The following is a 49439-nucleotide window of genomic DNA, read 5'->3' on the forward strand; positions in this document are numbered from 1 at the left end:
AAAATTATATCTACATACAAGGTCATATGTTAGACCCCATTAGTACAGTGATTGGTTACAATTGGCCTACGGCTTATAAGGCACCTTTAAATCTAGATTTTTCACTTTTGGAGAAAGGTATAAAAAATCCTTTTTATATGACGATATTTGCAGCAAACAGTTTATTTACTATAGCAACTAATCCAATCAGAGAGATGGGGAGAGCGGTCTTGGGCCTTAACCCGAGCCCCCATAATTGTTATGCTGATGCGAGTGATGCGTGTAGATGGAATTATGGTTCATTTGGTTTTAACAAACTTCATTCAACGAGAACAGGGAACAAAAAATGAAAATGTTGTTTAATTTATTAAGCCTGCTCATTCTGTTAACGGTTACTGGATGTGATATTGAAAACATTGATAAACCTCCTCGAGGAGAGACGGCTGTGTGGGAGAAGCTAGGAGCAGATTCTACGGAGGTAGGAAAAGCATTGCTAGAGTGTGGTTTGCCACACCTTAATTATCTTGAGGATGAAGTTCAAAAGTTAAGCAACAATGAGAATGCAACGATTGATGCTTGCATGATCCAAGCAGGATTCCATTATAAAGGGAGAGCTAGCTGGTGTTCTCCTTTTAACGGTAGAGACCTTCCCATTTGTCAGCCTGGTGCTGTCATCCCGAAGAGAAGTGTCGAAAAGCGCTTAAACAGCCCTTTTTGTAAAAGAAGTCCAGTACAACCTGAATGCAAACCTTAAGTTTTGTTTGTGATGACCGACAATCCCCACACTCACGTTTTTACATGCCTGTGCGGGATTGTTTCCTCAAGCAACCATTTCAATATTGTTCACCGTTGTTTAAACAGCGGTGACAGAAAATATCAACAAGCTTATGAGCTGTTTATTGTAAATAAATCCATTGAAAGAGGGGAAGAATGAAGAAAATCTTAAAACTATTGAGTTGTATAGCTCTGTTAAGTATCACTGGATGTGTTAACTCAATTCCCTCACTTTCTCCAGCATTATGGAGAAATAAAATACTTTTAGAATGTGGAGTACCGGACCTTAATAAGGTTGTGGCGCTAGATTTGAATCAATTTGCCAGTATTGAAATGTGTATGGCGCAATCAGGTTTTCGCCCTAGCTTTACAATACAAGATTGGTGTGAGAACCATAAATCAGACAACCTTCCCATATGTCGTCCTAGTGCTATCACGCCTCAGCGAAGTGTTGAGAGACGCTTAAATAGCCCTTATTGTAAAAAACATTCAGAACAACTTGAATGCCAGCCTTAAGTCTTGCTTCAGCAGAGAAAGCCTTGTCCGTCCTTACGAAAATTTCGCTTGTAACGTGCAAGCAAGTGATTTTAATTAATACAACATGGAACAGATTTTAAATGATAGAATCCTACAGAATTAGTTTTTTCATTCAACATGAAAACAATAAGTTATCTTTATAAATCAATGTGATGTAGCAGGATGAAGATGTTTATGCAAAGAATCTAAAAGTTTTTTTGCGAGTGTTTGAATAATTTCTTTGTTTTTCTGAATTTTAGATACAAAATACTATTGCTAAAGTACTAAAAGTAGATCATGCTGGTAAATAGATGAAACTTTGATGGCGCTTGGTTTTAAAAAAGGCCATATTTGATTTCACTGTTTGCGCTGGTATTGATTTTGCAATAACAGATAATAGTTTATTGTATGCAGAATACTGTTATTTAGATTTTGGTAAAAGAAATTTATAAAGAATATTATCATTAACAGTTATGCGAAACTTTAATGAAAATGAATCCAACTTTAATACACATAATTTTAGTGTGATTTAGTTTACAAATTCTTATTGAATGCAAAATTAAAAGTTTAAGAAGCCTTATTTGCAAAAATTCTTTATTTTTTTGTGAGTGTGTCATTTTTGCTACAGATATTTCAGAAAAGATGCTCTATATGAATTTCATTTTGGATATTTGGAGAGATTTTATGAATACAAAACGTTTAATAACAGCGTCTATTTTTTCTTTAATTTCAGCGTCTACAGCACTAGCTGCTGATGTTATGATTCCTCATCAGCCAGCATCATCGACTGCTTCTACCATTGTTGCACCTACTTTTTCATGGACAGGTCTTTATTTAGGTGTCCAAGCTGGTGGTTTTTCGAGCAAAGCTGATATGGCTCTTGTTGGTCAAGAAAAGAGTTTACCACTAGATAAAGAGTTCTCTCCTAAACTTTCAGGTTTTGTAGGTGGTTTTTATGCAGGTTCTAATATTGATCTCGGTGATAACTTTATTTTTGGCATCGATACGGATTTAATGGTATCTGGAAAAAAACACACAAAGACCATTACCATAGGAGCGGCTGATAACACTACAGTAGAAAATGCAGTCGTAAGATCCCGCAGATCCGCAAGCCTATCAACGCCTCAACCAACACAAGAAGCAATAGGAACACAGGCACAAACGCAAGCAGCAAAATCCGCTTCAGGAGGATCTGCAGGTGCAGGAACACCTGCTGGTGCAGGAGCTGCAGTAGTAGGGACGCCAGCAACAGGATCTGCGTCAGGAAACCCTACACCAGCAGCTTCAGAAGCAGTGCAATCCAAACAAACAGGCGATGTTAATTCAACAAAAACGCCAGTAGTGTCATCTCTACCATCAAAAACGTTAACATCTGAATCGTTAGGAGTACAAGCAGTTTCCGCTAATCAAGTAACAAAACCACAAGCAGGAACGACTACAACGACAGTGTTAAGCGAGAGAATACAAGCAGCTGATACATCTAAACTAACACTCTCCAGTGCAGGGACAAAATCAGTGCAATTGCCATCGTCCTCATCAGGAAGATCAGATACAGGAGGGGCATCGGTAGGTGGATCACAATCAGCTGCACCTAAATCGACATCCCTTACAACAGGAGCAGGAACATCAGTGCAGTCAGCATCGCGATCAGCTACTGTATCAGTAGTGCCTGCACCAGTAAAACCTACTGTAACCACACCAGCAGTACAGCCAGCAGCAAAAGCACCTACATTGGTACAACCATCAGCAGAAAAAACAGTACCGAGCGGACCACTTGTACTTGCGAGATCAGGATCATCCTCTGGTTCAGAGACAAAAGCTTCTAATGGAACAAGCGGAGCCCAACAGGGAGGTCATCATAGTTCTTCCCATGGTAGCGGAAATGCTAATTCGCATGGTGCACCTCATGCAGGTGGGCATAGCTCTGGTGCTCATCCGAATGGTACTAATCCACATGTTTCTCGTTCTCATGGTGGACAGAATATGGCTGGACACGGTGCACAAAGTACACAAGCGGTGGATAAGAACGCTTCCAGTGTATATGGTATAGAACAAATAAAAAAGATGGCTTCTGAACTTGGTCTTGATCAAGAGGATGCAGTTGAAACTTTAAGTCATACTTTCAAGCAAAATTGGGGTGGTGCTACACGGGTACGTATTGGTTTTGCTGCTGATCGCTTTATGCCTTATCTTGCTGGTGGTATTGCTTATGGGCAATTCCAAGACACTGTATCAATATCTGTTAAGGATGAGGATGGAAGAGTCGTTTCTTCTAAGAACTTAGCTGATGAAACAAAAACCATGATTGGTTACACACTTGGTGGTGGCGTTGATTTCTCGCTTTTGGATAATGTGATTGTACGTGCAGAATATCGTTACTCTGATTTTGGTAAAAAGAAATTTGCAAAGGAAAAACTTGAAGTTAACTACAAAACCAATGATTTCCGTGTTGGTGTAGCTTATAAATTCTAATTTTTAAAAGAGTAAATTTCTAAAAGGCTCCACTATTAGTGGAGCCTTTATTTTTTAAAAGATCAATTTTTGATTTCTTTTCTTGTGAATTTCATGATAAAGCCCATAGATTGTGATGATATATTTTCCTGATCGCTGCTTAATACGAATGATAAGCTCGGCTTTCCCTATAGATAAAAACCAGAGTTGCAGGGTTCAGGGAAGTTATGCAAAAATGAAATCGTAAAAGTGGACAGGAATATTTCACAATGACTGTGAAAAATGAAACAATAGATTATTCAAAAACTCTTTATCTCCCACAGACAAATTTTCCTATGCGTGCAGGGCTTCCGCAAAAAGAGCTTGAATTGATGGCGCGTTGGGAAGATATGGGGCTTTATGCGCAATTGCGCCAACAAGCAAAAGATCGTCCATTTTATATTCTTCATGATGGTCCGCCTTATGCAAATGGTCATATTCATATTGGGCATGCCTTAAACAAAGTTCTAAAGGATGTGGTTGTCCGTTCATTCCAAATGCGCGGTTTTAATGCAAATTATGTACCTGGTTGGGATTGCCATGGGCTTCCAATTGAATGGAAAATTGAAGAAAAATATCGAGCACAAGGAAAAAATAAGGATGAGGTACCTCTTAACGAGTTTCGTCAAGAATGCCGTGAATTTGCACAGCATTGGGTAACTATTCAAAGTGAAGAATTTAAACGCCTTGGTGTCGTGGGAGATTTTAACACGCCTTATACTACAATGGCTTTTCATGCAGAAGCACGCATTGCCAGTGAATTGATAAAATTTGCTATGTCAGATCAGATTTATCGTGGTTCCAAGCCAGTGATGTGGTCTGTTGTGGAACGTACGGCTTTGGCAGAGGCTGAGATTGAATATCATGATCATGAATCAGAGGTGCTTTGGGTTAAGTTTCCTGTTTTTGAAGCAAATTCTGATGATTTATATGGTGCTCATGTCGTCATTTGGACAACAACACCGTGGACAATTCCAAGCAATCGTGCAGTGAGTTATTCTTCGCAAATTTCTTATAGTATTTACGAAGTTGAAAGTGCTGAAAATGATTTTGGTCCTCAAGTGGGAGAAAAGCTTCTCTTTGCAGATCCTTTAGCGATGAGTTGTGGAGAAAAAGCCAAACTTGTTTTGAAGCGTTTGCGTGTTATTTCTTCTGAAGAGTTGAAAGCTCTTGTTCTTTCTCATCCACTCAAAGGTTTGGCTGGGGGGTATAACTTTAAAATTCCATTGCTTGATGGTTCGCACGTAACAGAGAGTGCTGGTACAGGTTTTGTCCATACAGCACCAAGCCATGGGCGTGAGGACTTTGAAATTTGGAATGATTATAAGTCCTTACTGGAACAAGCGGGGATTGATTCATCTATACCGTTTCCTGTTGATGATGCAGGGTTCTATACGAAAGATGTTCCAGGTTTAGGACCAGATCGTGAAGGAGGACCTGCACGTGTTATTGATGATAATGGAAAAATGGGTGATGCCAATAAAGAGGTCATTAACGCTTTAATTAAAGCAGATCGATTGTTTGCACGGGGGCGTTTAAAGCATTCCTATCCCCATAGTTGGCGTTCAAAAAAACCCGTTATTTTTCGCAATACACCACAATGGTTTATTTCAATGGATAAAGATTTTGGGGATGGTTCAACTTTACGTAGTCGGGCTTTGGAAGCTGTTTCAAAAACGCGTTTTGTGCCGCCTTCTGGACAAAACCGCCTAGCTTCTATGATAGAAGATCGTCCTGATTGGGTTCTTTCTCGTCAGCGTTCTTGGGGTGTTCCTATTTGTATTTTTGCGAATGAGGATGGTGTTATTCTAAAAGATGAAGGTGTGAACGAGCGTATTTTACGGGCTTTTGAAGCAGAAGGGGCAGATGCATGGTTTGCTGAAGGAGCACGTGAACGTTTTTTAGGTGAGCGTGCACATGAGCCTTGGGTACAGGTTTATGATATTTTGGATGTTTGGTTTGATTCTGGAGCAAGCCATAGCTTTGTGTTAGAAGATCGGGCTGATTTGAAATGGCCTGCTGATGTTTATTTTGAAGGTTCAGATCAACATCGCGGATGGTTCCAATCTTCTCTTTTGGAAAGCTGTGGTACGCGTGCTTGTTCTCCCTATAAGTCCGTGATCACACACGGTTTTACTTTGGATGAGAATGGTAAGAAAATGTCTAAATCTTTAGGCAATACGGTTGTTCCGCAAGAAATCATTAAAACATCTGGAGCTGATATTTTTCGTCTCTGGGTTATGACAACCGATTATTGGGAAGATCAGCGTTTAGGCAAAAAAATACTTCAAACAAATGTGGATTCATATCGTAAACTACGCAATGCAATTCGTTGGATGCTAGGAACTTTAGCACATGATGATGGAGAAGAAGTATCTTATGGTGCACTGCCGGATCTTGAAAAATTTATATTGCATAGACTTTTTGAACTTGATCAGTTGATTAATCGCGCTTACGATGAATTTGATTTTAAAAAGATTATGCGTGCATTATTGGATTTTTCAATCATTGAGTTATCGGCATTTTATTTTGATATCCGCAAGGATTCTCTTTATTGTGATGCACCTTCATCAAAAAAACGCAAGGCTTCCTTGCAGGTTGTCCGTGAGATTTTTGAGCGTATGGTAACATGGCTTGCTCCAATGTTACCTTTTACGATGGAGGAAGCTTGGTTAGAGCGTTATCCAGAAAGCCAATCAGTGCATTTCGAACAATTTCGCTCTGTACCAGCAGAATGGCAAAACCAATCTTTGGCTGAGCGTTGGAAAAAGATTCGGCAGGTCCGTAAAGTTGTAACAGGTGCTTTAGAGCTTGAACGTGCTAATAAGCGTATTGGATCCTCTTTGGAAGCTGCGCCTATTGTTTTTATTTCCAATCTGGTTTTACGAGAGGCATTAGAAAATGTGGATATGGCGGAGATCTGTATTACCAGTGCACTCACAATTACGCAGGACACGATACCTTCCGATGCTTTTACTTTGAATGATGTTGAAGGTGTTGGTGTATATCCAAAGAGGGCATTAGGAAAAAAATGTGCTCGATCATGGCGTTATACACAAGATGTTGGGAGTGATTTAGCTTATCCGGATGTATCTGCTCGTGATGCAGCTGCTTTGCGGGAACTACAGATTCTTGGTAAGATTTAAAATTTTAAATCAAAGGAAAGAAATGCAAGTATATTTCTCATATTGATGAATATAGTTTTTTGTGGTACAAAGTAAATTCCGTTATTTTGTCTGCAGGGGGGAAATTTGTGTATGGACCGTTCTCTCATAAATAACGGGAATATTAATCAGCCATATACTTAGGAAATGGAATAGGCAGTGAGAAAACGTGAAATAAAAATATTTCCAATAGGAATTTTAGGGATGTGCTTTGTTTTAACGGGATGCGATTTATCCGCTCCTACCTATGGTACCAATAAACCGGTTTCGATACAGTTTTTTGAAGATGTTGCTAATATTACTTCATTAACACCAAAAAATAATAGCAGCCAAATTGTTATGAAACCTCATCCAAAACTTGTAATACCAAGCCCTAGTTCACGCAGATTTTTGCCGGTACCACAACAAGATAGATCTGTCAATGAAATGGCAGCATCGAAGAATCACCAAGGAAATACTCCTTTTCCTCACAAAGGATCGTCAGTTAATGGCGCTGGTTCAGAAAATCCTTCACAGTTGAATGCGAAGCAACGACAGGAATATTTACGTCGTCAGAGAGCACAAGTTGGAAGTTCAAAATACCGTCGCTATCTCACTGAACCACCTTTAAGTTATCGCCAACCGGCAAAAACCGCACCTATTGGTCGATAGGGGAAAGACAAAATATTTAAAGTAAAGAATTTTTCTAATTACTTATGATACCAAGCTCTCATTCGCGCGCAGTTATAATGCTGCTGTAGGAGGGGTGTTATTCTCATGAAATAGCAATATGACAACAGCATCGAGAGAGTCCTTATGCGTTTCCTAACACGAAACATTTCTCAAGCTCATTTTACAACATCGCTCATGTGGATAGTATAACGTAAAATCTATTGTGCTCCAATATCTTTATGCTTAGGAAGGAGGAAACTGATACTATCATTTTATTTTTCAAACTCCAATGTTGCGATAATTCTTGCATTTGAGAGCTTTCATAAGAGACATTTTTAGTCTTTTCTAAAATGTTCTTTATCCAGACGATAATTCCGCTTATGATGTGCAAGAAAGTGATTTTTACTGTTTCAATGTAATTTGAAATGAGAGTATGTCTACGATATTTTGGACTTTATATTTTATATACAAAATAATGAATTATTCTTTTGAATGAATGTATCATCTAATAGAAACAATATGCAGAATTAAAAGAGAGAAAAAATGCTTCGAAATAGCTTTTGCTATATATATGGCAAAAGAATTAACAGTCTTTTTTGAGAAGTAGGATAGTTTTAAAGAGTGAAAGTTATGGAAGAAGAATTGTTTTTAGTATCGCTTTTGTACAAAAAAATCTTTAAGTAATTGAGCAGCTTCTTTTTCTTTAAAACCAGAATAAATCTCAGGTTTGTGATGACAGGTTGGTTGCTGATAAAAACGTGGACCATTCTCTATAGCACCCCCTTTGGGATCATTTGTTGCGTAATAGAGACGTCGTATGCGTGCAAATGAAATGGCAGCGGCACACATAGCACAAGGCTCAAGTGTTACATAAAGATCGCAATCAGGAAGCCTTTCGCTTTGCAATGTTTTGCAAGCCATACGGATTGCGCGTATTTCTGCGTGTCCTGTAGGGTCATATGCAGATTTTATAAAGTTACCAGCGCGTGCAATGATAGCTTTTCCACGTGTAATGACAGCACCTACGGGAACTTCATCTGTTTTTGCAGCCTCTTGTGCTTCTAAAAGGGCTATTTCCATGGGCGTCAAAGTCATAATATTCTTTCTACTGAAGGTATAGAAAATCTAAAGGTTATCTCGATAAGGAATGCTATGGAATGAATAATTTATTATGCTTTTATAATGAAAAGAAGACCTCTATTTTTTTAAGAGTTTAAAACAAACTTGCAAGTCGGCAGATATATTATTGTCGTTAAAGTATAGAAAATGATAAATGATTATGCTACTTCATTTTTCAGGATAAGCGGTATGGTGCATGTGAATAATTTTCTGAACATACTTGCAAAGATTGGTTTGAAACGCAAATGAATGAAAATAATGAGAGTGAACGAATTGCTAAAAGGTTAGCGCGTGCTGGTATTGCTTCGCGTCGAGATGCAGAAATGATGATTGTTGCAGGTCGTATTTCTGTGAATGGTAAAGTCGTGACAACGCCTGCTTTTAATGTTAGCCGCTCTGATGTTATTAAAGTTGATGGCAAACCTTTACCTCCTATAGAACGAACGCGTTTATGGCTTTACCATAAGCCAGCAGGTCTTGTCACCACGAACCGTGATCCTGAAGGCAGACCTACAGTATTTAGTAATTTACCAAAAGGAATGCCGCGTGTTCTTTCTGTTGGAAGGCTTGACATTAACACGGAAGGGCTTTTGCTTTTAACCAATGATGGTGGCTTAGCGCGTGTATTAGAGCTTCCTGTAACGGGGTGGGTCCGCAAATATCGTGTACGTGCTCATGGAAGAGTAAGGCAGAGCGCGTTGGATAACCTTAAAAATGGTATTGCGATTAATGGTATTTTTTATGGTTCGATTGAAGCATCAATTGAACGCGAACAAGGGTCGAATTTATGGCTTTCTGTCGCTTTGCGAGAAGGAAAAAATCGTGAAATAAAGAATGTTTTAGGGGCATTGGGATTATCAGTTAATCGATTAATACGTGTATCTTATGGTCCATTTCATCTCTCTGATTTAGAAGAAGGAGCCGTGCAAGAATTAAAAGGGCGGATGTTACGAGATCAGTTGGGGGAGCGTTTGATTATGCAAGCCAATGCAGATTTTGATGCTCCTATTCTTAAGCCATTTTCAAATTCTGCAGTTGTTGCAGAAAAGCAAAGCCAGAAAGATCTTTCTATTGCAAATGATGGTTGGGTTTTCTCAAGTGAAAGGGCAATACGACGCCGACCAAGAGATGGTTCTGTTGAACATAGTCGCGCACGATTAAGTACAAAGTCTCATGAGAATGTAAAGAAGGAGAAAAGTGAAGAAGGAAAAGCAGAGCGTTTTCTACCGCGTTCTCGCCGTGCTAATGTTTGGATGGCTCCTGGTGCACGTCCGCAAAGTGCACGTAGAAAGCCTTCTTATAGTGAGGAGAAATCGCATGGTCATAAGAGCGATTTGGATGGTAGAAAATCATTTCATCGAAGCAAGGAAAAACTAAAAGAAAATCCGTCATACAAAGAGAAGAGGGAAAGTTTTGTTCAAAAACATGGCAAAATATCTTATGAAGAGACGCATCCCTTTGGTAAGAAAGATCGCTTTTTAAAGGATAAAGAGAAAATGATAAAAGGTGGTCATGATGAGCATTCTTTTGAGAGAAAGAAAAAGGTAAAATCGTTTGGTGGTGCTATGAAAAAATCTAAACCACATAGGGACGGTGCAAAAACTTCGAAGCGATTTGGAGGTCCACGTGCGGATCATAGGCGGTAAATTTGCTGGGCGTATTTTGTTTTCGCCTGTTAATCAGTCGATTCGCCCAACGAGTGATCGTACACGTGAAAGCCTTTTTAATATTCTTTCTAGCCGTGAAGAACAATTTTGGACCAATAAACGCATTCTTGATCTTTTTGCTGGGACTGGTGCTTTAGGCATCGAAGCACTTTCACGTGGAGCAAAGGCTGCTGTTTTTGTTGAAAACTCGGTTGAGGGGCGTGGGGTAATTCAAAAAAATATAGAAGCCTTTGAATTACAGTCGATAGGACGGATTTTGCGTCGTGATGCGACCAAACTTGGCAATATTGGCACAATGCTGCCATTTGATGTTATTTGCGCTGATCCTCCGTATAGCCGTTGTTTAGGTGAACGTGCTTTTGTAGAAGCTTTGCGAGGAGGGTGGGCAAAAGCTGATACACTCTTCATACTTGAAGAAAAGAAAGATACAATGATTTATTTACCTAACGTCTTTTATCTAGACGATGAGCGTTTTTATGGTGAGACAGCAATACGTCTCTATAAATTACGATCGCTTACATCTTGAGAAAGTTCTTGTTTTTATCCGATAGGATGAAAAAATGCTTTTACACAGTTTTCTTCATTTTATATGGTTTTTAAAAGGTCAAGTAGAAAATCAATAAAAGATTCTAATGTTAAAGGAATTGATGAATTTTTATTAGCTTTACTACAGAAGGATGTTTTTTCTCCAATAGGATATATATTCCTCGATAATAGTTATGATCTTTTTTGTTTAATTTTTTTCTGCTATACCTTAATCATCACATTTCATCAGCAGTTGAAAGCTTTAAGCTGTGCAGTTTGCATTTATATCTTATATGATGCGTAACTTCTATTTTTGTTATTGTATAAATTTAAAAAAGATATTTTGTTTAGTATTGAAAATATTGTTCATTTATCCTGAGTATTTGTCTGTTTAGTTTAGTAGTATCCCTTGTTGATTTAATCATTACATATTAAGTAAATCTGAGAGTATTAAGTATTTTATCGTTGTGCAGCTTTAAGGGTACTTTTTTATAATACTCTTTATCACTAAAGATAAGTAATTTGTAAAAAAGGGGAGATTATCGTGTTTAATTGGATATATAGTGAAGAGATTAGTACAGAAGCAAGTGCTGAGCAAATTTGGGCTATATGGGAAGATGTGGCATCATGGCCTTGCTGGGATAGTGAACTTGAGTGGGTAGAACTTTCTGGTCCTTTCAAAGAAGGCGCTATAGGACGCATGAAACCTAAAAAGGGACCTACAGTAACTTTTACGCTTGATAAAGTTATAAAAAATGTTTGTTTTTCTGATTATGCTAAACTTCCTTTTACACGTATGAGTTTTAATCATGAATATATTTGTTCAACAAAAACTGGTTCTTCAAATAACAAAATTCGTCATACTGTAATCATGTCTGGTTTACTTGCTCCTTTATTTGGAATGATTATTGGATCAAAAATTAAGTTACATCTTCGGGATGCAATGATTGAAATGAGTAGACGTGCTCTTACTGAAAACAAAAGCATTTTGTAAGGGGGTACATTTATAAAGAAGTTAATACCTTAAAAAGGTGCAGAACTCTTAGCCTTGTTAGAATGAAATCAGTTATGAGTATATAGCAAATTGATGAGCTATGATTTGGTTTTAGTTAGCTGTTGAAATCGTGTCAAAGCATCTTACGGGATTAATTTTGCGCTAAAAATCTTATGAAATTCATTGAATTTTTTATATATAAAAGCTTATAAGATGCTCTCTTCGTTGAAAATGAGAAAGTTTCAGAAGCTCATTGCTTCTCTTATGATGTAGGCCCATATCGTCATGATATTTGCTGGTTTCTAATGTTGCGATAGCTTTTGCATTTAAAACCTTCATAAGAGACATTTTGATTTCTTCTTAAATGGTTTTCATTCATACGCTCCTTACTTATGATTTGCTCGCAAATAGTTGTGATTGACTCAACATGAATAGGTTCGAAACAGAGAGAATTTTATGATATTAGGCTTTTTATACAAATTACAAAACAATAAATTATAAGTATAAATCAAACTGTTAATTTTATTGAAAGATTACAAGATAATTTCTTGATTACTTTTAAATATAAAAATGAGTTCTTTATGATATTACGTCCATTAGGGTAAAGAAGTTTATGACTGCTCATTTTGTTGAAACCATAATGGAAGGAAATATTTTTTACTCTGTTTAAGTTTTGTTTCATTTACAAGAGTGCCGTCTCATTATGAGAGAGTTTATAGAAGCGAAGAAGTGTATACAAATATAAGGCATTTTCTTGATTCTTGCTTGGAAATAAAAGAATGCTATAGGAAAGATATGAGGTAAGTTTTTTACTACCCAGAGGAAGGAAGACCTGTGATTTAGATCATTTTATGCTTTTCGAATTTTTGAGGATTTTGGCTTAAATTCAAGTGTTATAGCTAAGACTTTTGTTAATTGCCAATTGTTCTGTTGATTTGATTGTCAGTGGAGATTTGGCTCCTAAAATGATAAGGGCCCATGAGAAATCTTGAAACTAAAGAGATTTTACGGCATATACGGCATATTACGTCTTTTCATAAAGAAGCTAAAAGGGAAATGATTTAATGCATTAAAAAAAAAGAATGCATGAATGTGCATAATCTTATGAATCAATACACAAGAGTTATATTCTGATTTATATAAATTTGTCAGAATGCTTATCAATGTAAATAATAAAATATTTTAGGGAGTCTATAATGACTGACAAAAACCAGATTGAGAAAGCTGTTTCGCTGGTTGAAGCAGCAAAGCGTTCTGGGGCAGATGCTGCTGATGCTGTTATTGTTCATGCTCATTCTACCAGTGTATCAGTTCGTTTTGGGAAAGTCGAATCGACAGAAGCAGCAGAGAGCAATGATTTTACTCTAAGGGTTTTTGTTGGAAAAAAAGTAGCAAGTGTTTCTGCTAATTTAGGATCTTATCCGCAAGAACTTGCGGAACGTGCTGTTGCGATGGCTAAAGCTTCTCCCGATAGTTTATTTGAAGGTTTGGCAGATAAAGAGTGTTTGGTTAAGTATCCTAAAGATCTTGATCTTTTTGATGATTTTGTACCCAGCAGTCATTTTTTAACAGAAGATGCTTTAAAAACGGAGGCAGCAGCTCTTGATGTTAAAGGTGTAAGCAATTCTGGTGGCGCTGCAACAGCTTATGGCCGTAGTGGGTTTATTCTTGTGACCAGCGATGGTTTTTGTGGAGCCTATCGCTCAAGTTGTTTTTCACGTTCTTGTAGTGCTCTTGCAGGTGAAGGAACACAGATGGAGCGGGATTATGATTATACAACAGCCTTACATTTTTCTGATTTAGAGGCAGCAGAAACTGTGGGAAAGAATGCAGGGCTTGGTGCTGTTCGACGTTTGGGTGCAGTTCGTGCGGCGACTGGGAGCGTTGATGTTATTTTTAATCCGCGTACGGCTCGTGGAATTGCAGGGCATATCGCATCTATGGTCAATGGAGCCTCTGTGGCTCGAAAAACGAGTCTTTTACAGAATTTCCTAGGCAAGGAAGTGATGAAGCCTAATGTTAATGTAACCGATCAACCTTTGCGATTACGTGGAAATGCTTCTCATCCTTTTGATGGAGAAGGGGTAGAGGGGCAAACACTCAATATTATTGAAAATGGTATTTTAAAAAATTGGCTTCTTTCATCATCTACAGCACGTGAATTGGGACTTAAAACAAATGGACACGGTATGCGTTCGGCATCATTAGTGCAGCCGACCAGTACAAATTTTGCTATTGAACCGGGTTTAGTATCACCTTGCGATATGATAAAAGATTTGCGAAATGGATTTTATGTGACCGAATTATTCGGTCATGGCATTGATTTTATTACTGGTCAGTATAGTCGTGGGGCTTCCGGTTTTTGGATTGAAAATGGTGAAATTGCTTATCCGGTAAGTGAAGTAACGCTAGGTTCTGATTTGCTTCATATGTTAGCACATTTAACACCTGCCAATGATATTGATCGGCGTTATAGTACAGCTGCTCCAACATTATTAATTGAAGGGATGACACTTGCAGGAAAATAACACGCATCATTCTTCTGATTTAAATCTTTTGCGTGATGTTTGTCGAGAGGCAGGAGATTTAGCAATGCGGTATTTTGGATGCACGTTGGATGTCTGGATTAAAGAAGGTAATTCCCCGGTTAGTGAAGCAGATTTTGCTGTTGATCATTTCTTGAAAGAGAGGCTTCTTGGAGCTCGTCCAAATTATGGATGGATTTCAGAAGAAACAAAAGATAATCGAGAAAAACAAGATTATTATGAGCGCTCTTTTGTTGTTGATCCTATTGATGGAACGCGTGGTTTTCTTTCTGGCAATCCTTATTGGTGTATTTCGGTTGCCATTATTGAGAATGGGCGTCCTATTGTGGGCGTTCTACAATGTCCGGCTCAAGGAGATGTTTATACAGCTGTAACAGGTGGAGGGGCAACATTAAATGGGATAAAACTTCCTCGTTTAGCCTTTGAGGTTCATCGAAAATATAAAATTTCACTTGATAAATCGCTCGCACAAAAATTACCAGATGATTTTCTCAATCAAGTCAGTCTTTACCATTATCTTCCTTCTCTTGCTTATCGTATTGTTCTTGTTGCTCAAGATGAAATTGATATCGTATTAGTTCGTCCAAATTGTCATGAATGGGATATTGCCGCTGCTGATCTTATTTTGCAGGAGTGTGGAGGGTGTTTTTTATCGCTTGATGCCCCTTTACTATCTTATGGAATTGAACCTTACCAGTATGGACTTTTAATTGCTGGTAAAAATAATTGCTGTCAAGATATGATAGATGTTGTTCGTCAAACAAAGTTAGTTTAATCACGTAAAAGCGCGCTAAGATAATCTAAATGATATGGAGGCACATATGACTGAAACCAAAGAAAAAAAACAATATTTACATCTTGTATTTGGTGGGGAATTAAAAAATCTTAACAGTAATCAATTTAAGAATCCTGATGATTTAGATGTGGTTGGTATTTTCTCAGATTATCAATCCGCTCAAGAAGCATGGCAGGCAAAAGCACAAAGCAGTGTAGATAATGCATTACAACGTTATTACATTGTAGATTTGCATCAGTTTCTTGATGCTGAGTTAGGCGATGCAGAATAAAGCTTGAATATTTGGTCATTATAACCTGTAGATTGCTTCATGCTTTTGTTTAGTCGTCCTTTTCATAGGTACGTTCTTCGGGTAAAATAGAATGCCGTAAAAAAGAATATGCTTGTTGTTTAAAATTCATATGTTTTTTTAAGAAACATCTCCCAAAGCACCCAAGCCCATTTCATAATAGTGTCCGTGCAAGGTATAAAATCCATTATTGCACCACCATCTTTACGCTTAATAAAAATGCAAGACAGTTTCTATCAACCTATTTACAACAGCAATATTATCATGACAGCTATCACTCGAAGTTTATGATTATATTGTGAATAGTCACTCTGCTTTTGAATGGGGTATGAGACACTAATGCGTTAAGATTAATAAAAAGAGTAGCATTATTAATGATAGCAATTACTACTCTGTTGAGATTATTAGCACTCGTTACTTATCTATTGGAATTTTTTAAACGAGTTATTACTATAAGCTTAGAAACCATGAAAGTCGTTAGAAACTTTACCAAAATTAGAAACTTAGAGAAACTGAATAGATTTATGAAGTTAACTTACCTCATAAGGATTTCTTGAGTACTCATTTAAAACTACAATCTATAAGTTAATCATTTTGTGTTGATTATATACAATCTTAAAAGGAATAATATATCATTGCGACCTCCTGAAAAGAGAGGATTTAAAATTTTGAAAACTCTTATTTAAATTGCTCTAAGACTTTTAAGAAATTCTCTATTAAACGAGATTAGATTTTTCTAGATTACCTTTAAGAGATTATATCACAATTTAAAATGAGAACTCTATACTATTCAAAAGTTTTTAAGATTAGTTTGACATATTCATTTTATTGAAATGAAATAATAGAGATTGAGCTTTCTTTTAAACACATTTTATTTGTTGTATTTATATTAGGTTGTAATGTCTATATGGGTTATTTTTTGAAAAATTGACAATACCTAACATATGTAAAAATAAGCTTTTTCTCTAAAATACCAACGTGCAAAATTCAAAGTCTCATTAAAATCATAAGAAGTATTTATTCAGTGAGTTGAAAAAATTGATACAATCTATGTCATAGGTTTATCATTTATATTTTAAAAATTATAATCGACTGAAATGTAGTTTTGTTATTTTTGAGTAAGATTTTTTATAGGGTGCAGAATGAAGTGATAAAATCGATATAAGTTACAAAATTTAATTAAAAGAGATTTAAATAATGTGTATATGTATTGAATTTTCTCATGGATTAAGCTTTTTTTATTTAAGATATGGATGATATTAAAAAATATGGATGCAACCAATAGCGTTGATGATTTTTTTAACAAAATAAGTATATAGATATCTTAAAATAGCTGGATGAGGTGATTTTAAATGGTAGAATTAAAGGCACATACGGCTCTTTTAAGCTATCGGATAATTGGTTTTTGCTTATGTCCTGTTATTCCTTTTTATTTGTTCTTTCGTGCTATTCGTGGAAAAGAAGAGTGGTGTCGCAAAAAAGAGCGTTTAGGTAAAAGTTCTCATGTACGTCCCCAAGGTTCATTAGTTTGGTTGCATGCAGCAAGTGTTGGAGAAACACTTGCACTTTTTCCACTTGTAAATTATATTTTATCATTGAAAATCAATGTATTAATGACAACAGGGACTGTGACCTCTTCTACTCTTGTGAAAAAACATTTTGGTGATAGGTTGATTCATCAATATGCTCCTTTGGATTTAGATTTTGCAGTGCGGCGTTTTATTAGTCATTGGAAGCCTGATCTCGTCTTGATTTGTGAATCAGAAATTTGGCCCCTTCGTATTAAAGAACTTGCAAAAATGCGTATTCCGCAGATTTTGGTTAATGCCCATATGTCTGAACGTTCTTTTAAAGCTTGGCAAAAACGACGCGTTCTTGCCAAACATATTTTTAAGGATATTGATTTGGCGATTGGTCAAAACGAAAGAGATGTAGCTTATTACCATACACTTGGCGTAAAATCTGTTACGTTTTCTGGTAATCTCAAGGCTGATGTTTTTCTGGTTGAAAATCAAGAATTGCTTGCACGTTATCGTAATGCTATCGGCAATCGCCCAGTTTGGGCAGCTGTTTCAACGCATGAAGGGGAAGAGGAGATTGCTTTTGAGGTCCATAAAATTGTTAAAAATTATTTGCCAGATTTATTAACAATTATTGTACCTCGTCATCCTGAACGTTCAGAAGATCTTATCAGAAAATGCGATAATAAGGGGTTAAGTTTTATTCGTAGGAGTAGAGACGTTGTTCCAAACATGAATACCGATATTTTATGGGGAGATACCATTGGAGAAATGGGACTTTTTCTTCGCTTATCGAAAGTTTCTTTCGTTGGTAAATCGTTATGTGGAAATGGTGGACACAATCCATTGGAATTGGCTTTGCTTGGTTCCGCTATTTTGACAGGACCCCATGTTTCAAATTTTCAAGAGATGTTCAAACAATTTCTAACGCATGATGCAGCATATATGGTTCAAGATACAAAACAGCTTGCTATTCAGGTGTATAAGCTTTTAACAAATGAAACATTGCGGCAAGAAATGATTGATAAGGCTCATGAAGTGGCGACAGGTATGGCAGGTGCATTTGAGCGCACATTAAAGATTTTAGATCCATTTTTACAACCCCTTGTAATACAAACAGGTTTACGTCAGCGTCAGGGTAGATATGCATATTAGCGCCCCTCGTTTTTGGTGGAAAAATAAAAGCTTTTTGCGTTTTGTGTTAGCTCCAGTTTCATGGGGGTATGGTTATTTTTCAAGTCGTTTTATGACAAGACAGCCTCCCGTGATTGATCTGCCAGTTTTGTGTATTGGAAATTTTACATGTGGCGGTGCGGGTAAAACGCCGGTTGTTATTGCTTTTACAAAAGTGGCTAAAGAACTTGGTTTCGTACCTGGTATTGTATCTCGTGGTTATGGTGGATCAGTTAAAGGGGTACATCTTGTAAATGAAAAATATGATACTCCATATAGTGTTGGAGATGAGGCACTTTTACTTGCACGGCATGCTTTTGTAGCTGTATCACCTAATCGTTATGCAGCGGCACAACGGCTTAAACAAGAGGGATGTAATCTTATTTTAATGGATGACGGATTTCAAAGTCGCCGTCTTTATATGGATTATGCGTTACTCGTTGTTGATGCGATGCGCGGTTTTGGTAATGGAGCTGTCTTTCCAGCAGGACCTTTGCGCGTACCATTAAAAACGCAGTTTTCTTTTATGGATAGTGTTTTATTGATTGGTCATTCCGATGCGCCTGATAATGTCGCTTTTCTTGTTTCGCGTACTGGAAAGCCTTTATATCGTGCTCATCTTAAAGCCAGTGCCTCTGATGAGGTTTCAGGAAAATCATTTTTGGCATTTGCTGGTATTGGCAATCCAGATAAATTTTTTAAATCTATTAAAGAATTGTCCGGTCATGTGGTGCAAACTTACATATATCCAGACCACTATTTTTTCACAGATAAAAATTTAAAAAGCCTTATACAAAAGGCTAAAATGCACAATTTATGGCTAGCAACAACAGCTAAAGATTATATCCGTATACAGACAATTCACACGCAAAAAGGTTTGAAAAATCTTATTGTCTTTGATGTGAATGTCGATTTTGTTCAAAAAGACTTCTGTCGTATGGTCCTTGAAGAGGTCATGACCCGCTTTAGAAAACGTTCCCTTGAATTTTCTTGTCTAAAAGGCAAAGGCTAAATTTGTAGCTTTCGAGGGGTTATTTTTCTTTTGTTTTTAATAATTGCTTGAGATATGGGTTGCACTCAAGTTCACGCTGATAGGATATTTCACAACTAGCATATGCTTCTTGGCGGTGATGATTCCAATATTTTAAATCATCTATAGGGATTTTTTGCCCGCTAACGGCACAAATGGTATAGGTACCATATTCTATAATGTCATATCCGTTATTAGAATAATGAATTTTTGCTTCGCGTTCACCATTGGGAAACATTATAACTCCTTTTTACTTGATACAAGAGATTCAAGAAAAGTGCCATAAAATATATTATAAAGTCGAGAGTTAATTTTAAAATATTTTTCTTGTAAAAATGATGAAGAGCTTATTTTCTGCCAAAAAGCCGTTCTATATCTGCCAATTTGAGTTCAATATAAGTAGGGCGCCCATGATTACATGTACTTGTATTAGGTATTGCCTCCATTTGTCGTAATAGTGTGTTCATTTCTTCGGGGCGTAAAAGGCGCCCTGACCGTATTGAACCGTGACAGGCCATCGTTGCTGCAACATAATCAAGCATTGCTTTTAAATTGTTTGTTGTATCATACTCAGCGGCTTCATCTGCAAGATCTTTAATAAGAGCTTGGACGTTGATCTCTCCTAACATGGAAGGGGTTTCACGCACAACAATTGCTCCTGGTCCAAATGATTCTATTCCTAATCCAAATTTTTGCAAAGCATCTTTATGCGTTAAAAGGCATGTTGCATCCTCTTCAGAGAGTTCTACAATTTCAGGAATAAGTAATAACTGTGAAGGAAGCGGTTTGGAATAAAGTGCATTTTTGAGTGCTTCATAAACTAATCGTTCATGAGCTGCATGCTGATCGACAATGATCAAACTATCTTGTGTTTGGGCGATAATATAGTTTTTATGAATTTGTGCTCTGGCCGCTCCTAGTGGATAAGATAACTCTTCTGATGAAGGTATAGTGCTTGGAATGTATGCATCTCCACTTGGTATATTTAAGCCCTCCATAATAGGAGTAGCATCTTCTTTTAAATCAAAAGAGCTAGTAATATCTAGGGGTTTGTGAACCATTGAAGCGCTGGTAAAATGATGAGGCTGTGGGTTATAAGAAGAGAACTGGTGCGTGTTCTTAAAATTGCCTAATGGTTGTTGTGCCAATGGTTGTTGTGTTTGAAATGCAGTAAGCATTGCTTCAGAACGGGTTGAAGTCGGACGAATACCAGATTGCTGCAATGCTTCACGAATAGCTCCAACAATTAAACCACGAATTAATCCTGGATCACGGAATCGTACATCAGCTTTAGCTGGGTGAACATTAACATCTACTTCAGCAGGTGGGAGATCAATAAAAAGAATAGCGACAGGATAACGATCACGGGGCATAACATCAGCATAAGCACCTCGGAGTGCACTCCATAGAAATTTATCACGCACGGGACGCCCATTAACATAAGCAAATTGATGTAGGCTGTTATTTCGGTTAAAAGATGGCAAACAGGCAAAACCTGTTAAGCGCACCGCTTCGCGTTCAGCATTCAGCGCAATGCTATTAGGGGCGAATTCTTTTCCCATAATCTGCGTAATACGTTGTAATTGTCCTTGAATATTATTTTCTGTAGCAGACAATTCCATAGATGTTCTGTCTAGTCCTGAAAGAGAAAAGCGGATATGTGGAAATGCGATAGCAATTCGCTTAATCATATCGCTAATAGCATTTGTTTCAGCCCGATCAGTTTTCATAAATTTTAATCGTGCCGGCGTGACAAAGAAAAGATCACGAACTTCAACAATTGTTCCAAGATTCGCAGCAGCTGGTTTGGGTCCTACAATTTTTCCTGCAGTAACGGAAATTTCAGCAGCGCTCTCAGCATCTTTTGTTCGTGAAATGAGTTTAAGTTTAGCAACAGAACCAATAGAAGGGAGGGCTTCTCCTCTAAATCCAAGGAAGCAGATATTGTGTACGTCATCGGTAATCTTTGAGGTACAATGGCGAGAAACTGCTAAAGTTAATTGATCTGCAGGAATTCCATAACCATTATCACTCACCTTTATAAAATTTTTTCCACCATTTGCTGTAATAATTTCAATGCGTGTTGCACCAGCATCAATAGCGTTTTCAACAAGTTCTTTGACAACATTTGCTGGTCGTTCAATAACTTCACCGGCGGCGATTTGATTAATAATATTTTCGCTAAGATGGCGTATAATCATAATAAATTCTAACAGGAATCTTAAGGGTTCTATAGAAAATTATGATAACATCATTTGCGAGACATTCAAGAATAAGAGAACATGAGAGGTATTATTTTTACAATACCTCCTATTTTATTTTATGTTAACAAGTCGGTTGGAAAAAACATAAAAATAGTTTTTATCACTTTAAAATAGCTTGCACCAGTTTATCATCTAGGTCAAAAAAGAAACAATGTAAAAGGGAAGGCAATATATATGGCGCGTATAAGCGGTATTTTAGCAGATAGTGATATACAAGCTTTGATTGAGAATAACTTTCTCAAGGCTCAGTATCCATTTGATAGATCTCAAATACAACCAGCAAGCCTTGATCTTCGTTTAGGGGAGAAAGCTTATCGTATACGTGCTTCTTTTATGCCGGGACCTGATACAAAAGTTTTGGATAAGCTTGAACGGTTAAAGTTGCATGAGTTTGATTTACGAGGTGGAGCCGTTTTGGAAACGGGGTGTGTTTATATTGTTCCTCTTTTGGAAAGTTTAGCTTTACCAGAATTTTTATCTGCTGTTGCTAATCCCAAAAGTTCTACAGGCCGATTAGATATTTTTACACGTGTCATTACGGATAATGCTCAAGAGTTTGATAAAGTTTGTGCTGGTTATCATGGTCCACTTTATTTGGAAATTAGTCCACGCACATTTCCAATTTTGGTGCATACAGGCTCACATTTATCACAGCTTCGGTTTAGAAAAGGGCAAAGTTATTTAAATGAAATAGAGTTGCACACTTTGCAAAGGCAAGAAACACTGATATCGGATGATTTTCCTAATATTAGTGTTGGTGGTATTGGTCTTTCCATTAATTTAAAGGGAGACGAAAACGGGCTTATAGGTTATCGTGGTAAACATCATACAAGTGTTATTGATATTGATAAACGTGCCGTTGCCCACGTTTTAGATTTTTGGGAACCTCTTTTTGATCGTGGTCAAAGGGAGTTGGTTCTTGATCCTGATGAATTTTACATTTTAGTTTCACGAGAGTCTGTTCATGTGCCTCCGCTTTATGCCGCAGAAATGACACCTTTTGATCCTTTAGTGGGCGAGTTTAGGGTGCATTATGCAGGCTTTTTTGATCCAGGATTTGGGCATAAGGAGGCGGGTGGAAAAGGAGCAAGAGCGGTTTTAGAAGTGCGGAGCCATGAAGTTCCTTTTATCTTAGAGCATGGTCAAATTATTGGCCGTTTGGTCTATGAGCATATGCTTAATCGACCATCAACCCTTTATGGACATGATGTTGGATCACATTATCAAGCACAGGGTTTAAAGTTGTCCAAGCATTTTAAATGAGTTGGGAACCACGAATTTTGATAACATGTATGCAGAAAACGTATTTTAGATAAAAGAAAATTTTGTGCTTCGCAAAACCGGCGTCATGCATTCTATTTTTAATTTCCAAGGTTATCTCATCTCTTGCATTTGAGAGGGTATGAGAGGCATTTTTACTTCTTTTTTCAAGAGGTTCTATCTATACGAACTCCATTTATGATGTGCAAAAGAATAGTTTTGATTATTTCATCATGACAAAATTTACAATAAAAGAATTTTACTATATTCAATATGTTGTTCATATTTATGATAATAAATCAATAGGTTAATAAAATTCAATATAACAGTAGCTACTCACTTTTCAAAGTAAATATGCGAGATTGGATGCTGCAATTGGCTCAATTTTTCTAGAGTGTAATAACCAGTATATTTTATTCCGCATAAAAATTATCCTTAAGCGTTAATAGATAAGTTTTCACTCCAGTTTAGTAACAATTATTTTCAATAAACATTGTTCTAATTTTAGTAACTCATTTATAGCCTCAAGATATAATATTGCTAGAAAATTATTCAATTAAATATGAAGGTTTCTATTGGTATGAACATTAAAAGTTTTTATGCTTTATATGAATTAGGCACTATATATTTTTATAAACTTTCATGAATAAGTAACAGATCTCAGTTTTGAATATTGATATAAGAAGATTTCTGCATGTATGCGACAGCTTTATTTCCAGTATTAATAAAGGATTTTTTCATCTTTTGGGGGAGATTATGATTTATACTTAATGACACTCTATATTCTTAATAACTGATAATGTAAGGATCTTTGGAGGGAGAAGCGACTTTAAATTATAACTAATTAAGCTACGGAGCAATCGCTTTCGAAAAGGGATTGCTTTAAAGAGAGAATAACATTTTAATTGCACATGAAGAATATATGAGTAGATACGTTATTAATGATACTTCATACTGTGAGATTTTAAATTTGGATAAGAGCAATAAAGACGTTGTTTTTATCAATTAGTTTTTTTAGAAAGTTGCAGTCTCTGTTGCTTCTATCTATTCAATAGAGTGCTTTGGGAGAATAGCGAATAGGTAGGTACATGGATTCGCTTTTATGCGTTTTAGGATGTTTTCTCTTTTCATTTAGAAACAATGGTGCCATCAATGATTATTTCTTCAACACTTGATTATCGTAAGGCAGCAAAGCGTCGTCTTCCTCCCTTTCTTTTTCACTATATTGATGGTGGGGCTTATGCTGAAGAAACGATGCGACGTAATTGTACAGATCTTCAAGCACTTGCATTGCGTCAAAGGATTCTAAGGCAAGTTGGTGAAGTTGATCTTTCAATCAAGCTTTTTGATCAGACACTTGATTTACCGATTGTACTTGCGCCTGTTGGGCTAACGGGCATGTATGCACGTCGTGGAGAGGTAAAAGCAGCGCGTGCCGCAGCGGCAAAAGGGATTCCTTTTACTCTATCCTCTGTTTCAGTTTGTCCTATTGCGGAAGTGCAAGAAGCGGTTGGAGGTGCATTTTGGTTTCAACTTTATGTTCTCAAAGATCGCGGTTTCATGCGTGATGCACTAGAACGGGCTTGGTTGGCTGGTGTACGCACGTTGGTTTTTACAGTTGATATGCCAATTCCTGGTGCACGTTATCGTGATGCGCATTCGGGAATGTCTGGTCCTTATGCTGGTTTACGTCGTTTTTTACAAGCTTTGACTCATCCATATTGGGCTTGGAACGTTGGTGTTATGGGGCGCCCTCATGATCTTGGAAATGTCTCTGCTTATCTCAAAAAGAAAATTGCATTGGATGATTACGTTGGTTGGCTTGGTGCAAATTTTGATCCATCAATTGGTTGGCATGATCTACAATGGATTCGCGATTTTTGGAAAGGAAAAATGATTTTGAAAGGTATTCTTGATCCAGAAGATGCTCGAGAAGCAGTAAAATTTGGTGCGGATGGTATTGTTGTTTCTAATCACGGCGGACGTCAGCTTGATGGTGTATTATCAACAACACGAGCATTGCCTGCAATTGCGGATGCTGTAAAGGATTATTTGACTATTTTAGTGGACTCAGGTGTTCGTTCTGGTCTTGATGTTATACGCATGATAGCACAAGGCGCGGATGCTGTTATGATTGGCCGTGCTTTTGTTTATGCGCTTGCAGCAGCAGGTAAGAAAGGTGTTATGCATCTCCTTGATCTTTTTGCCAATGAAATGCGGGTAGCTATGACACTGACTGGTACTCAGATAATCAAAGATATTACACGCAAGAGTTTAGTAAATATAGATGTTTTTAAGCAATGAAAGCAATATGTTATACTTCTTTCAGAAAAAGAAAGTCTTTTTATAGAGGAGCATAATTATATATTTTAAAAATATGTTGACAGTTAAAGTTAAATAGAAAAGATCAATAAGCTCCTCTATAAAATCACAGAAAATACTCAGTAACTACAATAATATTAAATATTATTGATAATAATTAACACGAAAAAAAACAATAATAACATTGCATACATATTTTATTTACTTTATTAAAATCTCATTCTACGGATAAAAAGGAACAAGTGCTGATATTAAAGGTAAAACAACTGTTGATATAGAAAAAATAGCTATAAATAATGCTGTGAGCATTTTTCCCTCCTGTATATAAAAAACATTAAAATATAATATATTAATTACTTCTTTTCCACATTGGCATAAAACGTAAATTTATAAAATCCATTTAGTTTTATTTTAATATAGAATAATATTAATTATTATACATAAATAAAATTATTAAAAATGTCAATATGTATTTATTTTAATCTATAATTATAATAAAAAATGTATCTAATAAATAATATTTCTATAATCTATATATTATTTATATTAAGTTCATTGGATAATATATTATATGGATATGATATTGTTTTTATGGAGTACGTTTTTAAGCAATGAAAAAATATCCGTACTATCTTTAAAAAAGCTCGTTTACTGAGAGCAAAACTGCGTGAATTAATATGCTTTTCTTTCTTATTTTCTTGTATTCTCAATGATTTATGATGTTTTTGAACTGGCAAGCATATTAGGAAGCAGTTGAATATTTTTTGTATAGTATGTCATTTCTAACACTATTTATGCGTTCTCGATTGATTTTATAACTTGTTAAAATATCCAGTTCATTTTTATTGCAGATGGGGATGGTGGGGGGCCTAATGATACAAATTGGCATAGAATGTTTTGTTCCATAAGCGATTTAACAATTGCATCTCCAAGCTTCTCCTTTGATACTATGCTCTTCATAGACAACAACAGATTGGTGAGATTGGCATAACTCTAGCACTGATCTATTATCTCAAAGTTGAATTGTTGGCACACTTGTAAGCGTTGGGATAACTTCATGTTTTTTGAATCTCTTTAGCAACATCAAGACAAATCTGAACAGTTTCTTCAGTAGCAAGTAAGAGAACATCTTTTCCTTTTTTAAACAGAGGTTTTGCTGATATCAATTTTTGAAGCATTTTTATGAATATTCATAACAGCACGCTTTCCTAAACCTATATAAATAGGTACAAGATTACTCAGAGTAGAAAGAATTACAGTTTCCATTTGATCCAATTACTTACTCGTAAGTAATTGGATAATATTTACTTTATCGCTGAATAAAAAAGAAAAGTTTTTCTCTCTTTAAATAGAGGATGGATTGTCATCTAGCCAATAGGGATAGTTTGCGAGAAATTTGTTCGATGCAAAACGACTTAACATTGCAGTTACTTTTTATCATTTGAAGCTGTGAAAAGAAGGCTAAGATAGATGAAAGAATGTAAAAAATGATGGATACATTTTAAGATAAAAAATTATCATTCTGTTAATTCCACACCAGTTGCTGCTGATATTGGTAACAAAAGAAATTTGATCAAAAAAATATCAAAATTATTTGAGGACATTCCTCATGGCATGTAAACTAAACCTTTTTGTTGGTATGAGTGATATTTTCTTTGAACAGAAATTGATTCTATCTCCTGAAATCAGCAATAATCTCTCAGGTTATGTCGTAAACTTTTTAGGGATGTTACAACGCCACTATCGTCCTTTTATGAAAAATTTAGCATTTCAGATGAGCAGTTGTGAGGAATTTCAACGTTTAATACAGCAAGATCCAGAAACTCTCACGGATTTAGAACGGGCTTCAAGATTTTTATATTTACAGCGATTAAGTTTTAGAGGGAATGTAAATCGTACGATGAGAGTAGAAAACCATCGTAGCGCGCGGGGGGCTTAAGCCCTTCCAATTTGAATGCGTGCTAAAACTTATTTTCCACTGTTTAGCAGGTGTTAGCATTGAACATTTAGACTGGTCTGATTTTATTGTGCGTTATGATCGCCTAAAAATCTTGTTTTATCTTTCACCACTTTAATTGTGGTTTTGAAGGTTATTAAAGAAAGGATTTTTATAAGCGGGAGGATTATCAGCCGATGTCTAAGCTGCTTGCATAATAAGAGGGAGTTTTTTGTCTTTAAACAATATGCTAGAAATTCAAAAAACTTTAGTTAACTTTATACACCATCTTATACAGACTGCTCTGCAAATAACACAATTGCTGGTAAGGAATGGGGCATCACCAATTTTGATTTCTAAAAAAGAAACAATACGTATTAAATAGTCTTTAACTTTACAGACTTTTTGAGAATCCTTTCAGAATCTTTTGAAAAAAGTGAACTGATAGAAGATATTTCTATCAAAATATAGCAACTTTTCTAACAAGTTAGGAATAAATCTAAAAATATACATTAAATATAAAAACAGTACGATATGTAGGCAATCTGGGCTTTAGAAACAAGAATCAGAGCGTATAAAGATGCATAGAGGTGAGATTGAGACATATCATTTTTATGATTCAATAAAAAATAAAAATTAAAGAAAAAATTTTATATCAAAAATTTAAGGTGGTTTAAAAGGTGGACAGGCAATGCATGGAAGGATGAGCGAGAAGGTGAATTAGGGGAGAGTGATTTATAGATTATCAGTATCTTTGTAAAAGTATCTTCTCAAGATAAATATTGTGATGAAATAAGATTGTAGTTGAATGTTCGAAAAGATAATACGCACTCTTAATTTTTCCGTTATACACATCACAATAAAAGCCGTGAAAGGCACGGTCTTATTACAAACTTTCTCTAAAAGCAGTACATGAGTTTGCAAGATATTACCGTAATATTTTAAAAGAAGGATTTTATTTCAGAAAAAAATTATCTTAAAATAGTAAAGCAATATTTTTCAAGAAATTGCTAGGCGACTTTTGAAAGTAAAAAAGCTAAGTTAAAAAATAAAAGCAAAAATGGTTGCTGGTTTTCTCGACTGGAGTTGCATGTCATTTCCCACATAGGGAATTTACCTATAGAAAAATTAACAGCCAAGATCATTCACAATGTTTTCCCGCCACTTTAGCATGAAAAAGCAGATACAGTGCGAAAGTATTTGCCTTATCGTCAACATCATTATTATAATTAGGAAGCTGAAGCAACGTCATTTACAAATCACATAAAAGCCTTACCATTATTCATTATATAGCTCCGTAGATTTCTTTTCTTCAAGCATGCCAGCTCCTAGATGTTATTTTGTTGAAAACAGAGCCTTTGTGTATGATCAGTTCTTTGAACGACGATAGTAGTGCAATCCATAAAATCTTTTCTCATCTTCTTTTGATAGGATAACAAAGATGCCCATAGAATACATCAATAGACTCAATCATTTTACAAAACATAATCTGTTGAATCCTTTCGCTTCAACTCAGACATCTCCGTTACTCTAATTAAAACTAATCGACCACCAGAGTGTTTTAATCCTTTAAGTGCTTTTACTTTTAATCTGAATGTATCCACCTCTTTCAAATCTTTTCATTGATTGATGTTTCAGAGGAATTATATTTTTATCACTTTATTTTCCGTTTATCTCTCCAACCACATAAACGTTCACCTTGTTCATTATGTTTTAAAATATCTCTCGCCAAATTTGGACTAATGACATTGATATCTTGTCGATTCAAATAAATTGGCAGCCATCCAATACAAGAAGTTCGTTCATTCGTCGCGCAACCAGCTAGAAAGCTTAGTGCGCACATCAGCATCACTTTTCTTATTAATTTCATTTTCTACCTCAAGCCGTGTTGTCGCTATCTTGAAATCTTCTTTTGTTTGCTTTTGCTTCTCAACTTTTTTCCCAAGAAAAAAGGCTTTGACTAAAGCTATAAGAAAAGCTGCTATGAGCGCTGACGTCATTGTCAGATATTTTTTTATCCATAAAATCATAGGCGGTGTTCCTGAAAACGTTTAGCAATGTATATCATAGCTGTACAAGCGGCTAAAACCATAATGCCTGCTAGAACCCATTGAACAGGACCATTTCCTGCAAAAAGACCTCCAAGCCCTGAAAAAGAACCTATGATTGGTGCAAGAGCTTCTACTTTGCAAATACCTGTTACGCCTTCTGGTTCTACTACATGATAATTGGGGGCAACATGAGCTCCTTTTGCCCACAATCCTGCTTCGGTTGCTCGGCGATTGACAAGACCTTGGATACGTTTTCCTCCCACTCTTGTCCATTTTTGCAATTCGGTTGGTATCGCTTCATATTCACCTTTATTAAGCTTTTTTAAAAGTGTAGAACTGCGAAATGCTGTGATTCCTACATTATAGCAAAATGATACTAATGCCGCGAATTGTTCATCGTTTAAAGGAACGGTAACGGCTTTTTCAACAACAGCTTCATACTCCCTCAAGTCCTGACAAAGGATTTTTTCAGCTTCTTTTTCCGTAATTTGCATATCTTTGTGAACGCTTGGGGCACCAGCAGCACTTGTATGTCCATAACCAATTGTCCATACACCACCAGAATCTTCATAAGCTGATAAACGCAAGCCTTCCAATTGCTTAATCAATACAAGCCCTTCTTTTGATATTTTTCGCATTATTTTTACCTATAAAAAACTACACAAAGCAGGATATGAATTAAAAACTTACATCTACTCATTTTTAAGAACAGAACAGCGAAAGGGCATAATAAATTCAAAACATCCATAGTGGATTATTTTAAGATCTATATCATTTTTTTGAATAAAGATTATGCTAAATACTATTCATTTTGCAGCAATTGATCTCCATCTAAAGACAATAACTTTATAATAAATCCATTTATAATCAGATAGATTTCACTCATAAATTCTTACAGTTGATCCAGAATGATTTAGAAGAACTTTACTTGAAAAAACTTCAATAATTCCAATGACAAAAAGCATTTTTAACAAAAAATAAGAGACATAATAATTAATGAAATAATTAGGTGTTGATTTTTAAGTAATTTCAAAAGTCATAAATTGCACCACAGAATTTTTTTATAAAAACAAAAAAACATTATAATTTAACATTATACATCTAAAACTCATCTTAGAATCAATAAAACATATACATAACGTGTTATACATATTTAATAAAAAAATCTATAGTTAATTTAATTATTCTTTGTTTTTTTCCCTAATTGCTTAATTTCATTAAAAAATACCTTTATGAAGGATTTTAAATAAACTGTTACATAAAAAACATAATGGATGTTTCTCCTCTCTTACAGTCTGTTTCCAACTGAAACAATATATTAGTGGAGCATATTCAATATATAGACCAATGATATTTGATAGTTTTTTTAAGAATATTGTACTGTAATAAATTTGAACAATTAGTTCGGTTTCATATATTTTCTTTTTCATATGAAGCATTTGGTAGGGCGTTCGGGTCCAATGGTATCATCTTTGCCTGGTGTTGTATTGGCTACGTTTCCAGCAGCCTCTTAAACAAATCAATCAAGCTATTGAAATCTTTTTAGAGGCAATAGCACAAGAGACACAAAAGATTTTGACAAAAAGCTGCTTGACAATATAGGAAGCTCTCTCCTCCTAGCATCCCAGCCCATTCACATAACATAAAAAATAAAAAGGCAATGAGATGATATTTGATGATGGCAATAGATATGTAACAATACGTGAGTGTGCACAGCTTTTTAGTATATCCACAACAACTTTTTAGTATATCCACAACAACGATTCGTAATTGGGTGCTTCAGAGGGGGCCGGAGCCATATAAGCTAGGGAGAGCAGTGAGGTGGAGAAAGAAAGAGATTTTAGCATTTACTCCAGAGAAAAATACGGAGCAAATAACAACAGATTAGATAAAATTGCATAAACCCTAGAAGGTGGTCTTCAAACAGATAATTAATTAAAAAAATATATATTTCAATACATTAAAAAAATATGGTGCCGCATGCCGGATTCGAACCAGCGACCCCATCATTACGAATGATGTGCTCTACCAACTGAGCTAATGCGGCATAGGTTTGTAAGTCAATGAGACAAAACTAATTTGAGGGTAATAGCTAAAAGTATGTATAAAAGCAAGAATGCATTTTTTCAATAATTTATACATATGATAATAATTTGAAGGAGAATTATGTAAAAGTCAGAGGAAAGTATTCTTTGACCTTAATGCTATAAAATGCGTTTCAATTTACGATAGCACTTAAATTAAGAAGCTGGGAATGTAGATCTTTAGGATGAAAAATGGTGTCAAGATCACTTAGTAAAGATAAAAACATTTTCTGATTCTTAAGAAAGAAATTTGTTACATAGAGTGATTGGGAAAATAAAGATCATCATAAACCTTTTATAATGTGCAAATAGATGAGTAGAATTAGTTGAGAAGTTACTTCTCATTTTTATGGGAAGAAAAAGGGAGGAGAATTAATAGAATTAATCACGTTTTTTATTTAAGAGGGAGTAAAAATCATGTTGGATGAAGATCGGCTGATAGAATTAGAAATGAAGCTAGCTAACCAAGAAAAATTCATTGAGGAACTTTCTCGAGAGGTAACTAATCAATGGAAAAGTTTGGATGAGATATCTAAAAAAGTTGATATTTTAGCGAGACGATTTTCAGATTTAAAAGAACTAGAGTGTTACTGAAGCTGTTATCTTACCATTTTCTCAATAGGGAGAAGGTGCGAAATATTTTTTATCACAATTGCAATTATTTACAGATGAGTCTTTATTTCACGCATTTTGTTAGACTTGTAGAATAATTTTTATAAGCTTCTTCATTAATTTTAATAAGTTCCAATCTTATAAGGAGAGCTGATATTAGAAGACGTTTTTTTATATGGGGTTTCTAGTACGAAAATTAAGAAAAGTTTTTGTAGAGTATTAAAGAAGCAGCTATAGAAAAATATATGAACTGCAATATTTTAAGTTTTTTCTGTACAGAGTTTTCTTATAGATGGGAGGTAGATTTATTCGCTAATTTTTTTAAATTGATACAAATAAAGTGATGTTATCGTTATCTATAGAAATCATAAGTGAGCACCTATATTTATAATGAAGCGTTTTAATTTTTTCTGATGATCAAGTGATCTTCAGTTGTTTTAATAGAGTGGGGGGGGGTAAGCGACATCGATTATGTTATAGTACAGAGAGCTCTAGAAGTTTTTTTCAAGATCAAATGTACTCTTCATTATATGTATATGATATTTTGTGAAAAGGCTTTTGTTTTTCGTAATTTAAGATACAAAATACTATTGCTAAAGCACCAAAGATAGACCATGCGGGTAAATAAGTGAGAGTAATGCAAATTGAGGACAGAAAATCAGGCATTACCTTGCATAGAGATTGATTAAGGTGATAGATATCTGTTTGCAGAAGGCTTGTTAAAATTTTATTAAAGGGGGTTGTTGTCCAATGTGATGTGATTACAGAGTGTGCGTTATCAATGACCAATGCTATAATGGTTAGTGTAACGAAAATGAAGGACATTAATTTAAATAAAGGGTGGAGCATATTTTTTCTTAAAACTTCAACCGGACATACGTATAATGCACAAAAAAATAAGGAGTTGCATTATGATAAGAAAATAAGTTTACGTTTGTTTTGTGTTTTTTAAAAGAGGTGCCTAATTTTTCAATAAAAGTTGAGGTTAAGTTCAACAAAAGTAGTGAGGCATGATGTCTGAAAAAAAGCACGAGGAATTGAAGCGTAGCCTTCAAAATCGCCATATTCAAATGATTGCTTTGGGTGGCGTTATTGGGACAGGACTTTTTTATGGGTCAACCGAGGCAATTCAATTAGCTGGTCCCTCAGTTATTTTATCTTATCTTGTCGGCGGGCTTATTATGTATTTCATTATGCGAATGCTTGGTGAAATGTCAGTAGAAGAACCGTCTTCAGGAGCATTTAGTTTTTTTGCTTATAAATATTGGGGGAGATTAGCTGGTTTCATAACAGGTTGGAATTATTGGTTTCTTTATATTCTTGTGAGCATGGCTGAACTTACAGTGATAGGGTTTTACCTTGATCATTGGATTTTGATTGATCATTGGAAGACATCTTTCATTGTTCTTTTATTTGTTACATTTGTTAATTTGTTTAATGTTCGTTTTTATGGAGAATTTGAATTTGCTTGCGCTTTGATCAAAGTGGCTGCTGTTATTGGTATGATTATTTTTGGAATTTTTCTCATTGTCACTGGACTAGGGGAAAATCAAGCGAATATTCATTATCTTTGGGACCATGGCGGGTTTTTCCCTTATGGAGCAGTAGGGGTTGTTTTAGCAACTTCTGTAGTAATGTTTTCTTTTGGAGGAACGGAGCTTATTGGTATTGCTGCTGGAGAGGCATCTAATCCACAAAAAACAATTCCAGCGGCTATTCGTCAAGTTATGTGGAGGATTATAATTTTTTATATTGGTTCTATCAGCATTATTATGATAATCAGCCCTTGGAATATGATTGGAAAAAATGGTAGTCCTTTTGTCACAATTTTCGAGACTATAGGAATTCCTGCTGCTGGTCATATTTTGAATTTTGTGGTGATTATGGCTGCTATTTCTGTTTACAATAGTGGCATTTATTCTAATGGCCGTATGCTTTATAGTTTAGCTGTACAAAAAAATGCACCACATATTTTTAGTAAACTGAGTGCTGCTCGTGTTCCTTATATTGCTATCCTTTTTTCATCATTATGTACGGCGTTGATTGTCGTTGTTAATGCTCTTATTCCTGATAATAGTTTCATGCGGATCATGGCTCTTGCAACTGCAGCAGCAGTGATTACTTGGGCTATTATTGTTATTGTTCATTTGAAATTTCGCAATGCCCATAAGAACAGAAAGGGCGATTTTATTTATGCGTTTGGTTTATATCCTTACGCTAACTATCTTTGCCTCTGCTTTCTTGTTTTATTATTTTGCATTATGTTTGTCAGTGGTTTGGGGAAAAATGGATTGATGACTCGACTTTTTGATATGATAGGAATAAGCTTGCCTTTTCTTGAAGCATATATTCCTGTACAGATGCCTGATATGAGTTTGGCAGTCATTATTATTCCTCTATGGTGCTTGTTATTACTTTTAGGTTATAAACTGAAACGATAGAGAAAGAAGAGCTAATAAAAGGGATTGATTGGAATAAATCTTGGGGACTATAAAATTTGATGAGGTAACACAAGTTTTTGGTGATTTGTGTGTTTTAAGAAATATTACTGTACAGCTTACCGAAAAACGAATTGCTGTTATAGGTGCGAATGGTTCTGGAAAAAGTACATTTGTTCGTCTTATTAATGGACTCCAATTACCATCTCACGGTTTTGTAAGCGTTGATGGGCTTGATACCAAGCGCGATGCAAAAGCAGTAAAGCGTAAAGTTGGATTTGTTTTTCAGAATCCCGATAATCAGATTGTTTTACCATTAGTTGAAGAGGACTTATCCTTTGGTCTCAAAAATTTAAAGCTTAATAAAGATGAAATTAAGGAGCGTGTAGATGAAATTTTACAGCGCTATGAACTTCAAGATTTCAGAAATCACGCTGTCCATTTATTAAGTGGTGGGCAAAAACAACTCGTTGCTATTTCTAGTGTAGTTGCAATGAAACCAGACTACATTATTTTTGATGAGCCGACGACATTACTTGATTTGCGAAATAAGCATCGCGTTACGCAAGTGATAGAAGAATTACCACAAACGGCAATAGTTGTATCGCATGATTTAGAGTTTTTGAAAAAGTTTGATAGAGTGCTGGTTTTTGATAAGGGGGAGATAGCAATTGATGAAGTACCTTTTGTTGCTATAAAGGAGTATATAAGAAGAATGTCATGATCGGTTTATATATTCCGAGGGATACATTTATTCATAGGTTAAGTCCTGGAGTTAAGTTATTATTTCTTACGGCCTGTGGAACTTTTATAATAATGGTTTCTTCCATAGCGCTTCTTGGTTTATTTTTGTTGTTTGTCATCTTATTCTATAGAGTCGCCAAGATCCCTTTCAAAACTGTGATAAAGCAATTTAAATCGATGGGATTGCTTTTAGTTCTTCTATTTGTATTTCAAACTATTTTTAGCGGTTGGCTTACGGGGGTTGAGGTCATATTACGTCTTGTTATCCTCTTTTCTTTATCATCAGTTATTTCATTCACAACAAAAGTGTCAGATATGGTGGATGCAATTGAAGCAGGCCTCCAGCCCTTTCGTTGTTTTGGTATAAATCCATCAAAAGTGAGTATGGTTATCTCTATGGCGATCAGGTTTATTCCTCTTTTGAGTGAAAAGTTTAATGAGGTACATGAAGCACAGCAAGCACGAGGACTTAATACTAACATTGTCGCTCTTGCGATACCTTTAATTATACGGACTATAAGAATGGCGTCAGAAGTGGCTGAAGCATTGGAAGCGCGTTCTTATGATGCTGATACTATTGATACAGCATCTCGTAATAATCAGAGTTTTTATAGTAAAAAAAGAAGAATTAAATGAATACAAAAGATTTAGTTTATATTGCTTTATTCGCCGCTATTTATACTATTTTGGGCCTTTTTCCTTCTATTTATCTTCCTTTTCTTCTAGGGGTACCTATTACAGCTCAATCGATGGGACCGATGCTAGCAGGGTCTATTCTTGGGGCAAAAAGGGGTGCTTTAGCGTCACTCCTTTTTCTTGTTCTTGTTGCGATTGGATTACCTCTGTTGCCTGGTGGTCGTGGTGGAATCAGTGTCTTTTCAGGAATTGCAAGTGGTTATTTAATAGGTTTTCCATTTGCCGCATTTTTTATTGGTTTAATGGTAGAGTTGTTTTGGCAGCGGTTAAATTTTATAACATTATTTATAATAAATACTTTTGGTGGCATTGGGATAGTTTATTCTTTTGGTGTTCCATGGACAGCGTATATGACCAAAGTTTCTTTACTGAAGGTTTTAATGGCTTCATCAGTTTTTTTGATAGGCGATTGTTTAAAAGTGTTGATTGCATCCTTTATTGCACTCGCGATTAAAAGATCTGTTCCTCTCATTCATTCAAAGCATAATAACTAAAATAAATGTATTATTTTGTTATATTGTTATTATATAATATTCATATATCACTATTATCGAATTTAAATATAGTAATTTATGATGTAATTAAACATTGTAGAATCTAATATGATTCATATAAGTGATGTTATTAAAATAAATTATTATAGTATTTTTCTCTATATCTAAAGCATTTAAAGTGTACTTTTATAAATCTGATACTTTTTATTAATTATACAACAATAACGAAAGCTTTTCCCTAGTGAAGGAATAATTCAGTGAATACAAAAGATTTAGTTTATATTGCTTTATTTGCCGCTATTTACGCTGTTTTGAGTCTTTTTCCTCCTATTTATCTTCCTTTTTTGCTGGGTGTCCCTATTACAGCTCAGTCTATGGCTCCGATGTTAGCAGGCTCTATACTTGGAGCGAAAAGGGGAGCTTTAGCATCACTTCTTTTCCTTGTTCTTATTGCGATTGGGTTACCTCTATTGCCTAGTGGTCGTGGTGGAATTAGTGTTTTTTCAGGAGTTACGAGTGGTTATCTGATTAGTTTTCCATTTGCTGCATTTTTTATTGGCTTTATGGTAGAATTATTTTGGCACCGGTTAAATTTTATAATATTATTTGTGATAAATACCGTGGGTGGCATTGGGATAGTCTATTCTTTTGGAATACCATGGGTGGCTTATATGACACAGGTCCCTTTGCTGACAGTTTTAATAAGTTCATTAGTTTTTTTTGTTAGTGGTTTCTTGAAAGTGCTGATTACATCCTTTGTAGCGTTGACCATTAAAAAAACCGTTCCTCTCATTCATTCGGAAAAAGGGGCAGTTTTGTACTGAAGAACAAGTTTTTCCAAATGTATGTAGATTAAAAAGCACTACGGAATATTATTCTGTTTTGTCTACTTTTTTATTGGTATTTTTATCTGCATAGCTCTCAGAGGTAGCCATACGAAAATTGAATGTTGCGGCACCAAAATTCTTTTTTCTTTCAGGAGCAGCTCTCAAATAGCCAATTAATATCATTTTATTCAACATGCTTGTAAGTTTTATTCGATTTGCATATTATATGCATAAAGCCTTAGAATAATTTATTATTTTTTTAATATTTTTAGTTAATTAATCACTAATTTTTAAATTATTAAATTATATTAATTGTACAAAAACATGGATAATTAAGTGTTCATCTAAAACTCTTGATGTATATAATACCCTTATAAATGTATTAATATAAGGTATAAAAATGAGATTTGAATGGAATGAAGCTAAAACAAAAAGTAATCTTAGAAAGCACCGTGTAAAGTTTTGAAATAGCTGCATATGTTTTTTCTGATCTATTCTCCATGGCTAAACAAGACCGTGTTGAAAATGGAGAGTATGGTTAGCAAGCTTTAGTGCTTGTGGAGTTTTTTTTATTACTATTCGTAGTGCATACTGTCCATGACGATAAAGATGGCATAGAGGTAATCCGTATTATTTCAGCACAGAGAGCCAACTCGAAAGAAAAGAAACGTTATAAAGAAGAAAGTTCGTTATAAAATCGAGGTAGGTAACTTATCGGCTTTGACAGATGAACAGATAGTTGAAATTGATAAATTGGCTGTAATGTCGGATAGAGCAATTGATCATAGAGATATTCTGTCACTCAATGATGAGTTCTGGAAAGACGCCGTTTTCAATCCATTCTGTAAACCCATGAAAACTGTCACAACTGTGCGTGTGGATTCAGACGTACTAGCGTGACTTTAAAAGTCAAGGGAAAGGATATCAAACGCGGATTAACGCCATTTTACGTGATGCCATGCTTCGTTCAATGCACTGATTTCTCCTCCACTTAAAAGCAGGGAAGGGGGAGCCCATATTTTAAAAATCTAAGTAGCTCTCACTGCAGAGTTCTCTAAAGTTCGTATTGCTTTTGCAATTAAAATTTTATAGCCTCAATTTTCAGCCAAACGATTCTAAACGACGCAGTATATTTGGATACACTACACTCCCATAGTCACTAAGATAACTTAGGCAACATCTACCACCCGATAAGACATAGACATTGTAATTATGTTAACTTTATGAATACCATTAACTTCCTTTCTTATAAATATAAAATAGATCCAGCCTCAGAATTAGTTAATATCAATGATGCTGATAAATTTTTAGAGGAAGGGAGATACGATTTTAACCGTGATAATCAATGTGCTACCTTAATAATCGAAAAGTTTTCTGTGAACTCGAAGATCTGCTATTGGATTTATGTGTTAACGGGAGAAAATAGTCCTTATAATCCCGAAGTGATTGATTCTGAAAATGACTTTCAGAATATTCCTAACCCACATCCTAGAAAATATGTTGAACAGAATAAGCAATATTTTGGAATTTTGATTCCTATAGAGTTTACTCTTTTTTCTTCAAATAAAGAGTTAAACAAATTCTTGCAGCTACACTACAAAAAATCTTTTCCCCCGAAAACGATTGATATCTCACCTGATATTGTTGGTAAGGAAGAGTTCGAAAAAAATTGCTTTTAATTAAAGAAATAAAACTGAAATATACACAACCAAAACAATTAGATTTTTTTGCAGTGCAATCAGAAGACAACTTGCTAAAGATGGCTAAACTTTTGTTGGGTGAATTTCCCACGGATGATTATTCTGAAATGGAACTTGACTTGGGTATCAAATTTAAAGAAAAAAATAATTTAAAGAATTATTTTTTGAATCTTTTTAAAAAATATAAATTAAATCCAGCATTTAAAAACATAAGTTTTGTTGGAAAGACACATAATAATTTTGATATAATCTTTAATACTGAAACTTTTCAACATAAATTTGCTATTAAAACAAGTAAAAATGATAATGGTATGTATAATGAAGGTCATATAAAAGAAAAATTAAAGCATGAAATCGTAAGTTTTACTGCATCTGTTTAATAGAGTACTGTAGCGTGTAAATAGATATATTTATTAAACTGCGTGTACGCAACATAAGAAAGAACACACAGACTAAAAAAGTACCAAATTATAATATTTGAATATCCAAGAGCAATATCTAAGTACCAAAGTATGGTATCCAATGAAAAAGAAAACTTGTGTTCCACGTGCTTAGAAATGACAGGCAAAGAAACAGTTTCTTTATAACTACTTGGGAAAATTAAAACGACAAGCGCTAAAATTATTAACTTTAGGAGACTGTGCATATACTGATGTAATTCACATGTTAATCTCTTCCAACCTGTTGTATTGCCGCATTTATATTGTGGGTTGTTTTGCAACTCAGAAGGGATATTAGAATTGCATAAAATTGCAAAAACAGTTGTTACGATCACCAAAGAAATAGACGCGAATGTCAAAATACCCTGAATAAAGTCAAGATTTTTTCTTATTCCTAAAAAACATACAAATATAAAAATTATAACGCCAAACAAGGCTTTTCTCTTCTTATCTGTAAACATATTTATTTCCTGTGAAAAAATTATGATCTCAATTTCTTAAATTATTTTCTGATATAAAAACACAAACTACCTTTTAGTCTTTTTAGCATTTGCTTTTCTTTTAATAGCAATGTCTTCTATTGCATCCAGTTGCTTTTAATATTTTAGTTAACCTCGTCTATGATTTATCTATAGTTGATGATAGCTTTAAACACAGAGCTCCATAATCCCAAACTCTTGCTTGCATTTTGATACCCAAATCCACCTTTCAACAAAGCCCATCGCACTGGCAACCATTTCATAAAGATTAAAGAAAAGCTCTGTTATTTCAAAAGTACACGAAAGGGAATCATAACTGCCGCAACATTTTTTGCGCTGATGCTGGCTACTCATGTTTTAAAAAACAAATATTTTGAAATTCGCGTATCCTAAAATCCTTAATTTGTATTAATGGATTTATTTACTTTATAAATTTGATACTATAGAGCTATTTTAGCTTCTAGAAATATATTGTACATTAAAAAAACTTTTTAATCACTCTTTAAATGCATATCCAATCCAAAAATAATCAGCACTTTTCACTATTTTGCTACTTTTTAGAAATCTATTTTAAACTCTCCTATCATTAGTTCATGAAGAGTTTTGGTGCGTGAAAGAAGGTCTTTTTCAATCTCTTCACAATACTTAGAAAAATCTGTTGCTCTTGGAATGATTTTTTTAGACATGCTTTCTACGTTGCTCTGCAAAATGCGTTTTAAGGACTCTTTCAAAATCAATAAGGAAATACCTTTGAGTTCAGTTTGATAAGCTTGAGAAGAGGTATTATAGTCCATATATTTTTGCATGTGGAAGCTACCACAAGAGAACAAGCGAAAAGTATTAGAGATATCATCATTTGAAGCTTTTACAGCAATAAACCTGTGAAGCCATATGCAAGTCTCAAGTGCATTTTCTTCATTCGGTTTTTGTTTTTAATTTTCCATACGACACACTGCTTATTACTTTGGGTTGATTAAGATTTGTAAGGAAAGTTGATTGGCAAGCAGTTAAGGCTGAATTTAAAGACTGGGATTATAAAGCCCAAGGGCTGACAGAAGCCGGTGCAGCTCTTGTGGCCTTGGTTGTCACGGCGGTTACGGGTGGAGCAGCCTCGGGCGCTGCCAGTGCCATTACCGGTGCTTTGGGGCTTGGCTCGAGCACCGCCATGAATGCGGCGATACAGGCTGGTGTCCAAGCGCTGATTAACAAAAGCGCTGTGGCTCTTGTCAATAATCGCGGCAATATTGCCGGCGCCTTGCATGAGCTTGGCTCTTCAAAGAATGTTCTCAGCATTGTCTCATCGATGTTAACGGCGGGCTTAACCAGCCAAATAACGGAAATGGCAGGTGTTGGACAATCTTTGCCAAAAACCGCTCCTTTTGTCGATCGTATCGCCAGTGAAGCGGAAAAGAACTTGATCAAAGGCGCCATTGGCACAGGCGTTCAAACGGCTCTTGAGGGTGGCTCTCTTGACAAGAACTTTTTTAACAATCTGCGCATCGCCCTGTCTGATACGGTTGGCAAATCGTTGGCGGAAGAAATCGGTACCGCCAAGGCAGAAGGCAAAATAGATACGGTCACGCAGATCGTTGCCCACGCCGGTCTTGGCTGTTTAAAAGGCGCGGTTGCGAGCGGTGCTTGCACGGCCGGTGCTGTGGGGGGGGGCTGTGGGTGAAGCCACTGCTATGCTCCAGTTTAAACTGTCGACCAAAAATTTTATACAAAAAGAAATAGCAGCATTGGATGGTCGTGTTCCAACGGCAGAAGAACAAGCGCGTATCAATGCAAAGATTGAAGCACAGTTTTCTGATTTTAATGATCATGCCATTGATATCGCGCGCATAGCGGGGGGCTTTGCTGCTGCCCTTGCTGGTGGTGATGTCAATACTGGCGCTGATGCCGCAGGTAATGCTGCCGAAAATAATTTTCTTCCTGCGGTAGCAGCTGCTGTAGCGTTCATTGTGTCGCTTACGCCACAAGAGTTGGCAGCTCTGTCTCTTTTTATGGCTGGTGGAGCAACTATTGTTCAATCTCCTAACAATAGAACCGCTATAGCTGATTTCCTTACCTATTGGTTTGCATCGAAAAATTCTGCAGAAGATAGCGAAAAAACAAATCAAAACTCACAAGAAGAAAAAAATAAAGATTCTCAGAAAGAAAGTAAAAATAAGAAAAAAAACGGAAACAATAAAGAACCACAAAACAATAATGATGGAAAGGGTAACATACTTGAACAAGTCAGGAAGCATCATGATAAAAAACGCGATGAGAAAAAACAAGAATTAAAGGATGAAGGATGTATAGTATGCGAGACAGAAATAGTATTCAAAACTAAGACGGATAAGGGGGTAGTAAAATCTCGTGCGGATATTGTTTATATAGAGAATGGTAAAATAAAAATTGGCGAGGTAAAAACGGGGAAGAATTCTAAATTAAGTGAACAACAAAAGATTTTAAAAGAGGCATATAAAGAAGGAAATGCTGAGTCCACAAAAGGAAAATTTATAAAATTTTTTAAAGAGAACAAAGAGTTCTTAGAGAAATATCAAGAATCGTTCAAAGATTTTAAAGGAAGTGATAAAGAATTAAACGAGGCTAGTAAAGAATGGATTAAAGGACAATTGAATAATAAGTTAGACAAAACTGACGTTAACGTTTTTCATTATCCAGGACTTTTTGAATGAAAGTGAATAGCGATGCGAACTAAAGACGCGACAGAGATTTTAAAAACGCTTGGCTGGGAGACGAAAGATCAACTATTATTTACAGTGGTAGAACAGTATTAGCGTGAATAAACTGCGACTTATGGAGAATAATCTATGAACTTTTCGTTAAAAAAAATACATCGCCCTGATATTATTTATGTGGAGAAAGGTGTATTAAAAGTTATTGATATAAAAACTGGTAATTTTCAATTAACAGAATGTCAAAAAGATTTTGAAATAGCGTATAAAACAGGAGATGCAAAACCTTTTGGGAAAATTATGAAACGCTATCTGGGCGAAAATAAGGAACAGCTTAATAAATACCAAGAAGATTTGAAAAAATTTGAAGGAGATGCAGAGCTTCTGAAAGAGTTTAGAGACAATTGGAGTGAAAATCAAATAAACAAAGAGTGGAATAGAATAATTCCTTATACAGTTAGCTGTTATCCGGCGGTTGGAGAAGAGTGAAACATTATGCAAACTAAAGATGCAGCAGAAATATTAAAAAGTCTGGGCTGTGAGCTCTATCGTGATGAAGTAGGCGATACATTTGCCTATTATTATCTTCCGGATCGCATTGTGGATTTGAGCTATGGTGTGAAACATGAAACGGATGGTGAAAAATTTTGGTTATTAGCTAGTTTCACAACTGCTTCTTATAGTCTTGCTTGTGAATATTCTAGGGGGCAAAAGTCACGGTATGGATATATACTCTATCCAGAAATAGGTGATTTCGGGGTTACGGTACCGGATCTTTCAGAAAGTCATATTGAATCTGCTTTAAACAAAGTCATTACTTGGGCGCAAGCACAAGATATTGAAAAAAAATTACATGAAGAAGCTGCTAATCATTCTCTTGTTGCAAAGGCTCTTCTCGGCGAGATAGAAGCTTTAAGGAGTTATGAGTCTACGCCCAAAATAAACGTATCAGAATTTTCTGATTATAAAATAATGACGTGGAATGAACGCTTGCTTCTTTTTGCACAGGTCTATAAAAATGGGGAATTAGACGATATTCTAACGCGCAATAAGCCAAAACAGCGCTCGATAAATCTCATCGCAGCAAGTCGCATCCTCAAAACGCGAGGATGGATTGCTATGGAACCTGAGAGAATGTTTCTCTCTTTGCCAGACCGTTTTATTCAATTTGATTTTGGCTTTATACGTCTTCATGATAATTACAATGTTCGTCTTGAAGCTGAAATATCTAATGAAGAGATTTCTGTAGCTTGCAAATATATTCACTATAGGAGAGAATATAATTGGATACGACCTACGGATATTTATAAGTCTTTTAACACGATTGGAGGAGGTTTTTTTAGTGGTTTTGGCAAGGAAATTGATATTTGTGTAGAGGAATTGAATGAGCAAGAGTTAACAAAAATCTCTGAGCGGATAATACAGTGGGCACGCTCCCAAGATTTACAAGCATCAATAGAAAGCAAAACACGTGTTCAAAAGTATAGCTACAATATAGATATAGTCTGGCATTTGGCTTGTTTAGCGTTGACAGGTCGAATTGATATCCTGAAATCTTATAAAAATTTTTTAGAAGCTGGTACGATTTCTGAACATTTGGATGATGATGAAGTAGAAAAATATGTTAACCATGCCGTTGAATTTGCTGAAGAACATCTGAAAATCCTTAATGAGCGAGAAGCAGCAGAAGCACATCTTGGTCCGAAAGCTTTGATTACTTTCAATAAGGTTGCTGAGCAATTAAAAGAAATGGGTTGGACAGTTTATCGTGATAAAAACTATGATCGTAATACCTATTTTATCAGTAAAGACCGTATCATCAATATAATGTACAGTCTTCAAAGTGCTGAAGAAGAGCCAATTGTTGCATTTAAGGCTTCCCTTTCAACACTTGGCTTTTCCACTGCTCATAGAGAGATTTTCTATAATATGCCTCAATATATAGCCCTCAAAGAAGCAGAAGAAGTTTATACAGTTTCTAGTACTGAATTGGATAGAGGCAAGCTAAAGGAGATTTGTACAGATATACTTGAATGGGCAGATCGGCAAAATGTCAATCAAATCATTTATGATTATGCGGCTTTTTCCCCAGACAGTGAACTTGATCTTGTAGCGCGTCACCTTATTGCGCTTGTTTTGATTGGGGATGTTGAAAAGCTCAAATCTTATAAGGAGAATTTTAGAAAAGGAAATCCTTTAGGTTTTGTGGAAGAAATCTCAAAATATAGAATTGATAATCTCCTCACTCTTGCACGGGGTTATCGAGCAGGTTTTCCGAAAAATGCACCGATTTTGAGCTTGGATCCGCAAACAGCACCTGTTTCTTCTAAAACAACTTCTGTTGAAGTGGCAGAGGAAGTGGATGAAGCAGATGACACTGATGATCGTCTCACCATGGAAAGTGCTCATGCACTTTTGAAAAGCTTAGGTTGGTCAACTGAGAAAATCAATGAGAATGACCATATGGCAAGCTATCAATTGGCTGATCGTGAAGTAGACATTCTTTATAACGACGAAATTGCCAAAGATTACCCACAATTTGATAGCGCCTTTTTGATTAGCACGGGCATTCTTTCCACCGCTTGTAAATTCATTGATCCTACCCACACGGAAGATATTCCAGATATACAGCTTAATTTTGAAGCCAAGGGATTAGAAATCTTTGAACCAGAAGTCACTACGGATCGTTTAACACAGGCGCTTGATGATGCGCTAGAATGGTCAGTCAAAGAGATTGACCTTTCTAAAAGACTTCGCTCTGATTATGGCGCTGCTCCTTGGGAAAAAGGCGCCACGTCTAAAGCAAACGATACGGATTATGCTTTACTTCATCTTGGCGCTCTTGCTTTATTGGGTGATGTTGAGACTTTACAATCTTATCAGAAAAGCTTTACGGCAGGTGATCACCTAGGCTTTGACGAGAGCATCAACAAAACCCACCTTGAACGTGCATTAGCTTTAGCCAAAGAAGTAGCAAAGGTGAAGCAAGTGAGCTACGCTTTGATTGAACGGGTAGCAAAAGATTTTGATGATCACTCAGAGCTTTCTAGCGAGGAATAACCTTGCTCTTGGAAGGAGAGTTTATTTAAGTCTATTTAGAACAAAGAATAAATTGATTATTTTGAAAAAATCGAGGGGATTATGAATCATGAAATGGATAAAGAAAAAAAGTATGGGGGCAGCTGAGCCGGTGGAATTTAAAAGTCAAAAAGTTTATCAGGAAGATGAACTGTTTGAGCCCGAAACAGTTTCTTCTTGGAAAGAAGAAGGACAGATAGTAACGGGTACAAATGTGGAAAGAATGGTATCAGGAAGAGCACCTATTGGAGTCGATTTTAGACCTATTATGTTACATCCTGTGACACAAGAACAAGATAGTCCTCTCGTTGAGGTTCTCTACTCATTTTATCAAGGCAGGAGTTTGGTTGCTCCTATGAATCCAAAGACAAATTTTATCAGAAAAGTTATTTGTTGGATTTCAAAAAAAATTCCTAAGTAGGAAAAAAGAAAGAGTAATTATTGCAAATATTGAAATAATATCCCTAAAAGGCGCTCTCTAAACTTTAATGATCACCTCCTTTAATTCCATCATATATTGTAAATGCGAGATGATTGTACAGAGACAGATGAGAAAAGAGCTCCGTCAAGAACATATCTCTTATGATTTTATCAATCTCATCTCAATTCCATTGGCTATAGTAGAAAAAGATTGATCATTAGGAGCACTCATTATGAGTAAAAACACGCTGTGACTTATGGAGAAAAATTTATGAAAAGTTATACTTTATCAGATGTTGCACAATATGTTGATATGCATAGTCATGTTATTAATTTTGGTACTCAAGATAATGCCCCTGATGATGTACGGATTAAAACAGCTGAGAACACTCTTGGTTTACAATTTACCTCTTCCTATAAGAATTTTTTAAAAAATTATGGAGGAGGAGAAATTGGTGGTGAAGAGATATTCAGTATTTATGAAATCTGCGCAGGTATTCCTGCTGGTGATATTGTTTACCGAAATTTGCTCGATAGAAGAGATGGCTTTACGGACCCCAAACAACTTGTTATCTGCACAACTGATTTTGGTGAAACCTTTTATTTTGATTATACGCAGTTTCGGGATGGTGAATGCCCACTCTATCTCAAGTATACATCTGAAGATTCCGAATATTACGCAAGTAATTTTTATGAATTTCTCTGCAAAAGAATTAAAGAGTATGCAGGGGAAGATTCATGAAAACTTATACCTTAGATGATGTTATACAACTAGTTGATAAATAGAATAATTGCGATTTATTGCTTGTTATGAAAACATCTAAAAAGAGATTGATCATTATAAAGATTAGAAAAATCCCTTTTAATAGACCGTGTCAGTGTTGTCAGTTCTTTTTAGAGCCTATATTATTTTTTTAATAAAAGAAAATTAAAATCAATATATTTCAATAGGTTAATATTTTACAGATCTTAAAAAAACAATCTATATTGATAATACAACCTATAAATTCAACTAATAATATACGTTTTGAGGGGGTTTTGACGGTTTTTACACCTTCAAAACCTATAAGTAATATAAGAAAATGAATATACATAACTCTCTTTAAACAAAGCTTTTGAAAAGCATAAAGCACTCATTTTAGATTACGATATAATCTTTTAAAGGCAATTCAAAAGAAGCCTATTCACTTTAAGATGGGATTTCTTTTTAGAATAACGCATATAAACACTCCTTTTAAGATGGTAGGTAATCAACTTAACAAGAGAGGTATAGATTAATCGCTATGTTCTATACCCCTTATGAGTTTATCATACCCATTATGTGAGCATGCTTTATAAGTTATTCAGTTTCTTTAATTTCTAATTTTGGTAGTTTTTTTACGATTTTCATTGTTTCTAAACTTACCGTAATAACCCTTTGAAACAATTCTAGAGGGTAGGCAGGGTTGCCAACGGTTTCAACAGCATAGCGATTGGCATCATTAACAATGCCACTCTTTTTATCAGTCTTTACACATTGACGCCCCATAACCCATTCAAGAGCGGGTTTACCATTAACGATATACGCATAAGCGTCAAGAGGGATATTTGTTATTGTGATATTGCTATTATAAAAAACAATCGATTTATCTTTCTCTTTACCTGCTTTTGCGAATTTCATTTCAGTCACATAATAAAACTTTTCTGGATTAGAGATATCAGTCTGTTTTGGATTGCCTTTTTTAAAGGTCACGGGATAAGGTTCTACAGTTTCATAGTTTACGTGCAAATGACCCAGTTCACGTCCTGCTGTTACAAACTTCCAAAAATCATCAGCACTCTTTACACACGGGATACGAGGCAATTCTTTAGAGAGGTTATCAGCATAACGAGCACGGTAATCTTCCGAATAGAGTAAACCGTAAACGTAATAGAATAGATCATCCTTAGTAATTTTTTCATTTGGATAAGCCTCTTTAAAATGTGCTAATCCTTCATCCGTAATGGCATCATGCTTCTGTAAACCAGCTGTTGTGCTTTTTTGTGTAAATAAATGGGATTGTTTCTCTTTATTGTTTTTCAAGGATTCAGCATCTTCATAAATATAGCGTGGAAAGCATTGACCTTTATCCACTACATCAAGATTAGGTAAATTTTTAGACATAAGTACAGAAAAACCCGATTGAGTTCTCGTACCTGTAATTTGTATTACCATATTTTCAACCACCTTCCCCATAGGGAATATCCGCGGCATTTGATAGACTCTCTCATTAAAAGTACGGTTGCAGTATAGCCATTGTTTCGTAAAAGGACGATAAAGACTTTGCGTGATGCATCTATTTTCAAATTCAAAGATTTTTCCTCTTACTAACTCTTGTTTAACATTATAGCTCCAACTTATCTTCCTCTCATCTGTATCAACGAAATTATTTACAGCCTTTGTACGTATCTTGCGACTAGCATGCGGATAGATATCATTAAAACGTTCCACTTCACTGTTATAGAAGGCAATCATATTACTCATGTTTTTCTTTAAAGTTTCATGGCTTGAGTTATACGTCCAAGCATCACGATTAGTTACAACCCCAAGAGAAAATGTTTCAAATAGTTTGAAATTACATCCCTTCTTATCGCCTATAGCTAAAAATGTTTTGAAATTGTTATCACGTTGATGAATCCAGTCACCATGTTCATCCGGTGTAATTATTTTCCAACTCGATTTATTTGTGATGCCATCAACACTACCAAATTATTGAAGCATCTCAAGTTTTTTGCGGTGGAAAGATTATCTCCAATATCATGATAGTAAATCTTACAATCTTCAGAAACATTGGGATTTTTGATAAATAGTGTCACAGCAATGCCGGTCATACTTCCATTGCCAAAAACATTTTCTCCTTCTTGAGCGTTATTTTTATTCATCATATTTTTACGTATATCCCCCGTAAATTAAGTACATAAATACTTGTAAATTCTTTTGCTAAAGATTTTCGTAAACTATCCATTGTTGGCTTTTCTACATAACCAGAACCAGAAACAAAGCCGATTACCCCAGCATTATCAATACGGTCACTAGCCCAACGAATGGCACGAATATAACTATCATAAAGTTTGTTCCGATTTATAATTTTTGTTGATTTCAATATATATTTTTCACGGATACATTCATCTAATATGGGGTAAGATGTATTCGGATTATTATCATTAGCACTCTTTTGTCCAAAAGAATAAGGAGGATTACCAAAGATAACTTTGATATCCAGTTTCTTTTGATGTTCTAAATATTCACTGTTTTCTTTAAGTATACCTTTCATTAAATCTTGTTTTTCAATCATCCGAAACGTATCGGTTAAGCCAATATGCTTGAAAGGGATATACTCTCCTTTCTTCAAACTATGATAAGTCGATTCAATATCAATCGCTGCTATGTAATAGGCAAGTAAAACAATCTCATTGGCGTGGATATCATGACGGAACTTATATTCCATATCCTCTGGTTTGATGAGATCTGATTGTAAAAGCCGTGTGATAAAGGTCCCTGTTCCCGTGAAAGGGTCGAGAATAGAAACACCCCGTGACCCCAAGCTTTTTCCAAACTCATTACGCAACACATCATCAACAGAATGAATGATAAAATCAACAACCTCAACGGGCGTATAAACAATCCCAAGCCTATCTGTTGTCTTTTTAAATGCCTT

The 49439-nt window shown here is 35.5% G+C and carries 35 protein-coding genes, 1 tRNA gene and 7 pseudogenes; 32 read left to right on the forward strand and 11 right to left on the reverse strand.

The window, feature by feature from the left end:
- The 6 genes and pseudogenes from ACFINM_RS07100 to ACFINM_RS07125 all read left to right on the forward strand — a co-directional run.
- Positions 1–329, forward strand: a pseudogene (locus tag ACFINM_RS07100) (hypothetical protein); the annotation flags it as partial.
- Entirely contained in the window at positions 326–733 is a 408-nt protein-coding gene (locus tag ACFINM_RS07105; RefSeq protein ID WP_375640975.1) for a hypothetical protein, read from the forward strand. The pseudogene ACFINM_RS07100 and the gene ACFINM_RS07105, both read left to right, overlap by 4 nt.
- A 176-nt stretch (positions 734–909) precedes the next feature.
- On the forward strand, positions 910–1269 hold the full coding sequence (locus tag ACFINM_RS07110; RefSeq protein ID WP_375640976.1) for a hypothetical protein: 360 nt from the start codon (positions 910–912) through the stop codon (positions 1267–1269).
- 684 nt (positions 1270–1953) lie between these two features.
- Entirely contained in the window at positions 1954–3741 is a 1788-nt protein-coding gene (locus ACFINM_RS07115) for a porin (RefSeq protein WP_375640977.1), read from the forward strand.
- Between the two features lie 248 nt (positions 3742–3989).
- Positions 3990–6905: an isoleucine--tRNA ligase gene (ileS, locus tag ACFINM_RS07120; RefSeq protein ID WP_375621078.1), complete on the forward strand. Its 2916-nt coding sequence runs from the start codon at positions 3990–3992 to the stop codon at positions 6903–6905.
- Positions 6906–7082: 177 nt separating this feature from the next.
- Positions 7083–7574, forward strand: coding sequence for a hypothetical protein (locus ACFINM_RS07125; protein WP_375621077.1), 492 nt, complete (start codon positions 7083–7085; stop codon positions 7572–7574).
- A gap of 648 nt (positions 7575–8222) precedes the next feature.
- On the opposite strand, the gene ACFINM_RS07130 is transcribed toward ACFINM_RS07125, so the two are convergent.
- Positions 8223–8669: a nucleoside deaminase gene (locus ACFINM_RS07130; RefSeq protein ID WP_375621076.1), complete on the reverse strand. Its 447-nt coding sequence runs from the start codon at positions 8667–8669 to the stop codon at positions 8223–8225.
- A gap of 269 nt (positions 8670–8938) precedes the next feature.
- On the opposite strand from ACFINM_RS07130, the gene ACFINM_RS07135 reads away from it, so the two are divergent.
- From ACFINM_RS07135 to lpxK, 8 genes are all read left to right on the forward strand, one after another.
- On the forward strand, positions 8939–10339 hold the full coding sequence (locus tag ACFINM_RS07135; RefSeq protein WP_375640978.1) for a pseudouridine synthase: 1401 nt from the start codon (positions 8939–8941) through the stop codon (positions 10337–10339).
- Positions 10320–10886, forward strand: coding sequence for a 16S rRNA (guanine(966)-N(2))-methyltransferase RsmD (gene rsmD, locus ACFINM_RS07140; protein WP_375640979.1), 567 nt, complete (start codon positions 10320–10322; stop codon positions 10884–10886). The genes ACFINM_RS07135 and rsmD overlap by 20 nt, the downstream gene beginning before the upstream one ends.
- A 543-nt stretch (positions 10887–11429) precedes the next feature.
- Entirely contained in the window at positions 11430–11879 is a 450-nt protein-coding gene (locus ACFINM_RS07145) for a hypothetical protein (RefSeq protein WP_375621073.1), read from the forward strand.
- 1196 nt (positions 11880–13075) lie between these two features.
- The gene (locus ACFINM_RS07150; protein WP_375612375.1) at positions 13076–14407 is read left to right on the forward strand and encodes a TldD/PmbA family protein; all 1332 of its coding nucleotides are present in this window, start codon (positions 13076–13078) and stop codon (positions 14405–14407) included.
- Entirely contained in the window at positions 14394–15200 is an 807-nt protein-coding gene (locus tag ACFINM_RS07155) for a 3'(2'),5'-bisphosphate nucleotidase CysQ (RefSeq protein ID WP_375612376.1), read from the forward strand. The genes ACFINM_RS07150 and ACFINM_RS07155 overlap by 14 nt, the downstream gene beginning before the upstream one ends.
- Before the next feature lie 46 nt (positions 15201–15246).
- The gene (locus ACFINM_RS07160; protein ID WP_375621070.1) at positions 15247–15492 is read left to right on the forward strand and encodes a DUF4170 domain-containing protein; all 246 of its coding nucleotides are present in this window, start codon (positions 15247–15249) and stop codon (positions 15490–15492) included.
- A gap of 1370 nt (positions 15493–16862) precedes the next feature.
- Positions 16863–18185 (forward strand): lipid IV(A) 3-deoxy-D-manno-octulosonic acid transferase, encoded by a 1323-nt coding sequence (waaA, locus tag ACFINM_RS07165; RefSeq protein ID WP_375640980.1) that lies wholly within the window; start codon positions 16863–16865, stop codon positions 18183–18185.
- Positions 18175–19215 (forward strand): tetraacyldisaccharide 4'-kinase, encoded by a 1041-nt coding sequence (gene lpxK / locus ACFINM_RS07170; RefSeq protein ID WP_375640981.1) that lies wholly within the window; start codon positions 18175–18177, stop codon positions 19213–19215. Before waaA ends, lpxK begins: the two co-directional genes overlap by 11 nt.
- Positions 19216–19234: 19 nt before the next feature.
- Here the strand turns inward: lpxK and ACFINM_RS07175 are convergent, their stop codons facing one another.
- Positions 19235–19471, reverse strand: coding sequence for a DUF2093 domain-containing protein (locus ACFINM_RS07175; RefSeq protein WP_375608064.1), 237 nt, complete (start codon positions 19469–19471; stop codon positions 19235–19237).
- Between the two features lie 109 nt (positions 19472–19580).
- The gene (mutL, locus tag ACFINM_RS07180) at positions 19581–21434 is read right to left on the reverse strand and encodes a DNA mismatch repair endonuclease MutL (RefSeq protein ID WP_375621067.1); all 1854 of its coding nucleotides are present in this window, start codon (positions 21432–21434) and stop codon (positions 19581–19583) included.
- Between the two features lie 237 nt (positions 21435–21671).
- Here mutL and ACFINM_RS07185 point away from each other — a divergent pair, with 237 nt between their 5' ends.
- Both ACFINM_RS07185 and lldD read left to right on the forward strand, forming a co-directional pair.
- Positions 21672–22760 (forward strand): 2'-deoxycytidine 5'-triphosphate deaminase, encoded by a 1089-nt coding sequence (locus ACFINM_RS07185; protein ID WP_375621066.1) that lies wholly within the window; start codon positions 21672–21674, stop codon positions 22758–22760.
- A gap of 1149 nt (positions 22761–23909) precedes the next feature.
- Positions 23910–25061, forward strand: a complete 1152-nt coding sequence (gene lldD / locus ACFINM_RS07190) for an FMN-dependent L-lactate dehydrogenase LldD (RefSeq protein ID WP_375612383.1) — start codon at positions 23910–23912, stop codon at positions 25059–25061.
- 1158 nt (positions 25062–26219) lie between these two features.
- Here lldD and ACFINM_RS07195 read toward each other — a convergent pair.
- Entirely contained in the window at positions 26220–26345 is a 126-nt protein-coding gene (locus tag ACFINM_RS07195) for a hypothetical protein (protein ID WP_375612384.1), read from the reverse strand.
- 343 nt (positions 26346–26688) lie between these two features.
- Between ACFINM_RS07195 and ACFINM_RS07200 the strand changes: the two genes are divergently transcribed.
- Positions 26689–27018: a hypothetical protein gene (locus ACFINM_RS07200; RefSeq protein WP_375612385.1), complete on the forward strand. Its 330-nt coding sequence runs from the start codon at positions 26689–26691 to the stop codon at positions 27016–27018.
- A gap of 1799 nt (positions 27019–28817) precedes the next feature.
- On the opposite strand, the gene ACFINM_RS07205 is transcribed toward ACFINM_RS07200, so the two are convergent.
- Complete coding sequence (locus ACFINM_RS07205; RefSeq protein ID WP_375618608.1) at positions 28818–29045, reverse strand: hypothetical protein; 228 nt, start codon at positions 29043–29045, stop codon at positions 28818–28820.
- Positions 29042–29704 carry a lysozyme gene (locus tag ACFINM_RS07210; protein WP_375612387.1) on the reverse strand — a complete coding sequence of 221 codons (663 nt, stop codon included), beginning with the start codon at positions 29702–29704 and terminating at the stop codon, positions 29042–29044. The genes ACFINM_RS07205 and ACFINM_RS07210 overlap by 4 nt, the downstream gene beginning before the upstream one ends.
- A 1027-nt stretch (positions 29705–30731) precedes the next feature.
- Between ACFINM_RS07210 and ACFINM_RS07215 the strand changes: the two are divergent.
- Positions 30732–30954: pseudogene (locus tag ACFINM_RS07215) on the forward strand (DNA-binding protein).
- Between the two features lie 83 nt (positions 30955–31037).
- Here the strand turns inward: ACFINM_RS07215 and ACFINM_RS07220 are convergent.
- Positions 31038–31113, reverse strand: a tRNA-Thr gene (locus ACFINM_RS07220).
- A gap of 454 nt (positions 31114–31567) precedes the next feature.
- Between ACFINM_RS07220 and ACFINM_RS07225 the strand changes: the two genes are divergently transcribed.
- The 6 genes from ACFINM_RS07225 (at position 31568) to ACFINM_RS07250 (ending at position 36958) form a co-directional block, all read left to right on the forward strand.
- Positions 31568–31744, forward strand: coding sequence for a SlyX family protein (locus ACFINM_RS07225; RefSeq protein WP_375630300.1), 177 nt, complete (start codon positions 31568–31570; stop codon positions 31742–31744).
- Between the two features lie 1031 nt (positions 31745–32775).
- Entirely contained in the window at positions 32776–34203 is a 1428-nt protein-coding gene (locus tag ACFINM_RS07230; RefSeq protein ID WP_375640982.1) for an amino acid permease, read from the forward strand.
- A gap of 40 nt (positions 34204–34243) precedes the next feature.
- Positions 34244–34924 (forward strand): energy-coupling factor ABC transporter ATP-binding protein, encoded by a 681-nt coding sequence (locus ACFINM_RS07235; protein ID WP_375640983.1) that lies wholly within the window; start codon positions 34244–34246, stop codon positions 34922–34924.
- Positions 34921–35580 carry an energy-coupling factor transporter transmembrane component T family protein gene (locus tag ACFINM_RS07240; protein WP_375621060.1) on the forward strand — a complete coding sequence of 220 codons (660 nt, stop codon included), beginning with the start codon at positions 34921–34923 and terminating at the stop codon, positions 35578–35580. Before ACFINM_RS07235 ends, ACFINM_RS07240 begins: the two co-directional genes overlap by 4 nt.
- Complete coding sequence (locus tag ACFINM_RS07245) at positions 35577–36134, forward strand: biotin transporter BioY (RefSeq protein ID WP_375640984.1); 558 nt, start codon at positions 35577–35579, stop codon at positions 36132–36134. Before ACFINM_RS07240 ends, ACFINM_RS07245 begins: the two co-directional genes overlap by 4 nt.
- Before the next feature lie 257 nt (positions 36135–36391).
- Positions 36392–36958, forward strand: coding sequence for a biotin transporter BioY (locus ACFINM_RS07250; RefSeq protein ID WP_375640985.1), 567 nt, complete (start codon positions 36392–36394; stop codon positions 36956–36958).
- 51 nt (positions 36959–37009) lie between these two features.
- Here the strand turns inward: ACFINM_RS07250 and ACFINM_RS07255 are convergent.
- Positions 37010–37156 (reverse strand): annotated as a pseudogene (locus tag ACFINM_RS07255) (single-stranded DNA-binding protein); the annotation flags it as partial.
- A gap of 733 nt (positions 37157–37889) precedes the next feature.
- Between ACFINM_RS07255 and ACFINM_RS07260 the strand changes: the two are divergent.
- From ACFINM_RS07260 to ACFINM_RS07270, 3 genes and pseudogenes are all read left to right on the forward strand, one after another.
- Positions 37890–37940 (forward strand): annotated as a pseudogene (locus ACFINM_RS07260) (hypothetical protein); the annotation flags it as partial.
- A gap of 244 nt (positions 37941–38184) precedes the next feature.
- Positions 38185–38640, forward strand: coding sequence for a hypothetical protein (locus ACFINM_RS07265; protein ID WP_375640986.1), 456 nt, complete (start codon positions 38185–38187; stop codon positions 38638–38640).
- Positions 38631–39041, forward strand: coding sequence for a hypothetical protein (locus ACFINM_RS07270; RefSeq protein WP_375640987.1), 411 nt, complete (start codon positions 38631–38633; stop codon positions 39039–39041). The genes ACFINM_RS07265 and ACFINM_RS07270 overlap by 10 nt, the downstream gene beginning before the upstream one ends.
- Here ACFINM_RS07270 and ACFINM_RS07275 read toward each other — a convergent pair.
- Positions 39025–39562, reverse strand: a pseudogene (locus ACFINM_RS07275) (hypothetical protein). The gene ACFINM_RS07270 and the pseudogene ACFINM_RS07275 sit on opposite strands and share 17 nt — an antisense overlap.
- Before the next feature lie 575 nt (positions 39563–40137).
- Positions 40138–40386 carry a hypothetical protein gene (locus tag ACFINM_RS07280; RefSeq protein WP_273790439.1) on the reverse strand — a complete coding sequence of 83 codons (249 nt, stop codon included), beginning with the start codon at positions 40384–40386 and terminating at the stop codon, positions 40138–40140.
- A 179-nt stretch (positions 40387–40565) separates the two neighbouring features.
- Here ACFINM_RS07280 and ACFINM_RS07285 point away from each other — a divergent pair.
- From ACFINM_RS07285 to ACFINM_RS07305, 5 genes and pseudogenes are all read left to right on the forward strand, one after another.
- A pseudogene (locus ACFINM_RS07285) lies at positions 40566–42264 on the forward strand (DUF637 domain-containing protein); the annotation flags it as partial.
- Between the two features lie 135 nt (positions 42265–42399).
- Positions 42400–42753, forward strand: coding sequence for a hypothetical protein (locus tag ACFINM_RS07290; protein WP_183194745.1), 354 nt, complete (start codon positions 42400–42402; stop codon positions 42751–42753).
- A 6-nt stretch (positions 42754–42759) separates the two neighbouring features.
- Positions 42760–45324 carry a DUF6990 domain-containing protein gene (locus ACFINM_RS07295; RefSeq protein ID WP_375640988.1) on the forward strand — a complete coding sequence of 855 codons (2565 nt, stop codon included), beginning with the start codon at positions 42760–42762 and terminating at the stop codon, positions 45322–45324.
- An 88-nt stretch (positions 45325–45412) separates the two neighbouring features.
- The gene (locus ACFINM_RS07300) at positions 45413–45763 is read left to right on the forward strand and encodes an HNH/ENDO VII family nuclease (RefSeq protein ID WP_375618707.1); all 351 of its coding nucleotides are present in this window, start codon (positions 45413–45415) and stop codon (positions 45761–45763) included.
- Between the two features lie 270 nt (positions 45764–46033).
- Complete coding sequence (locus ACFINM_RS07305; protein ID WP_375621053.1) at positions 46034–46504, forward strand: SMI1/KNR4 family protein; 471 nt, start codon at positions 46034–46036, stop codon at positions 46502–46504.
- A gap of 597 nt (positions 46505–47101) precedes the next feature.
- Here ACFINM_RS07305 and ACFINM_RS07310 read toward each other — a convergent pair.
- Positions 47102–49439: pseudogene (locus ACFINM_RS07310) on the reverse strand (type ISP restriction/modification enzyme); the annotation flags it as partial.

Source organism: Bartonella sp. AA168HLJHH, assembly GCF_042197365.1.
Classification (GTDB): Bacteria; Pseudomonadota; Alphaproteobacteria; order Rhizobiales; family Rhizobiaceae; genus Bartonella.

Coding starts and splice junctions, on each gene's coding strand:
- ACFINM_RS07105 (WP_375640975.1), top strand. CDS start 326: ATGAAAATGTTGTTTAATTTATTAAGCCTGCTCATTCTGTTAACGGTT.
- ACFINM_RS07110 (WP_375640976.1), top strand. CDS start 910: ATGAAGAAAATCTTAAAACTATTGAGTTGTATAGCTCTGTTAAGTATC.
- ACFINM_RS07115 (WP_375640977.1), top strand. CDS start 1,954: ATGAATACAAAACGTTTAATAACAGCGTCTATTTTTTCTTTAATTTCA.
- ileS (WP_375621078.1), top strand. CDS start 3,990: ATGACTGTGAAAAATGAAACAATAGATTATTCAAAAACTCTTTATCTC.
- ACFINM_RS07130 (WP_375621076.1), bottom strand. CDS start 8,669: ATGACTTTGACGCCCATGGAAATAGCCCTTTTAGAAGCACAAGAGGCT.
- ACFINM_RS07135 (WP_375640978.1), top strand. CDS start 8,939: ATGAATGAAAATAATGAGAGTGAACGAATTGCTAAAAGGTTAGCGCGT.
- ACFINM_RS07150 (WP_375612375.1), top strand. CDS start 13,076: ATGACTGACAAAAACCAGATTGAGAAAGCTGTTTCGCTGGTTGAAGCA.
- ACFINM_RS07160 (WP_375621070.1), top strand. CDS start 15,247: ATGACTGAAACCAAAGAAAAAAAACAATATTTACATCTTGTATTTGGT.
- waaA (WP_375640980.1), top strand. CDS start 16,863: ATGGTAGAATTAAAGGCACATACGGCTCTTTTAAGCTATCGGATAATT.
- lpxK (WP_375640981.1), top strand. CDS start 18,175: ATGCATATTAGCGCCCCTCGTTTTTGGTGGAAAAATAAAAGCTTTTTG.
- ACFINM_RS07175 (WP_375608064.1), bottom strand. CDS start 19,471: ATGTTTCCCAATGGTGAACGCGAAGCAAAAATTCATTATTCTAATAAC.
- mutL (WP_375621067.1), bottom strand. CDS start 21,434: ATGATTATACGCCATCTTAGCGAAAATATTATTAATCAAATCGCCGCC.
- ACFINM_RS07185 (WP_375621066.1), top strand. CDS start 21,672: ATGGCGCGTATAAGCGGTATTTTAGCAGATAGTGATATACAAGCTTTG.
- lldD (WP_375612383.1), top strand. CDS start 23,910: ATGATTATTTCTTCAACACTTGATTATCGTAAGGCAGCAAAGCGTCGT.
- ACFINM_RS07195 (WP_375612384.1), bottom strand. CDS start 26,345: ATGGAAACTGTAATTCTTTCTACTCTGAGTAATCTTGTACCTATTTAT.
- ACFINM_RS07200 (WP_375612385.1), top strand. CDS start 26,689: ATGGCATGTAAACTAAACCTTTTTGTTGGTATGAGTGATATTTTCTTT.
- ACFINM_RS07205 (WP_375618608.1), bottom strand. CDS start 29,045: ATGATTTTATGGATAAAAAAATATCTGACAATGACGTCAGCGCTCATA.
- ACFINM_RS07210 (WP_375612387.1), bottom strand. CDS start 29,704: ATGCGAAAAATATCAAAAGAAGGGCTTGTATTGATTAAGCAATTGGAA.
- ACFINM_RS07225 (WP_375630300.1), top strand. CDS start 31,568: ATGTTGGATGAAGATCGGCTGATAGAATTAGAAATGAAGCTAGCTAAC.
- ACFINM_RS07230 (WP_375640982.1), top strand. CDS start 32,776: ATGTCTGAAAAAAAGCACGAGGAATTGAAGCGTAGCCTTCAAAATCGC.
- ACFINM_RS07240 (WP_375621060.1), top strand. CDS start 34,921: ATGATCGGTTTATATATTCCGAGGGATACATTTATTCATAGGTTAAGT.
- ACFINM_RS07245 (WP_375640984.1), top strand. CDS start 35,577: ATGAATACAAAAGATTTAGTTTATATTGCTTTATTCGCCGCTATTTAT.
- ACFINM_RS07265 (WP_375640986.1), top strand. CDS start 38,185: ATGAATACCATTAACTTCCTTTCTTATAAATATAAAATAGATCCAGCC.
- ACFINM_RS07280 (WP_273790439.1), bottom strand. CDS start 40,386: ATGCAAAAATATATGGACTATAATACCTCTTCTCAAGCTTATCAAACT.
- ACFINM_RS07290 (WP_183194745.1), top strand. CDS start 42,400: ATGAACTTTTCGTTAAAAAAAATACATCGCCCTGATATTATTTATGTG.
- ACFINM_RS07295 (WP_375640988.1), top strand. CDS start 42,760: ATGCAAACTAAAGATGCAGCAGAAATATTAAAAAGTCTGGGCTGTGAG.
- ACFINM_RS07300 (WP_375618707.1), top strand. CDS start 45,413: ATGAAATGGATAAAGAAAAAAAGTATGGGGGCAGCTGAGCCGGTGGAA.
- ACFINM_RS07305 (WP_375621053.1), top strand. CDS start 46,034: ATGAAAAGTTATACTTTATCAGATGTTGCACAATATGTTGATATGCAT.